This is a genomic window from Pseudomonas sp. lyk4-R2A-10 (genome assembly GCF_030209075.1).
Taxonomy (GTDB): Bacteria; Pseudomonadota; Gammaproteobacteria; order Pseudomonadales; family Pseudomonadaceae; genus Aquipseudomonas; species Aquipseudomonas glycinae.
The window spans coordinates 451258-508928 of record NZ_JARVSR010000010.1; the positions used below are offsets into that span (position 1 = coordinate 451258).

Annotated in this window: 44 protein-coding genes and 1 pseudogene (1 of these 45 running past the window's edge); 22 read left to right on the forward strand and 23 right to left on the reverse strand. The window is 58.2% G+C overall.

From position 1 onward, the window contains the following. From QRN46_RS15560 to QRN46_RS15580, 5 genes are all read right to left on the reverse strand, one after another. On the reverse strand, window positions 1–76 hold the beginning of the coding sequence (locus tag QRN46_RS15560; RefSeq protein WP_011334055.1) for an AraC family transcriptional regulator. It extends 830 nt beyond the left edge of the window; only the first 76 of its 906 coding nucleotides appear in the window; it begins with the start codon at window positions 74–76; its stop codon lies off the left edge, out of view. 75 nt (window positions 77–151) lie between these two features. Further along, window positions 152–994, reverse strand: coding sequence for a phosphatidylinositol-specific phospholipase C domain-containing protein (locus QRN46_RS15565; RefSeq protein WP_285355709.1), 843 nt, complete (start codon window positions 992–994; stop codon window positions 152–154). 151 nt (window positions 995–1145) lie between these two features. Next, complete coding sequence (locus QRN46_RS15570; protein ID WP_221614686.1) at window positions 1146–2435, reverse strand: glycosyltransferase; 1290 nt, start codon at window positions 2433–2435, stop codon at window positions 1146–1148. An 82-nt stretch (window positions 2436–2517) separates the two neighbouring features. Beyond that, entirely contained in the window at window positions 2518–6384 is a 3867-nt protein-coding gene (locus QRN46_RS15575) for a hypothetical protein (RefSeq protein WP_285355712.1), read from the reverse strand. A 205-nt stretch (window positions 6385–6589) separates the two neighbouring features. Continuing rightward, on the reverse strand, window positions 6590–6955 hold the full coding sequence (locus QRN46_RS15580; RefSeq protein WP_201818378.1) for a response regulator: 366 nt from the start codon (window positions 6953–6955) through the stop codon (window positions 6590–6592). Between the two features lie 263 nt (window positions 6956–7218). Between QRN46_RS15580 and QRN46_RS15585 the strand changes: the two genes are divergently transcribed. Genes QRN46_RS15585 through QRN46_RS15605 form a run of 5 tightly spaced genes read left to right on the forward strand, consistent with a single transcriptional unit; the run spans window position 7219 to window position 13763 of the window. After that, on the forward strand, window positions 7219–10710 hold the full coding sequence (locus tag QRN46_RS15585; protein ID WP_221614684.1) for a response regulator: 3492 nt from the start codon (window positions 7219–7221) through the stop codon (window positions 10708–10710). Next, window positions 10710–11543 carry a CheR family methyltransferase gene (locus QRN46_RS15590; RefSeq protein ID WP_221614683.1) on the forward strand — a complete coding sequence of 278 codons (834 nt, stop codon included), beginning with the start codon at window positions 10710–10712 and terminating at the stop codon, window positions 11541–11543. The genes QRN46_RS15585 and QRN46_RS15590 overlap by 1 nt, the downstream gene beginning before the upstream one ends. Continuing rightward, window positions 11540–12133: a chemotaxis protein CheB gene (locus QRN46_RS15595; protein WP_011334062.1), complete on the forward strand. Its 594-nt coding sequence runs from the start codon at window positions 11540–11542 to the stop codon at window positions 12131–12133. The genes QRN46_RS15590 and QRN46_RS15595 overlap by 4 nt, the downstream gene beginning before the upstream one ends. Then, on the forward strand, window positions 12127–13341 hold the full coding sequence (locus QRN46_RS15600; RefSeq protein WP_011334063.1) for a hybrid sensor histidine kinase/response regulator: 1215 nt from the start codon (window positions 12127–12129) through the stop codon (window positions 13339–13341). The genes QRN46_RS15595 and QRN46_RS15600 overlap by 7 nt, the downstream gene beginning before the upstream one ends. 44 nt (window positions 13342–13385) lie before the next feature. Next, window positions 13386–13763 carry a response regulator gene (locus QRN46_RS15605; protein ID WP_007954537.1) on the forward strand — a complete coding sequence of 126 codons (378 nt, stop codon included), beginning with the start codon at window positions 13386–13388 and terminating at the stop codon, window positions 13761–13763. Window positions 13764–13773: 10 nt separating this feature from the next. Here QRN46_RS15605 and QRN46_RS15610 read toward each other — a convergent pair whose 3' ends face one another. The 4 genes from QRN46_RS15610 to QRN46_RS15625 all read right to left on the reverse strand — a co-directional run bounded on the left by QRN46_RS15610 (window position 13774) and on the right by QRN46_RS15625 (window position 19291). Further along, a complete protein-coding gene (locus tag QRN46_RS15610) occupies window positions 13774–14724 on the reverse strand; it encodes a hypothetical protein (RefSeq protein WP_011334064.1) in 951 nt (316 codons plus the stop codon). Between the two features lie 213 nt (window positions 14725–14937). Further along, window positions 14938–16608, reverse strand: a complete 1671-nt coding sequence (locus QRN46_RS15615) for an ATP-binding protein (RefSeq protein ID WP_011334065.1) — start codon at window positions 16606–16608, stop codon at window positions 14938–14940. Next, entirely contained in the window at window positions 16605–18107 is a 1503-nt protein-coding gene (locus QRN46_RS15620) for an ATPase domain-containing protein (protein WP_041475266.1), read from the reverse strand. The genes QRN46_RS15615 and QRN46_RS15620 overlap by 4 nt, the downstream gene beginning before the upstream one ends. Window positions 18108–18235: 128 nt before the next feature. Next, window positions 18236–19291 carry a tetratricopeptide repeat protein gene (locus QRN46_RS15625; protein WP_011334067.1) on the reverse strand — a complete coding sequence of 352 codons (1056 nt, stop codon included), beginning with the start codon at window positions 19289–19291 and terminating at the stop codon, window positions 18236–18238. A gap of 192 nt (window positions 19292–19483) precedes the next feature. Between QRN46_RS15625 and QRN46_RS15630 the strand changes: the two genes are divergently transcribed. Genes QRN46_RS15630 through QRN46_RS15640 form a run of 3 tightly spaced genes read left to right on the forward strand, consistent with a single transcriptional unit; the run spans window position 19484 to window position 22794 of the window. After that, window positions 19484–21619: an FUSC family protein gene (locus QRN46_RS15630; protein WP_011334068.1), complete on the forward strand. Its 2136-nt coding sequence runs from the start codon at window positions 19484–19486 to the stop codon at window positions 21617–21619. Next, window positions 21609–21809 carry a DUF1656 domain-containing protein gene (locus tag QRN46_RS15635; protein WP_041475267.1) on the forward strand — a complete coding sequence of 67 codons (201 nt, stop codon included), beginning with the start codon at window positions 21609–21611 and terminating at the stop codon, window positions 21807–21809. Before QRN46_RS15630 ends, QRN46_RS15635 begins: the two co-directional genes overlap by 11 nt. A gap of 4 nt (window positions 21810–21813) precedes the next feature. Further along, window positions 21814–22794 (forward strand): HlyD family secretion protein, encoded by a 981-nt coding sequence (locus tag QRN46_RS15640; protein WP_011334069.1) that lies wholly within the window; start codon window positions 21814–21816, stop codon window positions 22792–22794. 58 nt (window positions 22795–22852) lie between these two features. On the opposite strand, the gene QRN46_RS15645 is transcribed toward QRN46_RS15640, so the two are convergent. The 4 genes from QRN46_RS15645 to QRN46_RS15660 form a co-directional block, all read right to left on the reverse strand. Next, the gene (locus QRN46_RS15645; protein ID WP_011334070.1) at window positions 22853–24274 is read right to left on the reverse strand and encodes an efflux transporter outer membrane subunit; all 1422 of its coding nucleotides are present in this window, start codon (window positions 24272–24274) and stop codon (window positions 22853–22855) included. Next, complete coding sequence (locus tag QRN46_RS15650) at window positions 24271–27462, reverse strand: efflux RND transporter permease subunit (RefSeq protein ID WP_201818385.1); 3192 nt, start codon at window positions 27460–27462, stop codon at window positions 24271–24273. The genes QRN46_RS15645 and QRN46_RS15650 overlap by 4 nt, the downstream gene beginning before the upstream one ends. A gap of 15 nt (window positions 27463–27477) precedes the next feature. Then, window positions 27478–28731 carry a multidrug efflux RND transporter periplasmic adaptor subunit MexE gene (gene mexE / locus QRN46_RS15655; RefSeq protein ID WP_011334072.1) on the reverse strand — a complete coding sequence of 418 codons (1254 nt, stop codon included), beginning with the start codon at window positions 28729–28731 and terminating at the stop codon, window positions 27478–27480. 272 nt (window positions 28732–29003) lie between these two features. Beyond that, entirely contained in the window at window positions 29004–29813 is an 810-nt protein-coding gene (locus QRN46_RS15660) for an AraC family transcriptional regulator (RefSeq protein ID WP_285356101.1), read from the reverse strand. A gap of 137 nt (window positions 29814–29950) precedes the next feature. Between QRN46_RS15660 and QRN46_RS15665 the strand changes: the two genes are divergently transcribed. The 6 genes from QRN46_RS15665 to QRN46_RS15690 all read left to right on the forward strand — a co-directional run bounded on the left by QRN46_RS15665 (window position 29951) and on the right by QRN46_RS15690 (window position 35692). After that, on the forward strand, window positions 29951–30139 hold the full coding sequence (locus tag QRN46_RS15665) for a DUF1656 domain-containing protein (RefSeq protein WP_285355731.1): 189 nt from the start codon (window positions 29951–29953) through the stop codon (window positions 30137–30139). Window positions 30140–30151: 12 nt separating this feature from the next. Then, window positions 30152–31060 carry an efflux RND transporter periplasmic adaptor subunit gene (locus QRN46_RS15670; protein ID WP_285355733.1) on the forward strand — a complete coding sequence of 303 codons (909 nt, stop codon included), beginning with the start codon at window positions 30152–30154 and terminating at the stop codon, window positions 31058–31060. Then, window positions 31060–33051, forward strand: a complete 1992-nt coding sequence (locus QRN46_RS15675) for an FUSC family protein (RefSeq protein WP_285355735.1) — start codon at window positions 31060–31062, stop codon at window positions 33049–33051. The genes QRN46_RS15670 and QRN46_RS15675 overlap by 1 nt, the downstream gene beginning before the upstream one ends. Window positions 33052–33092: 41 nt before the next feature. Further along, a complete protein-coding gene (gene gcvA, locus QRN46_RS15680; protein WP_285355737.1) occupies window positions 33093–33998 on the forward strand; it encodes a transcriptional regulator GcvA in 906 nt (301 codons plus the stop codon). Window positions 33999–34073: 75 nt separating this feature from the next. After that, window positions 34074–34901 (forward strand): EamA family transporter, encoded by an 828-nt coding sequence (locus QRN46_RS15685; RefSeq protein WP_285355739.1) that lies wholly within the window; start codon window positions 34074–34076, stop codon window positions 34899–34901. A 29-nt stretch (window positions 34902–34930) separates the two neighbouring features. Continuing rightward, window positions 34931–35692, forward strand: coding sequence for an SDR family oxidoreductase (locus QRN46_RS15690; protein ID WP_285355741.1), 762 nt, complete (start codon window positions 34931–34933; stop codon window positions 35690–35692). Between the two features lie 37 nt (window positions 35693–35729). Here QRN46_RS15690 and QRN46_RS15695 read toward each other — a convergent pair whose 3' ends face one another. Further along, window positions 35730–36698, reverse strand: a complete 969-nt coding sequence (locus QRN46_RS15695; RefSeq protein ID WP_285355743.1) for an AraC family transcriptional regulator — start codon at window positions 36696–36698, stop codon at window positions 35730–35732. A gap of 102 nt (window positions 36699–36800) precedes the next feature. On the opposite strand from QRN46_RS15695, the gene QRN46_RS15700 reads away from it, so the two are divergent. Then, the gene (locus QRN46_RS15700; RefSeq protein ID WP_285355746.1) at window positions 36801–38051 is read left to right on the forward strand and encodes an MFS transporter; all 1251 of its coding nucleotides are present in this window, start codon (window positions 36801–36803) and stop codon (window positions 38049–38051) included. Between the two features lie 905 nt (window positions 38052–38956). Here QRN46_RS15700 and QRN46_RS15705 read toward each other — a convergent pair. From QRN46_RS15705 to QRN46_RS15735, 7 genes are all read right to left on the reverse strand, one after another. Next, complete coding sequence (locus tag QRN46_RS15705) at window positions 38957–39973, reverse strand: helix-turn-helix transcriptional regulator (protein ID WP_285355748.1); 1017 nt, start codon at window positions 39971–39973, stop codon at window positions 38957–38959. Window positions 39974–40133: 160 nt separating this feature from the next. Continuing rightward, complete coding sequence (locus QRN46_RS15710) at window positions 40134–40541, reverse strand: SMI1/KNR4 family protein (RefSeq protein ID WP_285355750.1); 408 nt, start codon at window positions 40539–40541, stop codon at window positions 40134–40136. A gap of 12 nt (window positions 40542–40553) precedes the next feature. Continuing rightward, a complete protein-coding gene (locus QRN46_RS15715; protein ID WP_102053135.1) occupies window positions 40554–41141 on the reverse strand; it encodes an HNH/ENDO VII family nuclease in 588 nt (195 codons plus the stop codon). Further along, on the reverse strand, window positions 41138–44401 hold the full coding sequence (locus QRN46_RS15720; RefSeq protein ID WP_285355756.1) for an ATP-binding protein: 3264 nt from the start codon (window positions 44399–44401) through the stop codon (window positions 41138–41140). Before QRN46_RS15720 ends, QRN46_RS15715 begins: the two co-directional genes overlap by 4 nt. A gap of 4 nt (window positions 44402–44405) precedes the next feature. Continuing rightward, window positions 44406–45335, reverse strand: coding sequence for a hypothetical protein (locus QRN46_RS15725; RefSeq protein ID WP_256579939.1), 930 nt, complete (start codon window positions 45333–45335; stop codon window positions 44406–44408). Window positions 45336–45346: 11 nt separating this feature from the next. Further along, complete coding sequence (locus tag QRN46_RS15730) at window positions 45347–47605, reverse strand: dynamin family protein (protein ID WP_285355759.1); 2259 nt, start codon at window positions 47603–47605, stop codon at window positions 45347–45349. Beyond that, entirely contained in the window at window positions 47602–48609 is a 1008-nt protein-coding gene (locus tag QRN46_RS15735) for a dynamin family protein (RefSeq protein WP_489104386.1), read from the reverse strand. The genes QRN46_RS15730 and QRN46_RS15735 overlap by 4 nt, the downstream gene beginning before the upstream one ends. A gap of 1106 nt (window positions 48610–49715) precedes the next feature. Here QRN46_RS15735 and QRN46_RS15740 point away from each other — a divergent pair. From QRN46_RS15740 to QRN46_RS15765, 6 genes and pseudogenes are all read left to right on the forward strand, one after another. Further along, a complete protein-coding gene (locus tag QRN46_RS15740) occupies window positions 49716–51188 on the forward strand; it encodes a DUF262 domain-containing protein (RefSeq protein ID WP_285355761.1) in 1473 nt (490 codons plus the stop codon). Then, the gene (locus QRN46_RS15745; RefSeq protein ID WP_102592349.1) at window positions 51188–53146 is read left to right on the forward strand and encodes a DUF262 domain-containing protein; all 1959 of its coding nucleotides are present in this window, start codon (window positions 51188–51190) and stop codon (window positions 53144–53146) included. Before QRN46_RS15740 ends, QRN46_RS15745 begins: the two co-directional genes overlap by 1 nt. A gap of 321 nt (window positions 53147–53467) precedes the next feature. Next, on the forward strand, window positions 53468–53908 hold the full coding sequence (locus QRN46_RS15750; RefSeq protein ID WP_102592348.1) for a hypothetical protein: 441 nt from the start codon (window positions 53468–53470) through the stop codon (window positions 53906–53908). Continuing rightward, a complete protein-coding gene (locus QRN46_RS15755) occupies window positions 53880–54233 on the forward strand; it encodes a hypothetical protein (protein WP_285355766.1) in 354 nt (117 codons plus the stop codon). The genes QRN46_RS15750 and QRN46_RS15755 overlap by 29 nt, the downstream gene beginning before the upstream one ends. Before the next feature lie 170 nt (window positions 54234–54403). Then, window positions 54404–54640, forward strand: coding sequence for a hypothetical protein (locus tag QRN46_RS15760; protein WP_285355768.1), 237 nt, complete (start codon window positions 54404–54406; stop codon window positions 54638–54640). A gap of 86 nt (window positions 54641–54726) precedes the next feature. Continuing rightward, window positions 54727–54846, forward strand: a pseudogene (locus QRN46_RS15765) (IS5/IS1182 family transposase); the annotation flags it as partial. Window positions 54847–54922: 76 nt separating this feature from the next. Here the strand turns inward: QRN46_RS15765 and QRN46_RS15770 are convergent. Together QRN46_RS15770 and QRN46_RS15775 are read right to left on the reverse strand one after the other, a co-directional pair. After that, the gene (locus tag QRN46_RS15770) at window positions 54923–55051 is read right to left on the reverse strand and encodes a hypothetical protein (protein WP_285355770.1); all 129 of its coding nucleotides are present in this window, start codon (window positions 55049–55051) and stop codon (window positions 54923–54925) included. 133 nt (window positions 55052–55184) lie between these two features. Further along, complete coding sequence (locus QRN46_RS15775) at window positions 55185–56099, reverse strand: LysR family transcriptional regulator (RefSeq protein ID WP_285355772.1); 915 nt, start codon at window positions 56097–56099, stop codon at window positions 55185–55187. Between the two features lie 270 nt (window positions 56100–56369). On the opposite strand from QRN46_RS15775, the gene QRN46_RS15780 reads away from it, so the two are divergent. Next, the gene (locus tag QRN46_RS15780; RefSeq protein ID WP_285355774.1) at window positions 56370–57392 is read left to right on the forward strand and encodes a zinc-dependent alcohol dehydrogenase family protein; all 1023 of its coding nucleotides are present in this window, start codon (window positions 56370–56372) and stop codon (window positions 57390–57392) included. The last annotated feature ends 279 nt before the right edge of the window (window positions 57393–57671 follow it).

Here is a 57671-nt window from a genome sequence, read left to right on the forward strand (position 1 = left end):
GATAGATGATGGACAACCCGTTGTGGTCATCCATCAGCTCATAAGAAGGGTCAGTCACGCGGGCTGTTCGGGTCATGGCAGAGCGCTTTTATTGTTATCGCCCGGTGATCATGCCTCGTTCCTCGTCGGTTGCGCCAGTTTCCATTGCCGCTCAGAGCGCCCGTTCTCGGGCTTTCATCAAGTTGGCAATCCGGCAAATCTCTACCAGGTCCGACTCTTCGATGAAGTCGACATTGATGATATTGCACTTCAATGCCCAGTCACTTTTGTCCAGATCGAACCATTCGTTCAACTGGTCATGGATGTCGACGGGACCGCCCAGGTAGGTATAACTGGTGGCGGACAACGACCAGGGACGCCAGGAGCCCGGTGGATTCTGCATGACACTACCGATGAACGCCCTCAGCTCGTCAGGCGTAGTCGTATCGGTGCCTGACCACTTATGGCTTACATAATCGTGGAATATCGTGTGATCAAGTTCTATGCCTGGACCGGCAGCGAACACTCGCTGTTGCGGGCTGGCGCGCTTCAGCTCCCGCAGGCTCAGGGCCGCGTTCCAGCGCGGGATCAGTCGATGCCCGAGAAAACTGCTCATTATTTTATTGAAGTAGTCGTGGTCGAAGTCTTTGCCATCAAGTTTGTGGAAATCAAGAACAATGAACTCGTCAGGGTTTTTTTGCAGAAAAAGTTCTACGTCGTTGATCAGTTGCCCTAATGTCCGAGAGTTTCGAAAACCATTATGGTGAAGAATGAATTTTTTTGGACCTTCCGCACTGGCTTCATAGCTCAGGCGAATATCCAGCGCTCTGGAACCATGGTGCAGTTGGGCGTAAAAGGTATCGTGCTGACATACCAGCCAATGGCGAGGCGGGCCGAAGATTGGGTAGTCGGCGCGCCAGTCACTGCCTGCGTTGTGGGTGCCGGGCAATGTCAGTTCAGCGATTGTCAGTGTATCAATGGCGGGCGTTGAGCCCATCCAGTTATTGTTGCTCATTTATGTATCCTGCGTGATTTAAAGAGTTGTTGGCAATTCAATTTTTTATTTGAATGGCGCTTGCAGGATGTTTATAGCGTTTAACTTTTTTAATGGCTATTGGTGGACTGATGCAAGTTGTTGGTGATTGTTTTTATAATTTTCCGTCATCTCATTTGTTCCGGTTTTTTGCTTCGATCCACTGCGCCATGTACTGAGTACTTTTGTGTGCGTGATGACGCAACATACTGCCTGTGAAGTTGTTTTTTCTGAGTTGCGCCAGATGTTCACGGCAGTATTTTATTTTCTCAATAAGGGCAGGACCATGAATCGCTTGTTGATAGCGATCACGCAATAGCGTGCTGCCTTGAGTTTGAGCGGTTTGCCACAGCCCTTCGTCCTTGTACAGCTGAACCGCTGCATCGGCGAACGCCCGCGCCGACTGCGTCACGGCTCCTGGCCAGAGATGATCCGTGTGCATACCTTCAGCACCGATCGGCGTCGTCACGCTGGGCGTTCCGCAGAGCATGGCATCGATCAGCTTGCCCTTGATGCCAGCGCCGAAACGCAGGGGGGCCAGGCAAACCCGGGCATCGGACATGACCTGCAATGCATCCTCCGCCCAGTTCATGATGTGAAAACCCTGGGACGCATTGTGCAGCGCTGTTGCCTTGGGCGGCGTATACGCGCCGTAGACATGTAATTGTGCCTTGGGCAGTTGATCGCGAATCAGCGGCCAGACTGTCGTCTTCAGCCACAGAACGGCGTCCCAGTTCGGGGCGTGACGGAAATTGCCGATACTGAGGAAGTGCGCGCGCTCCTCGAAGGGTTTTGACGGTGTGCCGAGTGGTTCGACCATCAACGGACACCAGTGCAACAACTCCGGTGGCAGCTTGAACTGTTGCACCAGCAACTCGATTTCCACTGGCGAGATCATCAGGTTCAGATCGCAACGATAAAGCGCGGCGATCTCGCGCTTGGCCAGATCGGTTTCGGCCATCAGTTCGAACTCTTCGGCGAGCGCCGGGGCAAACAATCCTCGGAAATCGTTGGCGTCGTCGCTGAGCTTCAGTCGATCTTTCAAGCGCTGGTGTCGAGCATGCCGCAGGCTCTGCAGGTCCGACGTTTCCAGAACGCGCAAGGCAGCGGGGCAGTGTTTCTCCACTCGCCAACCGAACTGTTCTTCGATCATGAACTGGTCGAACAACACGATGTCCGGGGCCAGTTCACTGATAAACACATCGAAACTGCTGTTGTTCAGTTCGATCGGTACTTCGTGAATGCCCAGCGCAGTCAGATCGGCGCGGTGCTCACCGGTACCGGCCGGGCTGGCAAAGGTAACTTGCCAGCCTTGTCGCAGGAACGTCTCGAGAATCTGCATCACATGTCCGCTCGCGGCGGAGGAGCGAGGTTCCGGCCAGACGTAACCAATGACGAGGACTTTGGTTGCGGGCTGACTCATGAGTAACGATTCCTGGGACAAAGGGACAAAAAAAGGCGCGCGAATTAGAACACAATGCGCGCGCCTGCCAATCCGCTTTTTATCAGATCGGTGCCTTGCTCAGTTTGAGTCGCAACGAGCCGTCGATGAAGCCAAGCCTGTTGGTGTTTTTCAAGCCGTTCTGAATGCGAGCGAGATTGAGCAAGAACGTTTCCCGGTGTGTCCGTGCCTGATCGAGCATTGATACCGCCAGTGAGTAGGAATCGGCGTTGAGCAATGCCGGATGCTTTTTAACGAGCGACGGCAGCGTATTTTCGATAAGCCCCAACAACTCGAAGCCCTCATCATGAGTGGCCCGGAAATGCGGATTGGAAAGGTTTTTAGGGTGCGCTTTGTGAGCATCCTTGGCGAAATCCAGCAATCCGGCCACGTCCATATCGGCAGGCCCGGCGCCGGCCTGTTTCAATTGCCCGTAATACAAGTCCAGTGTGTCCGGCGCGCCGTGAGCCATTTCATGAACCAACACATCTCCAATCCGGCCATCGTCGTACTTGGCCATACGGTAATAGTCGTCCAGTCCGTCGGGGTAGATCACCAGAAATCGCTCCGGAGGGTTTTTCAAGTACGAGCCGTCGAGGACGCTGGCCTTCCAGCGCCTGTAAACCGGCGGCCGCAACGCAGCGTTGGCTTCCGAGCCTTTTTTGAACGACATGTTGGCAAGCGTGACGTAATCCAGATCGTTGCGCATGTTGTGCAAATTGGCTTTCACATGCCTGAGTACTTCATCGGAATCATTGCCAAAGACGTGCTTGAGCACCGCGCGCATGTCAGCGTTGTCGTTATCCAGGAGCATCAGAACAGCATTATCGAGTTTTGATTTGGCTGTCGGCAGGGCTCTTTTCACATAGGCCCGGGTATAACTGAAGGGTTTCGAGCGACCGAAGAGTCGGCGAAGCGGCGCCAAGGGCGAGGCTTTAAGGTTTCTCAACTTGGGTCCCCAGGCACCGCCAACCCTGTGATTCAGTGCATACCAGTCACTGTTTCGCTGAAGTGCCAACAGACTGACCGCATCCCCCGGATTATTCGCAGCCTTCCAGGTACCCTGAAACAGGTCTGATTTCTGCGCAGCCTTGACCAGATCGTAGGATTGCGCGCTTCCAGTCAGTTTGCGCAACTGGCCGGTGGCGGTTTCCAGAGTGTTCAGCCCGTATTTGCTCAGAAGCAGCACGCCCTTTTTGGCCAGGCGCCCACCTTGCACAGCCAACGTCGGCAACCCGTCCAGCGGGTTGAAAATGGACACCGAAAAATGCGCCCCTGCCTTGGCAATGCTCAGAGCCTTGGCGGTCGTCGAGGTGGTCTTGCCGGCGATGCCGGCAATTGTGGCACCGAAACCGACAACCAGTCCCAGCAACGCCAGACCGTCGAGAATGCAGCCGCCGATGCCCTCGGTTACTTGAGACGCGTCGCCGGATCGCAGGTCCTCTATACATTTCTTGAAAGGCACGATGACATTGATGATGGCTTCATTCACCTGATCATTTTCGGCGCGTATTTGCTGCAGTTCGGTCTTTGCGTACAACGATGAATACAGTTCGTCACGAGTGGCCACCGGGTGATTGCCCAGTACCCCCTGCGCCAAGGATTGGAAGGCTGCGGAAAAGAAAAGCGGAACCGGATGCACTGCCTCGGACGTCAGGGTGAAATGCCAAAGCTTTTCCACGACCGCGCCAGACTTCACACCGTGTTTCGGCTCGCTGCCATTGAGATAGGCATCGAGGTCAAGAGGCCATTGGCGCTCGAGTTTTTTGGGCTGAAAGTCCGTGTCCGCGCCTTTGTAGGACAGTGAAGGCTCTTCATACACAACCCCGGTGGAACGCAACATGTCGGCCAGCTCCGGACGCTCGCGACAAAGTCCCCTGAGAGAGAACAGTTCATAACAATGGAATGCCTTACCGTTTTGGCAGCCCAGAATAATGCCGTAACGCCCCTTGGCAGCATTGCGATGGCGTTGGGTTTCTTCAAATGGATTGAGCGTGTTTACCGACTTTCGAACGGTATATAACGTGATGAAACCATTGGCCAGCATTGTCCTGTCACGTTTGGGCAAGTTTGACACTGCCATTTTGATGATGGACTGGAGGCTCTTCTGCAAAGTTTGATGGTATTGCTCAAAAACCTCGTCGAACAGCGAGTCGATTGGTTCCAGTTCGCCGAGCCGTGAGAAGGCGTTAGCGGGGGGATTGAATGCCTCGGTGGTTATGAACTTGTCCGTCAACTTGCCGGCAACGACCAGATCACCTGACAGGTAGAGGTCGAGAATCGAAACACGGAGTCTCTCTATTTTTGAATGTTCGCCGTTTGCATTACTCAGGCTGACAGGATGATAAAGCAGTAACCATTCCAGAATGTTGCGTTCACCCAATGACGGGTCGAACCTGGCTTTGAATACTCGTTGTTCAAGATAATCGCCTGCCGGCAAAACGCGTTTCAGCGCTTGCAGTGCCAACTCCCGTCGATCAGGCGGAACAACCGAAATACCTGTTTCGACTTCATTCAATGCTTCGGCATATTCGCTGAAACGGTTGGCGGCGATGATGAAGGCATCTACGTCATATTCATTTTCCGTCGTCGCAGGCAAGACACCGTTGAGCATTGCCCACTGGATAACCGGTGTGATGGTTGCCAGTTCGTGCATCGCACGTTGAGCGCTACTGACGGGCGCCAGTTCAGAAAATGCCTTCACCCGGGCGTAGGTCATCAGGCGCGAAGCGCCGGGCGCAGCGAGCTCAATCAGTGCGACCGCCTGGGACAGAATGACCCAGCCAGGCTTGCCGATCGTCAATTCGACGGGCATTTGCTGAACGAGGAACTGGGGTGCCGCGCCTGCCAGCAACAGGTGTGCGGCCAAAGGCCCCAGTTCAGGTTCCAGCTGCGTTTCGACGATCAGTTGTTTTTCAAATGCCTGTACCACCTGCGAAGGGGTCCTCAAAGCATTGTCCGGTTGATACAGAGCAAACCCGGCGATTGTTTTCGCATGCCGTTCGACATCGACTTTCAGATCCAGAATCAACGCGGTGGCTGCCAGACATTTGATTTGTCGTTTCGCCACTTCCCGGTCAGCTTGTTCCAGGTGCCATTGCAGCCGCTGATGCAGAACTTCACCCAGCATCCTGGCTTTCGGCGAATCGAGAAAGCGTTCCAGGTAGTCGGCCGCGCGTTCGCGCCGACCAACTTCAGGCACCTGGCGCAGATCGTCCGTTGCAATGAACTTCAACAGACTGGACTGACCTTGCGTGAGTTCGTCAGTGACCAGCGTGATGGTTTTGCGTGCCTCTGCCGACAGGTGAAAAGGCGAGTCGACGGGTTCCCCCAGCAATTGATAAAAGTCGGCTGTATCCGGGCTTTGCGGAATTTCGAACTGAAGAAACTCGACCAGATTACGCACTTGTTCAACATTGCCGGGCAGGGTGTATTCATGAAAGCGAAGCCACTGATCGACTGCAAAAAACTCCCCGGAAAAAACACAGCCGCCGGTTTTTACCGCGCAGTCCCCCAACATCAGGATGTCATTGAGCAAGTCGGTGCTAATGGCGGGGTCGTTGGTGATATCAACCCATCCATCCTTGATCAGGATCCTGAGTCTGGCCTGCTCATCAATACAGACAACAGTGTCATCAGGCAGGGAATGTTTCTGCGCAAGGAAAGCAAAGTCCTCGGTTTCAAGCATCTTTGACAAAGCGACGCGGGCAAATTCCAGGGCATTATCAAACGTCGTGCCGGACAAACGGGGCACCGTGGTGTCGCGCAAGTCGATGAGTTCAGTGTCCGGGCGTTTTCCTGCAAGGGTAGAGAGGCTTGAAGCAATGCTGGATTTTTCTGTTTGATCAAGCTTGCGACGCGAGGCAACATTCCCGAAATCGAATGCAGCGTCGTCTATATCCAGCAGGCTTGTGCCCTGTGCAAGTTGCATAAGCAATTTATCCTTGATTTATATTCTGAATTAGTTGTCCTCGGCAGTTATGCAAAAGTTGGTGGTGCGTAAAAAACACAACTACGGAACGGCCGCAGAATAGTTTTGTTCTGCGGCTGATGAACAGTTGTAGTTGGTTTCAAAGTTGGTCAGGGCAGACCCGGGATCCGCCCTTTGAATAGTTCGGGAATGGAAGTTGAAACTTTCAGGAACACTCAAGTACGGCTTTGACTTTGTCTCGTAACTGATCGATTGAAAACGGCTTGCCGATCACATGCATGTCCGCCGGCACTTCAATGGCCTCGGCATAACCACTGGCAAACAAAATCGGCAGGGCCGGGCGAATGTTGCGAGCTTCGGTGGCCAGTTGGCGGCCATCCATGATCGGCAGACCAACGTCAGTCATCATCAGGTCGATGTGCTGATTCACATCCTTGAGGATGTCCAGTGCCTGCTCGCTGCCATCCGCCTCCAGAACCTTGAACTCCAATTCCTCCAGCACGTCGACGATCAGCATGCGCACGATGGCATCGTCTTCTACTACAAGGATGGTGGACACAGGGCTGGACATAATGGCGGCTCTCAAGAATGGGGGGTGGGGCGCCGGTCGATCAAAAATGCCGGGCTCTTGCATGAGTAAGTGGCGCATGGCCACAAGTTCCCGAGTGGATACAAAAAAGAATAGGCGCAAACGGGCGGGCAAGGATACCTGTTGGCCCGCGATTCGGCGTAGGCAAATGTAGGAAAACAGTACTAAAGCAGTGAGAAAAATGGATCCATACCGCCGTTTTGGGGCAAACTCCCTGGTTTTCAACAGTTCGACAAGGCTGCCACATGTCCTCTCCGTCTTCGGTTGATGAGCAACGGTTCCGCAAACTCCTGAGCCGCAACGTCAGTTTGCCGTTGGGCGTCGGCGTCATCAGTGCCGTGTTCTTCGTTTCGCTGATCACCTATTTGTTGTCGGTTATCCAGTGGGTGGAGCACACCGACCGGGTGATCAATAACGCCAACGAAGCGGTGAAACTCACCGTGGATCTGGAAACCGGCATGCGCGGGTATCTGCTCAGCGGCGACGAGCATTTCCTCGATCCGTACGAGACGGCCAAGCCTCGCATTGCTGTGGCTCTGAATACCTTGCTCGAACTGACTGCCGACAATCCGGCTCAAACCGACCGCCTGCGTCGTCTTCAGGCGCTGCAAACCGAGTGGGCGACGTATGCGCAGTCGATGATCGATCTGCAACGCGCGAGCGGTGATTACAAGTCCGCGGTCAAAGCGGGGAAGGGCAAGCGCCTGACCGACGAAATACGTAAACAGTTCGAAGATGTAATTGAAACCGAACAGTTGCTGCGTGCTTCACGCAACGAAGACGTGCGCCGCACCACGATCTGGAGCATCAGCCTTTATCTGCTGTTTGTGGCCGGTATCAGCGGTCTGCTGGCCTATGTCGGTCGGCGCGATCTGGTCAACCTGTCGCAAAGCTATGGCGCGACCCTGGCGGCGCAAGAGGCCAGTGCAAAACGTCTGGAACAGCAAGCCTGGTTGCGCAACGGCCAGACCCAGCTCGCCGAGCAAGTGCTGGGGCAACTGACGGTCAATCTGCTGGGGCGCAATATTCTGCAATTCTGCGCCCAGTATCTCGGCAGCGCCGTGGCCGCGTTGTATGTGCGCGAGGAACATGGCGGCCTCAAACGCGTTGCGACTTATGGCTTCTCCCGCGAACAGGAACAACAGAACCAATCGATCTACAGCGAAGAAGGTCTGGTCGGGCAGGTCGCTCAGCAGGCGCGGTTGATTCGTCTCGATTCGGTGCCGTCCGACTACTTCAAGGTCAGTTCCGGCTTGGGCGAAGGCCTGCCGCACAGTGTGCTGGTGGTGCCTACCAGTGATGACGAACGAGTCAACGGCGTGATTGAGCTCGGTTTCCTGCGTCCGCTCACCGATCGCGATGTGGCGCTGCTGGAATTGATCGCCGGCAACATTGGTACGTCCATCGAAGCGGCGCGTTATCGCCAACGTTTGCAGGAAGTACTGGCCGAAACCCAGCAGCTCAACGAAGAGTTGCAGGTGCAGCAGGAAGAGCTGAAAACCGCCAACGAAGAGCTGGAAGAACAGTCGCGGATTCTCAAGGAATCCCAGGCGCATCTGGAAACCCAGCAAGTCGAGCTGGAGCAGACCAACGAACAATTGGCCGAACAGGCCCAGACCCTGGCCGAGCAGCGCGACGCCATGGATCAGAAGAACACCGAGCTCAATCAGGCGCAGGTGCAGCTCGAAGAACGCGCCGAAGAGTTGCAGCGTTCGAGCAAGTACAAATCCGAATTCCTCGCCAACATGTCCCACGAACTGCGCACGCCGCTGAACAGTTCGCTGATCCTGGCCAAGCTGCTGGCGGAAAACCCGCAGGAAAACCTCAGCGCCGAGCAGGTCAAGTTTGCCGAGTCGATCTATTCCGCCGGCAACGACCTGCTCAACCTGATCAACGACATTCTCGATATTTCCAAGGTGGAAGCCGGCAAGCTCGAAGTGATGCCGGAAAACACCAGTGTCGCGCGCCTGGCCGACGGTTTGCGCGGGATGTTCGAACCGCTGGCGGCAGACAAGCAACTCGCATTCAGTGTCCAGTTGCAGCCCGATGCGCCGAGTACGTTGTTCACCGACCGCCAGCGTCTGGAACAGGTGATCAAGAACCTGCTTTCCAACGCGGTGAAATTTACCGAAAACGGCGCAGTCAGCCTGACCATCGCCGGCCAGCCAGACGATTGCATCGCCTTTATCGTGCGCGATTCGGGTATCGGGATCGCGGCAGACCAGCAGGAAAGCATTTTCGAAGCCTTCCGCCAGGCCGACGGCACCACCAACCGCAAATACGGCGGCACTGGCTTGGGCCTGTCGATTTCCCGGGATCTGGCGACGTTGTTGGGCGGCTCGATCAGCGTCAGCAGTACGCCGGGGCAGGGCAGTGTCTTCACCCTGGTGCTGCCGCAGCACTACCGCGAACCGGGCGACGCGCCTGTCGCGCCGCTGACGTTCAGCCCGCCAGCAGCAGCTCCGGTCATGGCCTCCGCTGTAGTGGTTTCGCCGCTGGCCTCTGTCGAGATTCCGCGCTTCAACGATGACCGCGATAAAGCGCCGTTCAATAGCCGCTGCATTCTGGTGGTGGAGGACGAAGCGAATTTCGCCCATATCCTCTACGACCTGGCCCATGAACTGGGTTATCAGTGCCTGGTCGCCCACGGTGCCGATGAAGGTTATGACCTGGCGAAAGAGTTCGTGCCGGACGCGATCCTGCTGGACATGCGCCTGCCGGATCACTCGGGCCTGACCGTTTTGCAACGCCTGAAAGAACACGCCGAAACCCGGCATATCCCGGTGCACGTGATTTCCGTGGAGGACCGCGTCGAAGCGGCGATGCACATGGGTGCCATCGGTTACGCGGTGAAACCGACCACCCGCGAAGAGCTCAAGGACGTGTTCGCCCGTCTTGAAGCGAAGCTGACCCAGAAGGTCAAACGCGTGCTGCTGGTTGAGGACGATGATCTGCAACGGGAAAGCATCGCCCGCCTGATTGGCGACGACGACATCGAAATCACTGCCGTGGGCCTGGCGCAGGACGCGCTGGAACTGCTGCGCACGACGATCTTCGACTGCATGGTCATCGACCTGAAGCTGCCGGACATGCTCGGCAATGATCTGCTCAAGCGTATGTCCACCGAGGACATCTGCTCGTTCCCGCCGGTCATCGTCTATACCGGGCGTAACCTGACCCGCGACGAAGAGGCCGAACTGCGCAAGTATTCGCGTTCGATCATCATCAAGGGCGCCCGCTCGCCAGAACGTCTGCTGGACGAGGTCACACTCTTTCTGCACAAAGTCGAATCGCAGTTGTCCCATGAACGGCAGAAGATGCTCAAGACCGCCCGCAGCCGCGACAAGGTCTTCGAAGGCCGTAAAGTGCTGCTGGTGGACGACGATGTACGCAACATCTTCGCCCTGACCAGTGCGCTGGAAACCAAGGGTGCAGTCGTGGTGATCGGCCGTAACGGTCGTGAAGCGATTGAAAAACTGAATGAAGTCGAGGACATCGACCTGGTGCTGATGGACGTGATGATGCCGGAAATGGATGGTTATGAAGCCACCATGGAAATCCGCAAGGATCCGCGCTGGCGCAAGCTGCCGATCATCGCGGTGACGGCCAAGGCCATGAAGGACGATCAGGAGCGCTGCCTGCAGGCGGGCGCCAATGATTATTTGGCCAAGCCCATCGACCTGGATCGCCTGTTCTCGCTGATTCGCGTGTGGTTACCCAAGATGGAACGCATTTAGTGGAACGTAGTCATCCCGTTGAACGGAACAGTGAAATCGAACTGCGATTGCTGATCGAGGCGATTTATCTCAAGTACAGCTACGATTTTCGCGATTACTCCGGCGCGTCGATCAAGCGCCGCGTGCAGCACGCATTGAGCCAGTTCGAATGCGCGACCATCTCGGCCTTGCAGGAGAAAGTCCTGCACGACCCGACGGCGTTCATGCAGTTGCTGCAACTGCTGACGATTCCGGTCAGCGAGATGTTCCGCGATCCGTCGCACTTCCTGGCGATCCGTCAGGAGGTGGTGCCCCTGCTCAAGACCTATCCGTCGATCAAGATCTGGATCGCCGGTTGCAGTACCGGCGAGGAGGTCTACTCGATGGCGATTCTGCTGCGCGAGGAAGGCCTGCTCGACCGCACGATCATCTACGCCACCGACATCAACCCGCGCTCGCTGGACAAGGCCAAGCAGGGGATCTTTTCGATGGAAAACGTGCGCGCCTACACCGCCAACTACCAGCAGGCCGGCGGCCAGCGCTCGTTCGCCGACTACTACACTGCTGCCTATGGCTACGCGATTTTCGACAAGAGCCTGTGCGAAAACGTGACCTTCGCCGATCACAGCCTGGCGACCGATAGTGTATTCTCCGAAACTCAATTAATTTCGTGTCGTAACGTGTTGATTTACTTCAATAAAAAACTTCAGGATCGAGCGTTCGGGTTGTTCCATGAATCGTTGTGCCACCGTGGATTCCTGGTATTGGGCAGCAAGGAAACTTTGGATTTTTCCGGCTACTCCAACCAGTTCGAGCCGCTGGTGAAACAAGAACGGATCTACCGCAAATCATGAACAGTGCAGCGGATTTGCCTCGGGTCGAGGCGATTGTGGTCGGAGCTTCCGCCGGTGGCGTCGAGGCTTTGCTGACGATGCTCGGTTCCTTGAGGGCCGGGTTCGGACTGCCGATCATTATCGTGCTGCATCTGCCGGAAGAGCGCCGCAGTCAGCTCGCCGAGGTGTTTGCCCGGCGAGTGGCGCTGCCGGTGGCAGAAGCCATCGACAAGCAGGACATCACACCGGGCACCGTGTACTTCGCGACGCCGGGTTATCACCTGTCGGTGGAGCAGGACTTCAGCCTGTCGCTGAGCCTTGAAGACCGCCTGCATCATTCGCGGCCTTCGATCGACTTCCTGTTCGAATCCGCCGCCGATGCCTACGGGCCGGCGCTGGCCGCCGTGTTGCTGACCGGCGCCAACCACGATGGCGCGCGGGGCCTGGCGCAAGTCAAACGCCTGGGCGGCCTGACCATCGTGCAGGACCCCGACGAGGCGCAGGTCGCCACCATGCCTCGCGCGGCACTGAAAACGCATCAACCGGATTACATACTTCCCATACACGGCATCGGCCGTCTGCTTGTCGAGCTGGAACGAATCGCATGCTGAGTAATATCCAGGCAAAACTGCTGATCGTCGACGATCTGCCCGAGAACCTGCTGGCCCTCGAAGCGCTGATCAAACGCGAAGACCGCACCGTCTATAAAGCGTTATCGGCGGACGAAGCGCTGTCGCTGCTGCTGCAACACGAATTCGCCATGGCCATTCTCGACGTGCAGATGCCCGGCATGAACGGCTTCGAACTGGCCGAGCTGATGCGCGGCACCGAGAAAACCAAGAACATCCCGATCATCTTCGTCAGCGCTGCCGGCCGTGAACTCAATTACGCGTTCAAGGGCTATGAAAGCGGCGCGGTAGACTTCCTGCACAAACCGCTGGATATCCACGCGGTGAAGAGCAAGGTCAATGTCTTCGTCGACCTTTACCGCCAGAGCAAGGCGATGAAGCAACAGGTCGAAGCCCTCGAGCAGAGCCGCCGCGAACAGGAAGCGCTGTTGCTGCAACTGCAAAGCACCCAGGGCGAACTGGAGCAAGCGGTACGCATGCGCGACGATTTCATGTCGATCGTCGCCCACGAAGTGCGTACGCCGCTTAACGGCCTTATCCTCGAAACCCAACTGCGCAAGATGCACCTGGCTCGGGACAACGCCGCCGCGTTCACCCTCGACAAGATGCACGCCATGGTCGACCGCGACGAGCGCCAGATCAAAAGCCTGATCCGCTTGATCGAGGACATGCTCGACGTGTCGCGGATCCGCACCGGCAAGCTGTCGATCCGACCGAGTCGCTTCGACCTCGCGCAGCTGGTGGGCAGTCTGCTGGAGAATTTCGCCCAACAGATCGAGGCCGCCGAGACTGAGGTCAGTTTCACTGCCGCCGAACCGGTGGAAGGCCAGTGGGACGAATTCCGCATTGAGCAGGTGGTGTCGAACCTGCTGACCAACGCCTTGCGTTATGGCGGTAAAAGTCCGATCCAGGTACGGGTCTATCGCGAAGGCAATGAAGCCCGGGTTGAAGTTCAGGATCAGGGCATCGGCATCAGCGAGGAGAACCAGAAACGCATTTTTCAACAGTTCGAACGGGTTTCCGCCAAAACGGTGGTGGCCGGCCTCGGGCTGGGGCTGTTCATCTCCGAGCAGATCGTCGCCGCCCATGGCGGCTCCATCGTCGTCGAAAGCAAGATCAACGAGGGCGCCCTGTTTCGCGTTTGTCTGCCGCTCCAGGAAAACGGCAAAACAAACGCAACCTCTGAGTGACCACACGGTCGTATCAGCAGCTATTGACCGAACAAAGGCTTCCCATGAGCGTAGATGCACAAGATGTAGTACTCGTCGTCGAGGACGAACCGGTGATCCTGATGGTCCTGACCGATTATTTGTCAGGCCAGGGCTATCGCGTATTGCAGGCCGAAAACGGCGAGCAGGCGTTCGAGATTCTCGCGAGCAAGCCGCATCTGGACATGTTGATTACTGATTTCCGCCTGCCTGGCGGGATCTCCGGCGTGCAGATCGCCGAACCTGCCGTCAAATTGCGCCCTGATCTGAAGGTGATCTTCATCAGCGGCTATCCGCAGGAAATCCGTGAGACCGGCAGTCCGATCACTCGTCGTGCACCGATCCTGGAAAAACCGTTCGATCTGGATGTGTTGCAGGAGAAGATTCAGGAACTGCTGGCCTGAGATCCAGCTCTTAGCAGGCGTTTTCAGGGTTAGGCGTACATTCCTCTTCCGCCTGGTCTGCCGGGTTGAATGTAAAAGTGGCATTGCCTGAGGCGGAGGTTGGTAGTGTGATTTTGATGATTGGCTTAAACATTCCATTGGTTGCTTTGAAAAAATCGCGTTGGTCGTGTTGCGCGCCAGCCAAGCCAGTCGTGGTATAGAAAAACGCCAGAATGGGTAATTGATCGGGAATGTTTTGTGGCCACGTTTCTAAAACCAGTTCATTTTGCTCACCGAACCACTCGGGTCCCAGCATGTTTCTTGCGCGAATGGTCTGGTAAAACCGATCGGCAGCCGGCGTGGCTTTAACTACATTGAATCCGCATTGATAGGTGTGCGGATAACCGCCTGGAGCAGAGGCCCAATGAGCCATCCATTTTTCGGCAGTATCGATTCCGATAATCTCGCAGCTTCGGCTTTGATTGGGATGGTCTGGGTGGGCTCCACAGGGCGTTAGTCGACGCTGTGTCCAGCCATCGATAGGGAAACTGCAAAGAGGTTTCAACTGGATTTTGCCGGGTAAAGCTTCTGCGAGGGGTGCCACGATAAATCCGTTTGTCATTCCATAAGCAAGCCTCGAAAATTTTGAATCTTTGCGCAAGTAAGAGGCCGATACCCCTCCATTCCGTTGTGAAACGGGACTGGGATTCCATGAAAAGTAATTCGGAGAAGGGACAGTCCCTCTTATAACTACGCCAGAACAGTCGAATGCCGCCAGAGTTCCGCAGGTTGGGCTGTCATTCGAATAGTTGGCAGTTAGAGTCGCTGCGACTTGTGCGCCACTCTGCGAAGCGGTCAATGAAGTCTGACTGATACCCGCTCGATTTACTGACGTTTGCGGTGGGGCTTGTGTCTGTTCCAGGGTCTGACAAGACGCGATGGATAGCGTCATCAAAAGCACGAGCGCTTTTTTAAGCTCCATGTGTTCCTACCTCACAAGTTGGTCTTCAGGCCCAATGCCCAAACTCACCAGCCAAGCAGCGAGAGACCTTCTTGAAGTGGATTTCAACATCATGAATAGATGTCGAATAGCTGTCAGAGTTGACAGGTTTCGAGCATGCAAAAGCGGCCTATGCTTCGCAGTTGGCCGCTTATGGGAAGTTACCGTCTGTCAGGGAGGACAAGGAGCAAAGCGTCACCCGCGAATCATCTCCCTCACCTTCGCCGTCAGCAGGTCGAAGGTGAACGGCTTGGTGATCATCTGCATGCCCGGGTCGAGGAACCCGCCGCGCACTGCCGCGTGTTCGGCATAACCTGTGATGAACAGTACCTTCAGGTCTGGCCGGTATTGCCTGCCGATTTCCGCCAGTTGCCGACCATTCATGCCCGGCAGACCGACGTCGCTGATCAGCAGGTCGATGCGCTGCTCCGAATCCAGAATCGGCACGGCACCGTCGGCATCGCTGGCTTCGACAAATCCGTAACCCAATTCACTCAATACCGCACTGACCAGCACGCGCACGGCCGGGTCGTCTTCGACGATCAAGACGGTTTCGCCTTCCACGGCGTCGGGCGCCTGTTCCATGTCTGTCGGTGCGTGAGGCAGCGATTCGCCCTGGAAACGCGGCAGATAGAGTTTGACCGTGGTGCCCTCATCGATCTTGCTGTCGATCGACACATGCCCCCCGGATTGCTTGCTGAAACCGTAGATCATCGACAGGCCCAGGCCGGTACCCTGGCCGATCGGCTTGGTGGTGAAAAACGGGTCGAACGCGCGATTGATCACACTTTCGGGCATGCCGCAGCCGTTGTCCGTCACGCTCAAAACGACATAATCGCCGGGTTCCAGGTTGCTGTAAGCGTCGGTGAAATCCCGCTCAAGCACCTGATTTCCGGTCTCGACCACCAGGTTGCCGCCATCGGGCATCGCGTCACGCGCGTTGATCACCAGGTTGAGCAGGGCGCTTTCCAGTTGATTCGGATCCGCCTCGGCCACCCACAATTCTTTATGCAGGCGCATGTCCAGCTGAACGCTTTCGTTGAGGCTGCGCTGCAGGAGTTCACCCATCGATTGCACCAGATCGTTCATCTGTACGGCTTTGGAATCCAGCGATTGGCGACGGGAAAACGCCAGCAGACGATGGGTCAGACCGGCGGCGCGGTTGGCCGAAGTCACTCCGAGATCGATCAGGCTGTCGAGATCGTCAAGCCGGCCACGAGCCAGTCGCCGACGCAGCAGTTCGAGACTGCCGATGATGCCGGTCAGCATGTTGTTGAAGTCGTGGGCGATACCGCCGGTGAGTTGACCGACCGCTTCCATCTTTTGTGACTGACGAAGAGCTTCTTCGTTGTGCCGCAGTTGCGCCGTGCGTTCCTCGACTTGTTGCTCGAGGGTTTCGAGGGTTGATTGCAGGCGCCGCTCGCTATTGCTCAGGTCGATCAGGCGATCGCGGGCCTCGTATTGTCGTCGTCGCCCTCGCAGGGCCGTGGAGATCAGGCTGACCAAGGTCACCGGATGGAAAGGGCGCTCAAGAAACGTCACGTTGCCCAGTAATTTGCTGAGCTGAGACGAGGGGCCCTGTCCTGAGCCGCCATGGTGTGTCAGTAGCACAATCGGCAGGTCTGACCAGGCGGGCTGTTGATCGAGATATGACAGCAGGGATTCCAGCTCCGGGCCACGCAGGGCCTCGGCGGCGATTAGCAGTAACCCGGCGCCGGGTTCAAGTTCGGCACAGAGCGTAGCCAGATCGGGCGTGATCAGACCACCGTAGCCGGCCTCGTTGAGGATCATCAGCGCAACCTGGCTGTCGCGCCCCAGGGGCGCAAGGATCAGTGCTCGTTCCGACAGCGGCACGGTGACGGTCACAAGTTGTCATCCTTGAGCAGCGGATTACTCGCGCCGAGGTAAGTAGGCACGCCGCGCAGTACGCCCTGGAAGGCGTCCAGCGGTTCACCGATGGTCATGCCACGCTTGGAAATACGGTACTCGCGAATGGTTGATTCGTGGCTGCCGGTGCGTTTCTTGATAATCGAAATTGCCCTGCGAACCTTGCCGAGGGCTTCGAAATAACGCAGCAGAATCACAGTGTCGGCGAGGTAAGTGATGTCGACCGGGGCCTGCATGTCGCCCACCAGTCCATGCTGGGCGACGGTCATGAACGTCGCGGCGCCCTTGCGGTTCAGGTACAGCAACAGTTCATGCATGTGCAGCACCAGGGCGTTCTCTTCCGGCATCGCGGCCTGATAGCCGTTGATGCTGTCGATCACCACGGTCTTGATGTCACCTTCATCGACGCAGCGTCGAACCCGGTGAGAGAACTCGCCGGGGGACAATTCGGCGGCGTCCACCTGTTCGATCAGCAGATTGCCGGTGGCCTGCAACGCCTTGAGGTCAATGCCGATGTTGTTCATGCGCTCAAACAGCAAGCCCAGCTCTTCGTCGAAAATGAACAGGGCGGCCTTTTCTCCACGGGCCACGGCCGCCGCCGCGAAAATCATCGTGATCAAGGATTTGCCCGTGCCCGCCGGTCCGAGAATCAGCGTGCTGGAGCCGGTTTCGATACCGCCACCGAGCAAGGCGTCCATTTCCTTGATTCCGCTGGACAGTTGCAGCCGTGGGTAATCACCCCGATGTTCCGCCGCCACCAGACGCGGGAAGACGTGCACGCCATCGCCCATGATGGTGAAGTCATGAAAGCCGCCACGGTATTTCTGGCCACGGTACTTGATCACCCGCACGCGACGGCGTTCGGCGCCGTAGTTGGGGGTCAGTTCTTCGAGGCGGATCACGCCGTGAGCGACACTGTGAACGGTTTTGTCGAGGGATTCGGTGGTCAGGTCGTCCAGCAACAATACCGTGGCGTCGTAGCGCACGAAGTAATGCTTGATCGCCAGAATCTGTCGACGATAGCGCAGGGAGCTTTGCGCCAGCAGGCGGATTTCCGAGAGGCTGTCGAGCACAACCCGGGTGGGCTTGAAGCGCTCGACCACTTCGAAAATCTGCTTGGTTGCCTCGCCCAGCTCAAGATCCGAGGAGTACAGCAGGCTCTGATGATGCTCGGCGTTCAACAGACTTTCCGGGGGCGTCAGCTCGAAAATTTCGATGTTTTCGTTCAGTTCCCAACCGTGGGAAGCCGCGCCCTGGCGCAATTCGCGCTCGGTTTCGGACAACGTGATGTACAACGAACGTTCGCCGGCACGGGCGCCGGCCAGCAGAAAATGCAACGCGACTGTGGTTTTACCGGTTCCAGGCTCGCCCTCCAGCAAGAAAACGTGACTGCGGGACAGACCACCGGCGAGGATATCGTCCAACCCTTCGATGCCGGTGGCGGCTTTTGCACTGATCAACGCGTTCGATGTAGACAAAAAATGCCCTCTCATGACTAGGGGAAACGAGGCAGCGGGCGCCGGACGCCGTTTTGCACTGCCTGATTACTTGACCTTTTGCCGAGACGGCGGTTCCGAGTTTCTTGCAGGTTGCGTCGAGAAGGTCGCTAGAGACCTTGCTGCAACGAGGGATCGTCAGGGTTCATCTGTTCGAGCTGGGCCAGCAGAATCTGTACGTTCTGCAACTGGCCGCTTTCTTTCCAGTAATTGATCAGCAGCACCCGCGCCTTGCGGTCGGCAGGGTGGCGCTGGACGATTTCCTGCAACTGCTTTTGCGCCGCTTCCAGTTCTTCGGCGCTGTGCAGGGTGGTGGCGAGGTCGTAGCGATAGTCTTTGTTGTCGGGCTCCAGTTCCACGGCTTTGGACAAGCCGAGCAGGGCATATTCGCGTTGATCATGGTGCAGCAGCCAGAGGCCCAGGGCATGCTGCAGATAGGCCGAATCGGGCTGGGCCTTCAGCTGTCGGGCCAGCAGTTGCCGGGCGGCATCGCTCTGTCCCTGACGGTCGAGCACTTCGATCTGCATTACCAGCGCCGGCAGGTTGCCGGGATCGAGACGCAGGGTTTGCTCCAGCGCTTGCTGTGCCTGTTTCAGTTCGGCGTTGTGCAGATACAGGCGCGCCAGCTGCGCATAGTTGGCGGCGCTTTCCGGCTGGCTCTTGAGCGCTTGCTCCCACACGTCGATGCCTTGCTGGAGCGGGGCGAAATACAGGCCCAGCTGATCCGGCGACAAGCCGAGCAGGGCGTTGATCGCAGCAAAGCGTACGGTTTGATCCTCATCGTCGAGCAACGGGCCCAGCAGCAGACTGCGCTGGCCGCCCGGCACCAGGCCGGTCACGCTTTTTATTGCCGCCAGCCGGACCTCCGGCGATTGGTTTTGCAGATCGGCATCCGCCAGTTTCAGGGCCTGGGGGCTCGGGTAATTGGGTAACTCCGCATGCAGCCAGACGCGACGTTTGACCGACAGGTCCGGACGTCCCAGTTGCTGGTACAAAACCCGCGCGGCACCCGGCTGGCCGGCGCGAGCAGCGGCCAGCGCTTCACTGTAACCATGCTTGATCGCTTCCGGCACCACGGGCGCGGTACTGCGCAATGACAGCCAGGCCACAAAGAGGGCCAGCACAAGGCCGAGGCTGATGAGCAAATAGCGGCGAGACTGAGGCATGCGAATTTCCGAAACTTTCGTTTTGTAGCGGAGGTCGCAAGCTTCTGTCAGCTCGCGCCGTGAGTCAAACCCTCTCCCCGATATGACCTACTACAGGCGTTGAATCGACCTACAGCTTGTGTCGACCCTGTTTGCCGTCATGCCCTCCATGCAGTGTCTACGCTTGCAGAAGTTGTTTCGAAGAGGCTACCCATGCAATCCCTGCTTATTTATTTCAAGGCGGTGATCCACCCCAGCCAGGCAGTGCTGCTGTTTGGTTTGCGCACGATTGCCGCCGGATTGCTGACGTTGTACCTGGCGTTCCTGTTCGATCTGGACCAGCCGAAGTGGTCGATCATGGCCGTGGTGATCATCAGCCAGCCCTTGGCCGGGATGGCGCTGGCTCGCAGCTTCGGACAAATCATCGGAACGACCCTCGGCGCGATGGTGGCGGTGCTGCTGATGGCGATCTTTCCCCAGGCACCGTTGCCATTCATCACGACCCTGGCGCTGTGGCTGGCCCTGTGCACGGCCGGCGGCACGTTATTGCGCTACACCAGTTCCCAGGCGTTCGTGCTCAGCGGGTACACCGCCGTAGTGGTGGCGCTGCTGGCGATTCCGGATCAGGACGGCACCTTTTTGCTGGCGGTGACCCGGGTCACCGAAACCTTGCTGGCGGTGGCATGCGTTTGCGTGGTCAGCCTGCTGACGGCTCGGCCGGAGGCGGTATCGCGCAACTATTTCGCGAAGGTCGATCAGGTGATCAGACTGGTCGCCAGCCATTCAGCCGCGGTGCTTCGAACCGAAGAAAGCGAAGCGGACTTTCAGCGCCGGCAAATGCAGCTGCTGGGGGAAATCAGCGCTCTTGAAGGGCTGCGCCGGCACTTGTATTTCGATGCTCCGCGTCTGCGCAGCGCCAACAATCTGGTTTTGTTACTCGGCAATCAACTGATGCTGCTGACTTCGCGCCTCACCGCGTTGCGTCACCAGCGGGAATTGCTTACCGAGCGCTGGGAGGGCGATCTGCCGCTGGACATCCAGCAATTGCGCGCCGAGGAGCTGGCACTTCTTGATCAGCTCGCACAGCAAGGGCGATCATTGCCGGCCGAGGTGCGGCACCAGTTCGTCGCGCTGCAACAGCAATTCGAAGCGCTGGCCTACAAGGCCGAACAACTGACGGAAGACATGAGCGCAACCCTGCGCTCGCTGGCCTGGGCGCTGCGCTGGGAACAGGCGCGGCTGTTGCAGCAGCTGGAGCAGATTCTCGAACTGAGCGACGCGATACAGGAAGGGCGGGAGGCCAGCTGCATGTTCCGTGGCCAGTCCAGCCCCTTGCACCTGGATTTCACCCTCGCAACGATGAACGCCATTCGCGCCTTCAGCGCGTTGCTGGTAGCCGGGCTGATCTGGATCGAAACCGCGTGGGACGGCGCGCGGGGCGGGATGATTCTGGTGGGGATCCTGTGTTCGTTGATGGCGACGTTTCCGCGCCCATTGATCGCCGCGCAAAGTTACGCCCGAGGGCTGGGACTGGCCTTGGTGGTGTCGGCCTTCTATCAGTTCATGCTGGTTCCGGCGATCAGTGATTTCGAGATGCTGGCCTTGCTGCTTGCGCCTTTGCTGTATGTGATCGCAGTCGGACTGTCCAGCCCGGCCACCGCCGGTATCGGCATGGGACTGGGGCTGTCGAGTTTCCTGATGCTGGGACCGCAGAACGTCGGCACCGGACAGAACACCGCCATTCAATGGTTCGAATTTGCCGGCGCCTACGTCAGTGCGGCGATACTGGCTCTGATCGTCTACGCCTGGATCTTCCCGTTCCGCCCGGCCTTTCGAATCAGGCGCTTTTATAACGAGGCGCGGGAGCAGGTCTATCAACTGACAAAAAGCCCGGCTACCGACGAACAGCAATTCGCCTTCGAAAGTCGCATGGTCGATCGCCTGACCTCGATGCTGGGGGTGTTGCCAGCCGCCAATGATCGGGACATGCAGCGTTTGTATGAAATCAGTCTCGCCTGTGTAGCGCTGGGCGTGGCCATGCACCAGCTCAGGCAACAGGCACAGAACAATACTCTGCTCACTGACGCATTCGTTCGGCAGCTGTCGACGGCATTGCGTCAGACCGGTCGTTTTGTCGCCGGCCGACCAGATGTGCGCCTGACACCGTTACTGACTACGCTGCAAGCGCTCGGCGATGATCTGGATGCCTTGCATGTCGCCACCCATGAGCACTTGTGGTCGGTCTTTCGCATGCGTGTGGCCCTGTTGATCGTGGTGTCGTTTCTGGAACGACATGGCGAGCATTTGCAGCCCGACAATTCTGAAGGAGAGCCCGTCCTTGCCCATTGATTTCGAGATTGGCGGCGTCTACCTGCCTCCCATTGCCCAGGCCCTGTTAATGGCCATACCGGTTTTTCTGGTGCTCGACTGGGGTTTGCGCCGGCTTGGCGTCCTGCGTTTTGTCTGGCACGAGGCGCTGTTCGAAGGCGCCTTGTACGCCTGTGTATGCGCCGCACTGATTTTGCTGATGGGAGCCTGAAATCTTGAAGACGTTGCTCACTCGATTGACGACATTGGCGGTGGTGCTGCTGGCAATCGTGCTTGGCTGGTTCGCCTGGGAACATTACACCCGGGCCCCGTGGACGCGGGATGCGCGGGTGAGGGCGGATGTGGTGACGCTGTCGGCGGATGTTTCGGGTCGCATCGTCACGCTCGCCGTGCAGGACAACCAGCATGTCGACAAGGGGCAGTTGCTGCTGGAGATCGACCCGGCTCGCTACAGCCTGGCCGTCGAGCATGCGAAACGCTCGGTGGAGGTCTCGAAGGCCACGCTTGGGCAGTCACAAGCAGCCATTGTCGCCAGCGAGGCATTGCTCAAACAACGCCAGAGCGAAGAACGTCGGCGACGAACGCTCAAGCAAGGGTTCGCGATTTCCGGGGAGGAATGGGAGAAGTCCAGTACCGACGTGGCCGTGGCCCAGGCGGATCTGTTGCGCAATCAGGCGAATCTCGGTCTGGCCGAAGCCAACGTGCAACTGGCGATTGCTGCATTGACCCAGGCTGAACTGGATCTGCAACGTACCCGAGTCGAAGCGCCGGTCAGCGGATATGTCACCAATTTGTTGACCCGTCAGGGGGATTACGCGGTGGCCGGCAGTGCCTTGCTGGCGCTGGTGGACAGCAGCTCCTTTTATGTCAGCGGCTATTTCGAAGAAACCAAGTTGCCAAGAATCGAGGAGGGTGACCGGGTGCGGATCGAATTGATGAGCGGGGAAAAATTCGGCGGCACCGTGCAGAGCATCGCCTTCGCCATTGCTGACCGGGAAAACGCGCCGGGCAGTCGATTGCTGGCCAACATCAACCCCAGCTACACCTGGGTAAAACTGGCGCAACGAGTACCGGTGCGGATCGGTATCGATCCCGATTATTCAGGCAAGGACCGACTGAGAGCCGGCACCACAGCGACAGTTACGGTGCTGGAAAACCCTGAAAGACAGGCGCAAAAAAGCCCCGCGACCGAATGATACGCGGGGCAAAAAATTTGGTTGGTTGCGGCCAACCAAAGGAGCTCTTTAAAAACTGTTACTTGCTGGCGACCGTCTCTGGCTGCCAGCCACCACCAAGAGCCTTGTAGATCGCGACGATGCCGCGGTACAGATCCACTTCGGCCTGGGCCTGGCTGTCTTCGGCGTTCAGGCGTTCACGCTGGGCGTCGAGCAGCACCAGGAAATCGGTGGTGCCTTCGCGGTAGCGAATCTCGGCGAGGTCGGCAGCCTTGCGGCTCGATTCGCTTTGACGGATCAGCGAAATCAGACGTTGCTGACGTTTGCCGTAATCACTGAAGGCGTTTTCCGACTCTTCCAGTGCCAGCAACACTTGCTGCTCGTAGGTCGCCAGTGCGCCTTCGGCATCGGCATCGGCGCCGCGCAGACGGGCCCGCACGCTACCGAGGTCGAACGCTGCCCAGGTAATGCTCGGGCCCAGCGCCCAGGCGTTGGCCGCCGAAGAACCGATCTGCGAGCCACGTCCGGCCGTCCAGCCGAGGAAACCGCTGAGGCTGACCCGAGGAAACAGGTCGGCCTTGGCCACACCGATACGCGCCGTGGCCGAAGCCAGTTTGCGTTCGGCGCTGAGGATGTCCGGACGACGTTGCAGCAGTTCGCCCGGATCACCGATCGGCAAGGCCTTGGCAATCGCCGGCAGGTCTTTCGGGCTCAAGTCGACGGTCAGTTTGTCCGGACGTTCACCCAGCAGGGTGGCGATGCGGTTTTTCTGCCGGGCCTGTTCCGCCTGCAATTGCGGCACGCTGGCTTCGACCGACGCCAGACGAGCATCGGCACGTTCGACATCGAGCTGATCGCCAACGCCGGCGTCACGCAGGCTGATGGTGATCTTGCGCGACTCCTGCTGGTTGTTCAGGTTGGCCAGGGCGATCTTTTCCCGCAATTGAGCGCCGCGCAGTTGACCGTAAGCGTCTACCAGTTCGGCAATCATGGTGACTTGCAGTTGGTACAGATCGGCTTCAGCCGCTTGCTGGTCGGCGTCGCTGGCTTCCAGATTGCGCTGGATGCGTCCGAACAGGTCCAGCTCCCACGCCATGTCCAGGCCCAGGTCATAGCGTTCACTGTTGACCCGTTTGGTGGTCTGGCCCGGAATCTGACCTTTGGCCAGATCGCTGCTGGCGCGGCTGGTGATGGTCGGCATCGCATCGTTGCTGACGTCGTCGCGGATCGCCCGGGCGGCTTTCCAGCGGGCGAACGCCACGCGCAGTTCACGGTTGCCTTGCAGCGATTGGGTCACCAACTGGTTGAGAGTCGGATCGTCGAACTGCTGCCACCAGATGCCTTCGAATTTCGAACGGTCGAAGTTCTTCTGGCCGGCGGCGCCGTCGGTGGCGGACGTTATGTTCGCCGCCTCCGTTGTCGGGGTCTTGTAGTCAGGGCCGACGGCGCAGGCACTCAGGGCCAGCACCAGCAGGCTCGGCAGAAAGACTTTCAGACTCATGGGTGCGCCTCCAGTGGCTTTTGAAGATTTTGCGCCTTGGCCGCTTTGCGCGCTTCACTGCGCTCCACGAAGTTGCGGATCAGCACATAGAAGACAGGGGTCAGCAGCAGACCGAAGAAGGTCACACCGAGCATCCCGGAGAACACCGCCACACCCATGGCATGACGCATCTCGGCACCGGCACCGCTGGAGAACACCAGTGGCACAACACCCATGATGAACGCGAACGAGGTCATCAGGATCGGCCGCAGACGCAGACGGCAGGCTTCCAGTACAGCAGCCAGCGGATCCAGGCCTTCCTGCTGTTTGTCCTTGGCAAACTCGACGATCAGAATCGCGTTCTTACACGCCAGGCCCACCAGTACGATCAGACCGATCTGGGTGAAGATGTTGTTGTCGCCGCCAGAGATGATCACACCGGTGATGGCCGACAGCAGGGTCATCGGTACGATCAGGATCACTGCCAGTGGCAGGCTCCAGCTTTCGTATTGCGCCGCGAGTACCAGGAACGCCAGCAATACGCAGAGCGGGAATACGAACAGCGCAGTGTTGCCGGACAGAATCTGCTGGTAGGTCAGGTCGGTCCACTCGTAGGTCATGCCGTTCGGAAGTTCATCCTTGAGCAGTTTCTCGATGGCTTTTTCGGCCTGGCCGGAGCTGTAGCCCGGGGCTGCCGCACCGTTGATTTCAGCGGTGATGAAGCCGTTGTAGTGCATCACGCGATCCGGGCCCGAGGTGTCGCTGACCTTGATGAAGGTCGCCAGCGGGATCATTTCGCCCTTGTTGTTGCGTACTTTCAGCTGGCCGATCTGGTCGGATTCAAGACGGAACTGCTGCTCTGCCTGAACGTTGACCTGATAGGTACGACCGAAGCGGTTGAAGTCGTTGGCATACAGCGAACCCAGGTAGATCTGCAGGGTGTCGAAGATGTCGCTGACGGCCACGCCGTGGGTCTTGGCTTTTTCGCGGTCGATGGCGGCATCGACCTGCGGCACGTTCACGGTGTAGCTGGTGAACAGGTTGGCCAGTTCCGGAACGTTATGGCTCTTGGCAATAATGTTCATGGTTTCCTTGTACAGCTCTTCGTAGCCCAGGTTACCCCGGTCTTCGATTTGCAGGCGGAAACCACCGATGGTGCCCAGACCCTGTACCGGCGGCGGCGGGAAGATCGCCATGTAGGCTTCCTGAATCCCGGCGTACTGGCCGTTCAAGGCACCGGCAATCGCACCGGCGGACATGCTCGGGTCTTTACGCTCGTCGAACGGTTTCAGGGTCACGAACACGATGCCGGCGTTCGGGCTGTTGGTGAAACCGTTGATCGACAGGCCCGGGAACGCTACGGCACTTTCCACGCCTGGCTGCTTCAGTGCCAGGTCGGACATGCGCTTGATCACGTCTTCAGTGCGGTCCAGGCTCGCGGCGTCCGGCAGTTGCGCGAAGGCCACCAGGTATTGCTTGTCCTGGCCGGGTACGAAACCGGTCGGTGTGCTGGAGAAACCGAAGAAGGTCAGCACCATCAGGCCTGCGTACAGGAAGAGGGCGATGCCGCTGCCACGGATGACCCGGCGTACGGTGCCGACGTAGCCATGACTGGCACGGTCGAAGAAACGGTTGAACGGACGGAACAGCCAGCCACCGAAGATCTTGTCCAGCACTCGCGAGAAGCGGTCTTTCGGGGCGTCATGACCTTTGAGCAACACAGCGGCCAGTGCTGGCGACAGGGTCAGCGAGTTGAACGCCGAGATCACGGTCGAGATCGCGATGGTCAGTGCGAACTGCTTGTAGAACTGACCGGTCAGGCCCGAGATGAATGCCGCCGGTACGAACACCGCACACAGCACCAGCGCCGTGGCAATGATCGGGCCGGTTACTTCACCCATGGCCTTTTTAGTCGCATCGAAGGGGTTGAGCCCCAGTTCAATGTTCCGCTCGACGTTCTCCACCACCACGATGGCGTCGTCCACCACGATACCGATCGCCAGTACCAGACCGAACAGCGACAGGGCGTTGAGCGAGAAGCCGAACAGGTGCATCACTGCAAACGTACCGATCAACGATACCGGCACCGCCACCAACGGAATGATCGAGGCGCGCCAGGTCTGCAGAAACAGGATTACCACCAGAACCACGAGAATCAGTGCTTCGAAGAGAGTGTGAACCACCGCCTCGATAGAGCCGCGTACGAAGATTGTCGGGTCATAGACGATGCTGTAGTCCATGCCTTGCGGGAAGCCTTTCTTCAACTCTTCCATCTTCGCCCGAACGTCGTTCGAAATATCGATGGCGTTGGAGCCTGGGCGCTGGAAGATCGGGATCGCTACGGCCGGCTGGTTGTTCAGCAACGAACGCAGGGCGTACTGGCTGGAACCGAGTTCAACGCGAGCGATGTCCTTCAGGCGAGTGATTTCACCATCCTCGCCTGCACGAATGACGATGTTCTCGAACTCTTCCTCGGTGACCAGGCGGCCTTGAGTGTTGATCGACAGCTGGAAGCTTTGCGCAGTCGGGGCAGGAGGAGCACCCAGTTGACCGGCGGCAACCTGACGGTTCTGTTCGCGAATCGCGGTCACCACATCGGTCGCGGTCAGATTACGCGAAGCGGTCTTGTTCGGATCGAGCCATACACGCAGCGAGTAGTCGCCCATACCGAACAGCTGCACGTCACCCACACCACCGAGGCGAGCAAGCTCATCCTTGATGTTGAGGATCGCGTAGTTGGACAGGTACAGCATGTCGTAGCGTTTGTCCGGCGAGGTCAAGTGCACAACCATGGTCAGGTCGGGCGACGCCTTGTCGACGGTGATACCGATGCGCGTCACTTCCTCGGGAAGTTTCGGCTCGGTCCGGGTCACGCGGTTCTGTACCTGCACCTGCGCGTTGTCCAGGTCAGTGCCCAGGGCGAAGGTGATGGTCAGGGTGATCTTGCCGTCAGCGGTGGATTGCGAGGACATGTACAGCATGTTCTCGACGCCGGTGATGGCCTGCTCCAATGGAGCGGCCACGGTTTCACCGATGACTTTTGGGTTGGCGCCCGGGAAGTTGGCACGCACCACCACGGTCGGTGGCACGACTTCCGGGTATTCGCTGATCGGCAACTGGAACAGCGAAATCGCACCGGCGATCAGGATCAACAGCGAAAGCACCGCTGCGAAGATCGGCCGTGAAATGAAGAATTGGGAAAAATTCATCGGAGTTGTCGTCCCTTAACCGCGTGGGGTCGCAGCAGCCAGTTTCACAACCGAACCCGGCGCGCCTTTGGCAGGTGCGACTTTAGGCAGGTTGCTGGCTTCCAGCGCTTGTCGTTGTTGAGCGAGAGCGGCAATGGTTTGCTCGCTGGCCATCGGGATCACTTCAGGCGAAACCGGGGAGCCAGGGCGAACCCGTTGCAGACCCTTGACGACGATCGTGTCGTCCTTGTTCAGGCCGCTGCGCACGATACGCAGCCCTTCGATCTTCGGACCGAGTTCAACGGCGCGGTAGGCGGTCTTGTTGTCGCCATCCATCACCAGCACGAACTTCTTGCCGAGGTCGGTACCGACCGCTTCGTCGTTGATCAGCATGGCGTTGTAGGTGCCGCTGCCGACCAGTTTCAGGCGTGCGTACAGACCCGGGGTGTAGCTGCCGTCGCTGTTGTCGAACACCGCGCGACCACGGATGGTGCCGGTCTTCGGGTTGACCTGGTTGTCGATAAAGTTCATCTGGCCCAGGTGCGGGTTGCCGTCTTCATTGGACAGGCCCATGTACACCGGGGTGGTCGCGCCGCGCTGACCCTGACGGGCGAGTTGGGTGTATTTGAGGAATACACGCTCGTCGGCGTCGAAGTAGGCGTAGACCTTGTCGGTGGACACCACGCTGGTCAGCGGGGTGGTATCGGCAGTCACCAGGTTACCGGCGGTGATCTCGGCACGGCTGACGCGGCCGCTGATTGGCGCGGTGACGCGGGTGAAGCTCAGGTTGAGTTTGGCCAGATCCAGTTGCGCTTGCAGGGCGCCGACAGCGGCGCGTGCTTCCTGTGCAGCGCTGGTGCGCGAGTCGGCCAGTTCGGCGGAGATGGCGTTGCTGGCACGCAGGCGTTCGCCTCGGCCGGCTTCGTTTTCACTGCGGGTGGCGTTGGCGCGGGCCTGGGCAACCAGAGCTTCGAGGCGGCGGACCTCAGCCTGGAACGGACGCGGGTCGATCTGGAACAGCAGGTCGCCTTTCTTGACCAGCGCACCTTCGGTGAAGGCGACTTCGTCGATCTGGCCGGAGACCCGCGGACGGATTTCAACGGTTTCCGGCGCCTCGAGGCGCCCGGTGAATTCGTCCCACTCGTTGACCGGTTGTTCCAGCACCTTGGCCACACTGACTTTGGCAGCGGGCATGGTGGCGGCAGTTTCCGGAGTCTTGCCGCACGCGCTCATCACCAGCACGGCCAACAGAGCCAACGGGAAGCGCAAATGTTTGAGTGATTGTTCCATGGATGCATCCGCCAATGTATTGAAGATGGGCGGATGATGCTCGGCGGGTAGGTAGCAAACGAATCGAATGACACGAAGGTAACTATCATTCGGAATGATATAAACCCGAGGGAAGCCCTCTAGCATGCACCTTTCGTTAGGAGGCTATCAATCGATTCGATGACAATTCTGTGTTGCGTGATCGGCAACTGTCGCAGGCGAAATTGCGCGGTGAGGATTATGCGGCGATTAAATGTTCCGCTGAAGTTATCGAGCCTCGACATCCTTCACGCTTAGCGATCCCCCAACGCCGATATTTGCGTACTGCGCAGATAGCGTGCGGGTGGGCTTCCCAATGTTTTGCGAAACATACTGATGAAAGAGCTGACTGATTCGTAGCCCAGCACTTCCGCGGTTCTTTGCACGGATTGCCCCTCGGCCAGGCTTTGCAGCGCGACGATGATTTGCCATTGCTTGCGCCACTGGCCAAAGGTGAGCCCCGTTTCGGCTTTTATCAGTCGGGCCAGCGAGCGTTCGCTCATCGCCACCTTTTGTGCCCAACTGGCCATGGTGGCGCGGTCTGCGGGGGCTTGAGCCAAGGCCCGAGCGATCGTGCGCAGTGGTCTGGAGGCGGGCAGCGGCAGGTAAAGCTGTTCGGTCGGTGCCACTTCAAGCTCTTCAAGCAGCACACCGGCCAGCCGCGAGGTACGCGAGTCAGCGGGGTAATCCTGCGCCTGATCGCTCAGGTGCAGGATCAACTGCAGAATCAGCGGCGACAGCGCCAATGTGCAGCAGTGATCGGGCAATGAGGCGGCGCCGGGTTCGACGAACAGAAAACACACCTGACCGTTGGCCGTTACGCGGTTGCTGTGGGAAATACCGCCGGGAATCCAGACACCGAAACCTGAAGGGACCATCCACACACCATTTTCGCCCGTGCAGACAATGCCGCCGCGGTAAGCCACGACCAATTGTCCTTTACGGTGCTTGTGTTCGGCGGACTCACTGTCGTTGCGCTGGGGGGCGAGCATCAGCGCGACGGCATGCTGCGCGAGGTTGTCGTACTCGAACTGATCGACAGGCAAAGGGTGGAGTTCGGTCATGGCGAGCTCGCAGGTTGTCCGATTTTGATTATATTTTGGCAGTCTACTCAATATCGGCAAGCACAGTGATTCCATAGCATTTTCAACACGCCCGATACCGCGGGGCGAACGCTGAAATATGGAACCGAGTACTTGCCATGCTTAATGAAGTCTCTATTGCCAATCTCTACTTTCCTCCTTTCTTCATATACCTCGGTGTGGCGTTCCTGGCCTACACAGGCATTGAACGTCTGACTCGACGTTGGCTGGACAGCGCCTGGCATCCCGCGCTGGCACGCTTCTTCGTTTCGCTCATCGTCCTTTCAGCGCTGGTTGTCCATTACTGAGCGAGGTTCGCCATGTCTGTCGTTAAAGTGCTCAAGTTTGCTGTCACCCTCGTTCTGGGTACATTGGCCCTGATGTTCTGCCTGCAACTCTGGCGCGCTTACGTCCTGGCGCCCTGGACGCGGGACGGGCGCGTTAGCGCACAAGTTGTGCGGATTGCACCGGAGGTGTCCGGGCAAATCGATCAGTTGGCGGTCAGCGACAACCAATGGGTGACCAAGGGCGATTTGCTGTATCGCATCGATTCGCGCTCTTATCGATTGGCCCTGCAGCAGCGCAAGGCGGAGTTGGCCGAATCACGCAGTGTGTTCGACCAGCGCAATGCCCAATACAAACGACGTGCGCAACTGGCCGGGGCCATCGCCCGGGAAGAAGTCGACAACGCCGCGCGTGACCTGGCAGTGGCCCAATCGCGGCTGGACGCGGCGAGCAGTCATCTTGCCCAGGCGCAACTCGACCTTGACCGCACGACGATCCGCTCGCCAGTTGATGGCTACGTCACGCAACTGCGGCTGCACCCGGGTGATTACGCAGAGGCTGGGCATACAAACCTGTTCGTGGTCGAGGGCCACAGTTTCTGGATCACGGGTTATTTCGAAGAGACCAAGTTGCCGGGTGTGCGAATTGGCGCGCCGGTGTCGATCAAGCTGATGAGCTTCGCGCCGTTGCTCGAAGGCCATGTCGCAAGTATGGGCCGGGGAATTGCGGACACCAATGAGGTGCGCAACGACAGCGGCTTGCCCGAGGTTAGCCCGACCTTCAGCTGGATTCGCCTGGCGCAGCGTGTGCCGGTGCGCATCGAACTGGACAAGGTACCGGAAGGCGTGGAGCTGGCAGCCGGCATGACCGCCAGCGTCGAAGTCGCCCGGCCCGACGAGGTGTCGCGCTGGCGCCTCATCCATTGGTTGCAGGCATTCATGTGATGACCAGTCTGGTAATACGGCTGTTCGCGGTCATTCCTCAGCCCTGGACGTCTGCCACTTTCGCCTACGTACTGCGCAGCGTCCTGGCGGCAGGATTGGCGCTGTGGCTCGGCTTTGAGCTGCATCTGGACTCGCCGTTCTCGGGCGCTTCCACCGTGTTGCTATTGGTGCAACCGATACAAGGCGCGGTTCGCGGCAAGGGCTTCTATCGGATGCTGGGAACGCTGGCAGGTTTGCTCGCGGCCTGCGCTCTGACCGGGCTGTTTGCGCAAAAGATGCTGCTGTTCTTGTTGGGCATCGGTCTCTGGTTGGGCTTCTGTGTGGCGGCGATGACCGTGTTGCGTCATTACCAGGCCACTGCCGCCGTGGTGGCCGGTTATACCGTCTGCCTGGCGTTGGGGCCGGCCATTGTCGCGCCGCAAAAGGCTTTCGAACACATCATGACTCGCGGCACAGCGGTGGCAATCGGCGTGCTGTGCCTGAGCCTGGTGGTCACGCTGTTCAGTCCGAGAACCATGGAAAACACCATCAGGCGCACGCTCGCCGAGGTCTGTGCCCGCAGCGCCAGACTGCTCGCGATGCGCCTCTCGGGCGAACAGGGTGTCGAGCGGATTGCACAGGTTCATCAGCTCGCCATCGATATCGGCAAAGTGGACGATCTGTTAGGGCTCGGACGTGGTGAGTCTGTGCTGCTTCGCGCGCGGCAACCGGCAATTCAGGCAGGGCTGGCGCACCTGCAAGCCGTGGTGCTTGACATGCACTACGACCGGCACTGCATGGAAAACGACGCGACATTACTCGCCCAAACAAGCTCGGCGTTGCACGCGCTGAGCCAGCGGATGAACGATGCTGATGGAGACTATCGCGCCTGTGCCCTGATCGTGGACCAACTGCGTATTCGGGTGGACGCTTGTAAGCGGGCAACCCCAGGCCCACGTTCGTTCGGCGAACAACTGGCCGACCTGAGCGCAGCCTTGCAGCACTTTTCCAGCCTCGATCACCGTCGCCGAGAACCGGTAAGGGCCGTGAGTTTCCACCGCAACTACGCCGATGCCGCGCGCAACGGCTGCAGAGCATTGCTCGCCCTGTTGGCCGCCGGCGCAGTCTGGTACCTCAGCGGCTGGGATCAGGGCCCCACGTTGCTGGCGGTGGCTGGACCCTGCTGCACGCTGCTGGCGACCGCTCCCGCGCCTGAACAAGGCATGGCCGGTTTTATCCGGGGTACGTTCTATGCCGTGATCGCAGCTGCGCTGTGCAAGTTTCTGCTGCTGCCGCAGATCAACGATTTCCTTCTGTTGCTGCTGTCGCTGGCGGCATTCTGGTCGTTCGGGATTCACGCAACGAGCCAGCCTCGCAGCGCGTTGCAAGGGGTTGCATACCTGATCGGCTTCAACACCTTGGTGAGTACGGGCGGAACCGCGATCTATGATTTCGCCGATTTCGCGAATCAGTCGCTCGCCTGGTTCGTGGCCATGGCCATCTGCCTGTTGGCCTTCCAGATAATGCCGAGAGACAGAGCCCGGGATGTTCGAGCACTGAAGCGTTCGATCCACAGCGGCGTTCGGTCACTGCTGCGCCGTTCAGGCGCTGTCAATCACCCGCAGTGGCAAGCGCAACAACAGCATCGAATCGTCACACTGAAAAATCTGCTTGGCACCGAGAGCACGCTCGATGACCGAGCAGGCTGGCTGTCACTGCAATTGAGCAGGCAATTGAACCAACTGCATCACAAAACCTGCGAATTGGGCCCTGACTCCGCCGTCGCCCAATGTGCTCGTACCGGCATTCGGCGGATGGCTCGCGATGCAGATGTCCCGGCGATCAGCGCGGCACAGGCACGGCGCACAGCAAAAGCGATGAGCCGGCTCGGGGCGGATCATCTGGCGATTGCTTACTCGAACCTCGCCTGGCTGCTGGAGCAATACGCAATCATCGCGAGTCCCGTTACGCGCAAGAGGCAACCACTGAACTTTCGCTCTAACATGACTTGATATTCATACTTCGATTTCTGCCGATCCCGGACCCATTACTTATGAGAGATCTGCCACCGACTTCGACCTTGCGTGCTTTCGAGGTGTCGACCCGGCACCCGACTTTCACCGCCGCCGCGCAGGAACTGCATGTGACCCAGAGCGCGGTCAGCCACCAGCTGCGACACCTGGAAGATCTATGGGGCTTGCAGCTGTTTGAAAGGGGCAAGTCGTTACGCCTTACGCCTGCGGGCGCTACCCTGGCGCCGATTGTGCGCGAGTTTTTCATGAGCCTTGAGGCGACGCTGGCTGATCTGCGTGAGCAAAAGGGCAGGGTCCGGCTCAGCGTCAGCACGACGTATTCCTTTGCGTTGAAATGGTTGCTGCCACGCTTGCCGAGCCTGGCCCGCCAGCACCCGGAACTGTTGGTGTCGCTGGACACCACGGACAAGGTCATCCATTTCGCCAGCAGCGAAGCCGATGTCGCGATCCGCTTGGGCAAGGGCAACTACCCCGGTCTGTATTCGCAGTTTTTGTTCGGTGAGCAGGTTTTTCCGGTGGCCAGTCCCGAACTGCTGCAACGCGTCGGAATGCCGGGCAGTCCCGCCGATTTGCTGCAGTTGCCGCTGCTGGCTCGTGACGGCGCCGAACTGGCGCCGAAATGGGAAGCGTGGTTCCAGTCCGTCGGGCTGGCGTTTTCCCCGCTGCGGGAAAGCGTCAGGTTTGGCGATACCAATATGACGGTGGAGGCGGCTTTGCTCGGCCATGGCATTGCTCTGGTGCGCAGCGGGCACGTCGAGAAGGAAATCGACGATGGCCGTCTGGTGCGGCTGTTCGACGTGCCGTTTCAGTCACCGCTCGCTTATTACTTCGTTTGCCCCAAGGGCGTTGAGACGCAGCCGCACATTGAGAGTTTTCGCGAATGGTTGCTCGGTGAGGCGCTTAAAGTGCAAGGCGGACACGTTTGAGGCATGAAGAATCACTCATGGTGCAATGAGGAGTCTTCTCTGTAATCCGGCCGCTCAGGCTGCCTAGAATGGCCAATGCCTACTCATCTCGTCCTCCTTGTCCTGTTCGCCGCGCTGCTGCACGCCGGCTGGAATACATTGCTGCGCGGCGGTGCCGATCGGCTTTGGTCGATGACGGTGATGTGCGTTGCCATCGCCATGGTCTGTGCAGTTGCCGCGATATTCATGGCGGCGCCTGCGCCTCAGAGCTGGGGGTATGCGCTGCTGTCGGCAATGCTGCACGTTGGTTACAACCTGTTTCTGGTGCGCAGTTACCGGGTCGGCGATCTGGGACAGATTTATCCGATTTCGCGCGGCTCATCGCCTGCATTGATCACGCTCGGCGCCGCGCTGTTTGCCGGCGAAACCATCACCCCCGGCCAGTTGCTCGGCATTGCGCTGGTGTCAGGCGGAATCATCTCGCTGGCCTTCCGGGGGCGCAGCCTGTCGGTGCCCAGCCTGCCTTATGCGCTGGGCACCGGTGGTTTTATCGCGGCGTATAGCGTGGTCGATGGCATTGGCGCCCGGCTTTCCGGTGCGCCGCTTGCCTACACGGTGTGGATGAGTGCCTTGTGGGGCGTGCTGATGCCGGCGGTGTACATCGGTCTGCGCGATGCCCGCAGCCTGTTTTCGATCCGACCCGGAATGTCCGCTGCAGCGATGGGCGGGCTGGTCTCTCTGCTTGCCTATGCAATCGTTATTTACGCGATGAACGAAGCCCCGCTGGGCGCGGTGTCAGCCCTGCGTGAAACCAGCGTGCTGTTTGCGGCGCTGCTTGGCTACCTGTTCCTCGGTGAAACACTTACCGTCCGCCGGATGCTGGCCTGTGTGGTGATCGCCAGCGGCGCGATCATCATCGGCTGACTCGGCTTCATCTGCTCAGGAGTAGTTTCATGGTTAACGTCTCGCAGACTCCGCTGATTCTGATTACCGGTGGCAGCCGAGGAGTGGGCGCCGCCACCGCCCGACTCGCTGCCGAGCAGGGCTACGACGTGGCGATCAGTTACGTTGCCAATGAGTCTGCCGCGCTGGCGGTAGCGGCAGATATAGAAGCCATGGGGCGCAAGGCGTTGGCGATGCGCGCGGACAGTGCCGACCCCGAGCAGGTCGCGAGGCTTTTCACAGCGATCGACCGCACGTTCGGGCGTATTGATGTCCTGGTCAACAACGCAGGCGTGCTGGCGCAGCAGTCACGCCTTGAGGATCTGGGTTTCGAACGCATGCAACGCATCTTTGCGGTCAATGCGCTCGGGCCGATTCTGTGCGCCCAGCAGGCTGTGAAGCGCATGTCTCTGCGGCACGGTGGTGCGGGAGGCGTGGTGATCAATGTCTCGTCGGCTTCGGCGCGTCTGGGCAGTCCGAATGAGTATGTTGACTACGCAGCATCGAAGGGGGCGCTGGAAACGTTCACCATCGGGTTCGCCAAGGAGGTGGCCCGTGAGGGCATTCGCGTCAACTGTATCCGACCGGGCCACATCTATACCGACATGCATGCCAGCGGCGGCGAACCGGGGCGGGTCGATCGGGTCAAGGACTCAATCCCGATGGGCCGGGGCGGGCAGCCAGAGGAGGTGGCGCGGGCCATTTTGTGGCTGGCCAGCGCAGAGGCATCATTTGTGACCGGTACATTCCTCGACGTAACCGGCGGCAAATGACTCAGAGGCGCGGATCATTGACTCCTTGCGCTGGACTTCAAATAGTCGCGGGCTGCCTCGCCTTGCGACTCAAACCTGGTGTCCTGCCCGTAATGCGCTTGAATGCACGACTGAAAGCAGCCTGGGAGGTATAGCCCAAGCGCTGCGCAACCTCTTCAATCGGCAGCCTTTCGAGCGTCAGCCACTGGCTTGCAAGCCGCATTCGCAGTTCGGTCACGTAGCGCAGTGGAGTCATGCCAATCGTGACCTGGAAGCGCTCCGCGAATACCGAGCGCGAGGTATTGCAGTGCTCTGCCAACTGCGCAACGGTCCAGTCGCGGCCCGGTTGTTGATGGAGCGCAAGCAGTGCACCGGCCAAGCGTGGATCGCGCAAGGCGGCGATCAACCCGGAAGCATTGCCGCAGGCGCACTCCACCCAGCCGCGAACAACCATGGCGGCCACCACGTCGGCCAACCGCGCGAGGATACCGGCGAACCCAACACGGGCGGCGCTGACCTCGCGTTCCATGGCGGTCAGGATCGGTACCAGCCCAGGGTAACGCTGGCCGCCGGCATCAATCAGCATCAGGCCCGGCATCAGCCGGCCGAGCCCATGGATACTGCCCAGTTCAAACTCCATGCACCCACTGAACAAGATAGTGCTCGGCGTGGGGCTGGCATCGGTTCCGGTATCCACCGCACTGATGGTGTCACCCAAGGTTTCGCCGTCTAGACCGTCGATGTCTTGAACAGACGCGTCCGGATGGGAAAACAGTTGATGAGCTGCGCCATGGGAGATGAACACGGCGTTGCCGGCAGACAGCGCGTAGGTGTTGCCGTCCTCCATTCGCAGTTCCGCATTGCCCACGGCCATGAAGTGGAACCAGGCGTGCCCAGGCTTTTGCGCGAAGCCCAATCCGAACGTTGGACCCGCCTGGATACGCCGGTATTCAACGCCACGCAGGCGCATGCCGCGCAATAGCTCATTGATGAGGTCCGAGGAGAGAGCAAACTGATCTGCAGACATTGTTCAGGTGTTTTGATCAAAAAATAGAGACTTTGGATCATAGATCATCCGATTTTCGGCGCCTAGACTTCGGCTCGCAATGAACATTGGGAGATCTGTGCAATGACTGACTGTTTAAGTAACACCGTATCCGACCGCCATTGCGGCGTAGGAGCGGACTTGGAACCTTCGACGCCCGCGTGGATGGCCGTCTTCTCGTTGGCAATGGGTGTGTTCGGGTTACTCACCGCTGAGTACCTGCCGGCGAGTTTGTTGACGCTGATGGCTAACGATCTGGGAGTGTCCGAAGCGCTGGCTGGCCAGGCGGTGACGGTGACAGCCGTGGTGGCGCTGTTCGCGGGCCTGTTGGTGCCAGGCCTGACCCGCGGCATCGATCGACGTTGGGTGTTGCTGGGTTTTTCCACGTTGATGGTCGCCTCGAATCTTTTGGTGGCCGTTTCCTCCAGCTTCGCGGTGCTGTTGTTGATGCGCATCTTGCTGGGTATTGCCCTTGGTGGGTTCTGGAGCATGGCGGCAGCGGTAGCGATGCGTTTGGTGCCGAGTGCCTTGTTGCCTCGGGCGTTGTCGATCATTTTCAGCGGCATAGCCATTGGGACGGTGGTGGCAGTGCCGCTGGGCAGTTATTTGGGCGGGTTATATGGCTGGCGCAGCGCGTTCTTTGCAGCGGCGGCAGTAGGCATGGTGACCCTGGCTTTCCAGTCGCTCACTCTGCCGTGCCTTGCACCGCGCCGGCCGGCAAGACTGCGCACCGTTCTGGAGGTATTGCTGCGCCCGGGCATCGCCATGGGCATGTTCGGTTGTGTACTGGTGCACAGCGGGCACTTCGCGATGTTCACTTATGTTCGGCCATTCCTTGAAGGGACTACCGGCATCGGCCCGCAAGGGCTGTCACTGATGCTGCTGGGGTTCGGTGCGGCGAACCTCGTCGGCACGCTGTTGGCCGGCAGGCTGCTGGAGCGCCACCCGCTGGCGACGCTGGTGTTGATGCCCGCGCTGGTCGGCGTCGCAGCACTGGTATTGGTGTTGTTGCCAGCGTCGGTGCCGGGGCAGGCGGTACTGCTGGCGATCTGGGGCCTGGCCTTTGGTGGTGTGCCGGTGGCGTGGTCGAACTGGGTCGCCAACGCGGTACCTGATCAGGCGGAAAGCGCCGGGGGCATGGTGGTGGCCTCTGTGCAGTCCGCTATCGCAACGGGCGCAGCCGCTGGCGGTGCGATGTTCAGCCTCGGAGGAAGTGCAGCCGTATTCGTGGCGGCGGCCATGCTGATGCTGCTGGCCGCGTTACTGATTGCGTTGCGTGTGCGCGTGCCTTCTGTCCATGGCGTTCGCCAGGCCAAACCCGCGTTGCACCTTTGATCCGGTTTGCCAAACCGCTTCGAACGCGTTCGTAATCAGGAGATGCCGCAAAGGAAGCCTAGAGACTGTCAGGGGTCCCCGAAAAACATTTTGACATGGCTCTAGGACGGTTATTTCAAGTCGAAAAAAAGAGTTGTGCCCCTATTTTTGCCCCCACTTGCAACGGCTGTGCTAGCGATCGTGAATGGCGATTCCTGATAAACACCAGTGTGGCTTTGCCTGGCTTTCAGTGTACTCCCTGAAGTCAGTATTTAATCTTTCTTGTGACAGTCCTCAGCCTGCCTCGGCGTTGCGTTGCAGTATTTTTTTGCTGCAATGCAATGCAATGCAATGCGTCGGCAGCAGCCTTCCATCTGCGTGCAATCGCTTTGTTTCTTGTTTCGGATGTGTACCAGGATCATGCTATAGATAAATTCTGCTCAAATTGTGAGATCGCTGTGGAAGTGTCGCTCGATGGAATGAGCTTGGTTGAATCAATTGCACGAGACCTCTCTGCGCCCGGCATGATCCCTGTGCTTGCGATCGAGTGTGCTCTCGAAGCACATCTGCATGAGCGATTCGCAGGAGCTTTCTCGGACATCCTGGTTAAGCCGCCCAGGGTCAAATTCCACGCGATGTACTTCAAGCAACGGTACGCTTCGCTGCCAGTCCTTCTTGGTAGTGAATACGAGACTTGGTGTGTTGCCGCTAGCATAGAACTGACCCAGTTACCAAAATCTTACTGACCCAGGCTCCTACCGGGTAAACCATTATCAGCTTTAGATATTTACTGATTGATGCTTGGACAGTGTGGGATCGGCAGCTGGGTCAATTCGGCGCCAGCCGTAACAGTGAAACAACCCCGACCGCGCAGAAACACCTGTATTGTGAGGTGGGTTGATAAATAAGTTGGGCAGGGCGACCCGCTATGCAGTCGCCCGCTCATAACGCTGTAATGTTCCTCGCAGCGTCTCGAGCAATTTATGGCGCAGTTCCACAGGTTGCTCGACCACCAGTCCATCGCCCTGCGACAGCATCCACCAGTTCAGCTGCCAGCTGTCACTGACTGTCGCAGTCAGGCGGTACCCACCTTCGCAGGCCTGCAGCGCCATGTCTTCTGCCAAGGGTGTTTCCCGCAGCAGGCGGGCGAGGCTTTCGCTGACCCATGCCTGCAAACTGATCTTCTGCGGGCCACCGAATTGCAAGGCATCGCTGGCAAGGTACTGGGGAAGGTCGAACTGAGCCGCGCCTTCGCAGGCAGCCGGCATGATCTCGACGTTGAGAAACCGATGCACTGCGTACTGGCGCAGGTCCGAATAATGATCGGCGGTACCGATCAGGTAGGTGGCTACACCACGTTGCACCAGCGCCAGAGGGTTCAGCGTCAGTTCACTGGTCTTGTTGCCATGGGCGGAGTAGTAGCGGCAAGCGATCTGACGTTCTTCGAGAAGGGCCAGTTGAATCGTCTCGAGAATCTCCGCCGAGATGCTCGGCGCCTGCAGGTTGAGCTCTGGGCGAACACTGGCAACCTTGCTCATCCAGCGCGCCGCCAGGTTTTCATCGGCCATGTTCTCGAGCTTCTTGCGCGCATGCTGGAAGCGGCCCTGCAGTGCCTTGAGCATTCCGTTGGGCAGCAGCGGGCGAATGGTGTCTTCGATGAGTGTCAGGCTCAACGCTTCACTGACGCTCATACCGGGCAGGTCGATGCTTGCCCCCGGGGCCCAGTGCCAGCCGAACGGTTTGCCTCGGTCATTGCACGTCAGCGGGAACACGCGCGATAGTTCGATCAGGTCGCGTTCGACGGTACGTTTGGTAATGCGGTAGCCCGTATCCCGCATTTTTTCGAGCAATTCACCGCTGGTGATGCCGGGGCCCTTGGTGGGTAGCTTGTGTAGCAGTTCCCATTGTCGGCTGATGGTGTCGCGGGAGCTGATTTGTGGCAATTGCGAAGCTTCCTTGTCAAAGCCTGGGCGGCGGCGGGCTACCCGGATGGGTAGCCCTTGGCCGCCTCCGGGCAGCAGATCTTTCAGGTAGGCAAACAAGTAATGCGCCTGCAGTGCCAGGCGCAAGATGCCCCGCCGCAGGGGGGCCTATCGTGTGGTGTCAGCCTTGGAAAACATGCTTGATCAGGAATGCTTCCAGGTTGTCATCCAGGGTACGGACGACTCCACCGTTGGGGGTAGCCCACAGCACCACCCGCTGACTGCGGTTGTCGTACAGGTAATATTGGCCGTCTCCCAACTCCAGCAGCGGTACCGCAGTTGCCGGGTAGCTGGCGTCCGATGCCAGGTCCTTGTAGGCATTGAGTGCATGCAGGAAGTAATCCTCCGGCACGCCAAGGCCATAGGTTTCGTAGGCGTCATGGGCAATCACGCCGAAGCGCTCCAGGTACTCCCGGTACTCGTTGGCGAGTTCGAATCCCAGGTTCGATTCGAGCGCATCGATGTTTGCCTTGGTAGCAGGCCGGGTAGCTGCCTGTTGTTCTGCGACCAGTTTTTCCAGTGTTTTCATGTATGCACTCGCTTACCGTTGGCTCTCGATCTGTTCGGCTCGCGCCTTCCAGTATTCCTTGCGTTCCTTGTCGAAATCGTCCCGTGCGATTTCCGACTCTTTCAGCTTGTTGTGCAGCACATTGTCATTGCCATTGCCCCTGTGCTCATCGCGTGTGAGCTCGGCCAGGGGAGAGTCCTGCTTTTGCCCAATATGGTGCAACTCGATCGGCCGGCCCTGCGCATCGAGCGGGGCGAGGCCCAGCTTCATGCGCTCCAGGTTGGTGCGGTCGAATGCATCTTTCTGATCGTAATCGATATCGGTGCGGATCAATGCATCCTTGCCGTTGACCTGGGCCGGCTCCAGGTTGGCTTCTTCGTAGATACGCGCTTCGGCCTCGCTGTTGATGACGTCCAGCAATTCCTTGGGGAAGCCGAGCTTCTCCAGCCGTTCACGGGTTTCGTCACCCATGCCAGGCAGCTCGAGGCGGTTTTCCTGGGTCAGCACGATCGGCCGATCCAGCTGTGCGATGATCAGGCATTTGTCGGGTGTTTCCCTGGCGAGCAGGGCGAGGCGGGAGGGGCCGTCAGCCTTCTCGATGGCAAAGTTCTCGAAGTTCACCGGACGCTTCCTTTTTCATGGTGCGCGTGCCACATCGCGTAAATGTCGAGGTGGCTTTCGTGCTGCAGGCTGTAGTCTTTCATCAGGCATTGCTGAGCGGCGAGGGCCAGCTCGGCTGAAAGGCCGTTGGCACTCTGTTCGAGCAGCCCGTCGAGCAATTGGTCCAGGTGCGTGTAGTCATTGGCCTCCTGGATGATCTGGTTGACCTGGCGGCGGCAATTCAGCGTATCCACCACCAAGCGCGCCAGGCGCTCGAAGGCTTCCGTTCGCCAGATGCCTGGTGCCTGCTGGTTACGGTACTGTGTGACGATCTGCAACAGGTTGATGCGGGTGCGAGCAGGCAATGGCAGTGCGCACAGGCCCTGCTGCAGAAGGTCGCAGTCAATCTGGGCAGGCGTAACCACGCGCTGGCTGAGCAGCAGTTTCAGCAGTTGGCCGTTGAAGTCACTGCGTGCGATGCCCGCCGTAGCTTGCGGCTGGTATTGGTAGGGCGATTCCTCGCCTTTGAACTTGCGCACCTGGCACATTACGGGTTCGAGCCAGTCATTCTGATAGACGATGGCTACACCCTTGGGGAGCCGGGCGATCTCGTCCAGTTGCTCGTCATCCAGCGCCACGGACTTACCGATCAGGCGGCGATCGGTTTCATCGGGCAGGCGCATGATGATCTTGGTGTTGGTGTTGCGAATCGCGGCAATGTCCACGGCATGGGGTGATTGGTCTGCGATGATGAAACCTTCACCATAGGTGCGCATTTCGGCAATGGCATTGGTCAGCATTTCTACAGACTTGGCCATCAGCCCCGCACCTTCGGCGCCGCCTTCCGGGCTGCGTTTGAGGATGTTGTGGGCTTCTTCGAGCACCGTGACGTGGCGCAGGGGCTGGTTCATGCCGCCGTGGGCCATGCGGTGCTCGCTCAGGCGCATCACCAGGATACCCATGATCAGCGCCTTGGTTTCCGAAGAACCGATGCGGCTGAGGTCGACGATCACATTGCTGTCGAACAGTACGTCGTTGTCGATTTCGTCGGCCACGAACAGTTGGCCATTGAGGCCGTTGGTTAGTGACCGAATCCGGGTCGACAGTGAGCCGATGTAGTTGCCTTTGAGCTCCTGGGAATAGGCCGACGCCTCGATCACTTCCTGTAGCGTTTCCAGCAGGTCGACGAAGGTGGGGAATATTTCCTCGTTGTAGCGGTTGCTCGAGCTTTCCAGGTCCCAGCCGCAGCGCAGGTAGGCTTGCAGGATTGCGTCCTTGAGCACTGCGGGCATGGCTGCGTACATCGGCCAGCAGACGTTGAAGATCTCCACCAGGCGGTCGACATGCTCGAGCACGTGGATCGCTGCCGGGAAGCGGAACGGGTTGATTCGCAACAAGGCGCTGTGCGCCGGGTGGGTGCCGAGCACAGTCACGTCGCTGCGATGGCCGAACACATGTTTGTATTCGCCCTTGGCGGGTTCGATGACAAGGAATGGCACGCCAGCGGCGCTGACCTGGTCGAGCATTTCGTAGAGCGTGTTGCTCTTGCCTGCACCTGTGGAACCGCTGATGAACACGTGGCTGGACAGCTGGTCCATGTCCAGCTCGATGGTCTGCGGCAGGTTTTCCCACAGGTGACGGATGTTGCCCAAGGACAGCTGTCTGGCGCCTGGGCGCCGCGTGGTCTGGCCGTCTAGGCGCTGCACCTTGCGCCCGAATGCCTGGGTTTCGACGACCGACACGGTTGAAGTGGAGCGCCGTGGCAGGCTCAGCTGGATTGCCATTTCCTTGCCGGAAATCAGCGTAGCAGGGGTCACGAACGGCACCGGCACGCGGCTGGCGAACGCAGGTTTGAGTTCGGGATGGCTGAGGCGCGTGAGCCATTCCAGCACCGCAGACTTGTTGCTCGACGTCCAGGTGGTGAGCGCAAAGTCTTCGTGGCTGGATTTGCTGCCGCGTACCAGGCCCAGGAAGATACTTGCCAGCGATTCGGACGAGGCGCTGCTGTCGCCGATGAAGTAGGCAGCAGAATTCCAGCCGCCGTAGGTCTTGGCTTCGTCGATACGTTGCAGATGGTGATCAATCCTGCCCAGCAGCTGCTCGATGGTCTTGTCTACCGATTCGATCGACAACTGCCGGTTGCTACCGCTGGTGCGGTTGACCGATTGGCTGTCGGTCGTGCTGCTGGTGTGGGTTGTCGACTGTGTACGGGCAGAAGACTCACTCCAGGACGTGCCATTGCTTTCGCTGGTGCCTCTGGTAGCCGAATGGCTAGTACCTGTGCTGCGTGTTTCATTGAATGCAGCGGCGATGCCTGACCCAACCTGAGCACCGACCACCGCGCCCACCGGGCCCAGGAACGACCCGGCAAGCGCGCCGATGGCGCTACCGGCAATGGCGGCTGCCTTCGAGGCTTCGGTTTGCGAACTGAAGCTTTCAGTGGTGCCGTTGGTCTCGCTGGTGGAGGTACCGGTCGTATGGCTGGTGCCGCGAGTTTCGGTAAGGCCAAGGCTGTGGCCAAGGGAGGTGCTCAGGCCTTGGCTGATACTCAGGCCAATGCTGTCGCTGTCTTGCTCGCCATAGGAAAGCTGCTGTTTTGCCAGCGGCGAAAGTTGGGTCGCCACCTGTTCGTAGCCGATACGGATGGTATCCAGTTTCTGCGAAGAAACGGGTTCGGCCAGGATCAGTGCCTGGTATTCGCGCCGCTCTGCTGCGTCGATGAAGCGCTCCAGCCCCTGCATGAAGTGGTCGCGGTTTTCAGTCGACAATGCAGGTACGCCCGTGACAGCGGTAATGCTGGCAGATGGGTTGCTTTTCTCGTTTTCGAGCTTGTCGAGCAGCGCATTGGCGTCCTGGACGCTCAGCGGTTGCAGCGCACTACCCGGGAAGTGGCCTTTGAAGGTCTCGCGCAGCAACTCGCCGGAGTTGTGGCCGAGCATCTTGCCGGGTTCGCCACGGGTGCCAATGAACAGTTCAGTCTCGATGCCATTGGAGCGCAGGAACAGGAACACCGTATAGCCAGCGGCGCCCAGTGCTGTGTAGGCCGCAGTGGTGCTTTCCAGCACCGACTGCTTGTTGTCCTGGACGATGCGCTCGACGCGGAATATCCGCAGGTCGCTGGCGCGGTTCAGGCTGATGCGCTGGTTTGAAGCGATGACCGGGTACTGCTCCAGTTCGCTCAGGTAGCTACGGTTGATCAGCGCACGCCCAGCGGCCAGGGTGAGCGTGGCGTTCTGCTGGATCTCGCGGATTGCCAGCGGGGTCAGGGTCGAGGTTGCCATGGCGTTATTTCACCAGCGCAACCAGGAAGACCACCAGCGCAGCCAGGGCGCCGCCGACAAGCAAAGCGGCTTTGAAGACTGGGTTGCGGTCGTTGTCTGCGGCGCGGGGTTGCGATTGGTGGCTTTGGTGAGCCTGGTGCGACTGTTGTGACCGGGAGTTCTGCGGTTGGGGGCGGTGCGAAGCGGGTGCGGCTTGGTCTGCGTTGGCTCTGGCGCTGGCACGTGGTTTCGGTTGCACGGGCGCGAAGCCCTCTACGCCTTGATGGCGCAACAAATCACGTACTTCGATCAGGTGCAGGAAGCGTTCCTGGGCGTAGTTGGTCTTGAGGTACACAACCTGCAGCTCATAGTACTCGCTCGTCCACAGCTTCTGGTCAGACTCCATCGCGCGCGCGAAGGACTTCTCAGAATAAGCTTCCAGAAGCGCTGGAACCTGCTTGGCCGCCCAGGCCAATGCAGCACGAAGGTCGGCAGAGGTCAGGCGATTGTCATCCAGTTCCATGCGCAGCGCGGTCCGGATGGTGAGCAGCTCGCCTTCCTGTACGAACTTCCTGAGGTTGGAGGATGGCTCATAGTTCGACTGCACGTTGACGTCACTCTCGGCTTGCGGTTTTGGAGGCGTTTGCGTAGGCACAAAACCTTTCACCCCGGTTTTGCGCAGGTGCTCGCGAACGGCAAGCAAGTGCTCAATGCGCTCCCGGGCGAAGTTCTGCTGAGTGAGCCACATTTGACGAGTCAGGTAGTCTGCACTCCAGCTCACGGGGTCGGGGTCAAGGGCATTTTTCCCAACCCCTGGCTCGAAGGCCACCAGCAGCTCCGGAGACTGTTTCTCGGCGCGATCCAGAAGGTCATTGAGCAGGGCGGTGCTGGCATTAGGGTCCTTGATTGACAGCAGATAACTCTTCCTGGCTTCGGCAAGCATATCGGTGGTCATGGTGGGGCTCCTTAAATAGCCAATGTGCTGTCGAGCTTGGTTTTGAAATTGTCGATCCAGGCACGCAGTGCCTTGGCTTCGGAAACTGCAATCTCGCGGGCGTTTCGGTCTGTGGTTTTGGAGCTCAAGGATGTCAGCAGTTCGGCAAATTTGAGGTCAAATTCGCGGGTCATGAATGCAACGTATTGTTCGATCAAACGGTCCTTGCCAACTTCAATTTCCCTACGAGCGTTTTCGACCAAGCGTGTGAATTCGGCCTGGATTCGAGTGGAGCGCTCCTGCCAGAACTTCTCGAGATCGACGTAATTTTCGTTGCCGTAATCCCGTACCGTTCGGGTCGAGCCCCAGGAGAAGGGGTTCCACCAAGAGCTGTCGCTTACCTCACGTGTCCCAATGACAACGCGTTTTACTTGAATATCATCCTGGCATACGGACAGATTGAACGAGATGTTCGAGGCCGCCTGTTTAAGCCCCTCGAAAATTGGCAGGTTCAAGCTCTCGGTGCCTTGGAAGATTTCTGTGACGTAACGCTGATACTCGGTATGCAGGTCTTGGCGGATAAGCTCTTGGCTGGAGACGAACACCGACTCGTACTGGTTCACCAGCTTCCGATGGTTGAACTGCAGCAGCTCTTCCGCTTCTTGCACGCGCGCTTCGGCAATGCTTACTCGAACGTCGTTTTGCATGAAGTTTGCGCCCAGCTGCTTGATGATGGGCCCAATAACGGCTTCCAGCTTGGCCAGCTCAAGCTCTGTGTCTCGCGGGAACGCCTTGCCCTCGCGCTCCAGCTTGTCTTTGTAAGCTGCTGTGTCGAAGCCTTTCTCCTGCCGCTGCTGCAGGCCCTGGATCTCCTCGTTCAGATGAGCAAGGGTCCTTTCATCTTGTTGCAGTTGTTCGATCAAGTCAGTTTCATTCAAACCCACTCGAATGGCGTGACCCAAGGCTTCATAGGCGCGTTTGAGCCGGTGCGGCAGGTTGTACTTGTCGATGTACTCGTCGATCATCGCTTCGACTGCCGGCAAGCCGCTGCTGAGCAGCAACGGGGAGTGGCGTTTTTCCTGTAGCGAGCGATGCACGCGAGAGGTGATCGGCATGTACTGCAGCATGTTCATGCTTGGCTCTTCGCTGAACATGTCTGCCATCGACTTATGCTCGTTGCGCTCCTTGCGCGTGTGCAGGTCGCTCGGTTTGCGGATCAAGCGAGTGAGGTTGGCAGAGATCGGATAAATCAGGGGGTTCTGAATACCATTACTGGTGAGGTACTGGTTCACACGCTTGAGTACAGAAGGGATATCTTCTCCCTGCTCAGGATCAAACACGTCCATTTTGTTGATCACGAAGATGAAGCGATCCTTGCTTTGCTTACCACCCTTGCGCATGGTCTCGGCGACCAGGCCGAGCAGATTGCTGTCATCGTTGGTGCCCAGCTGGCTGGCATTCAGCACATACAGGATAAGCGGGTTGCGCCGGGAATCCTGAATGAAACTCATGGTCTTGAGCTGATGCTCTTCATCCTGGCTATTGTTGGGGCCAGGGGTGTCAGTCAGGACCAGGCGCACGTCCTCGCGCTCGCGAATCGCTACGATGTTGCCTTCGATATCGATCAGCTGGGTGTCCTCGAGTTGGTTCCACTCTTTGAGGCATTCCAGGTCGACATTGTCAGCCGCACCCACTTCTTCACCTTTGCGGTTGAAGCGTTTGGCCGAGAATCGATCGGTCATCCGATCATTGTCCGTGATCCGGGCAATTGTCGCAGTCGTCGCTTCGTTCGCCGCAGGCAGCAGGTCGCGCCCCAGCATCGCGTTGATCAATGTCGATTTACCCGATGACATGGTCGCGACGACATAAACATCGAAGTCACGGTTGAACGCTTCTTCGATGGACTTGCGAACCTGCTCGTTGTCAGCGATGAACTGGTCGAACTGAGGGTGCTCGCGCGCCTCGGCCATTAGGGCGCGGATCTGCTCCAGGCGTTGCTCGGTAGGTACGGTCTGGTGCCACTCCAGTTCCACCTGCATGCCATCGGCAATGGCCACATTAGCGGCTTCTTGGATATCCAGGAAGTCAGACTCAACACCTGTAAAAGCGACATGGAAGCGATTGTCGCCATTGAACAGTTCGCTCAATTCATCGAACAGTTTTTCGACCCACAACTGCAGGCGCGACTCCTTGTAGCTCGACAATTTGCAGCCTTCTGCCGGGGCCTGGTCGTTGATCGAGAAAATCGTTTCGACAGTGAAAGGGTTGTGCGTGATATGGATGCGGTTCATGGATTCTTGATCGATTGACGTTGATGTTTGATCAGGGCTTCTACGGTCTTCAAACCGCTGATGGCCACCAATTGCTGCAAATCGTTTTTTTCGCAGGCTTGCGCGTCGAGCGCTTTGAGCTGACGTTGCCGTTCCAGGCTGTTGAGTGCCTTGAATACGTCTTTCTTGATAGCGTCTGGCACCACCGTGGCGTGAAGCAGCGAGCGCTTGTTTTCCTGCAGGTAGGCAAGCGCCTGGTGAAGCCTAAGCCGCTGCGAGCGAGTCAAGGTCTGGGCCTTGAGGGCCTTGCGGGCATAGAGCGCGACGTTGGCCATGGTCGGGATGATGATCGGTTGGTCAAAGCCGATAGCTGTGAGGTAGCGGTGAGCCTTGCCGACATAGGCATCAATGGTCTCACCCGTCTCAGGGTCCAGCAGGTCGACTTTGTTTAGGATGAAGTAGATCGTGTGGTCAGGTCGGGTCGCGAGTTCATCTCGAATTTGCGCCAGCAGAGCGCGATCATCCTGCGTGCCCAGTTGGCTGGCATTAAGCACATAGCACAGGGCTTTGAAAGAAACAGTGCGTACCGCTTCGAGCATCAGTTCTGCATGCTTGTGGTCCTGGCTGTTGTTGGGGCCAGGGGTGTCATGCAATACCAGGCCAGATGCAGGGCTGGGCACGATCTTGAAGTTGCCTTTCAAGCAGATTCGCTTCACTTCGCTGTTGGCATTCCAGTCACGAAGCATCGCGGCTGAAGTGTCCTTGAGCCGCGCAAGCTCTTGATCATTATGCGAGTAACAAGCACCGTCAAAGGCCTGCGCGCCTTGGCGATGTTCGACACGCGTCATGCAAGCGGTAGTGGCTTCGTTGGCGGTGTGCAGCAGTTCTTGCCCGATCAGGGCATTGATGAACGATGTCTTGCCTGCACTCATGGTCGCCAATACCAACACATCGAAGGGGGCGCTACTTGTCTGACGAGGCCTCGTTTTTCCAGAGCGAGCCACTGACCTTGTTGCATGCTTCATGTTTTTTCTCGGTCCTGTTGATCTGATGGCATTCACGGCGATATGGAGAGTGTTGTTAAAAAATATGGCGGGAGGCGAGGGTATTCGCCCTGTCCGCTGGAGACAGGCTTGCACGAAGTAGCGACAGGTTGAGTCGCAAGCTCCATGCAACTAGTCAGATCATCGAGGCGGCGTACCCGTTACGCGAGGTACAAGACGAGCTTGGGGCTGCATCCAGCGGCTGATGATTCCGATCAGGCTGAATGAGAAAAAGACTGTGAGCAGGCGCAAAGTAACGTCCTTGTATCAGTTGGTGGCACATTGCTACTGATGGCAGTATCGCACCTTACGAGCTATCGACGTCAAGCAGAGAAACTTGAATACCACCAAGGTCTGAGAGTGCGGCATCGGGCGCAACTGCATCGAGAAACTGAGGTTGGAACCTGTTGTGGTTACGCAAAAGGGGTAAGAGCCGTGCGGCTGCGCAGGCAAGGACGACCCAATTGAATAGGGCGCGAGAGGTGACGCCGTTGATGAGATTTTGCTGGATCGGGTAGGGCATGAATTGATGCCCGAGAGTGTCCCCGGGCCTCTGGCTTACTGCAGCAATTATGCTTCTGCAAGGAATGCGTCCTCAGCATCCATTTCATTCATGATGTTTTCAATGATGATATCGCGCATGTCACGTATTTCTTTGGGGTAGCGGTTGGTGTGTTGCTTGCAGTACGTGGCCATCAACTGCTTGGCGTGCTTTTTCTCCGTTACTGCGATTAATGCAGACTGTCATCGCGACAATGTGATGGTCAGGATATTGCTCAGAGGCTTGTCAGTTTCCGGGCAGCCTCTACAGTGTTGCCGCTAGCATAGAACTGACCCAGCTACTGAAATCTCACTGACCCAGGCTCCTACGGGGTAAACCATCATCAGCGTCAGATATTTACTAATTGGTGCTGGGTCAGTGTGGCATCGGCAGTTGGGTCAATTCGGTGTCAGCCGCAACAATTTGGATATCGATGTAAATCAAACTTCTGGTAGCGCTTTTGAATAAAATGGCCTTGTGCCATTATTTCGGATTTAATCGTTCCTTCCCGAGCGCTGGACGCCGGAACCAGTACAAGGACTGTTCTATGAACCAAGCCGTGAGTGAGTGGCCGTTTGTCACACGATTGTCATTGGACGTGGAAGGCATCGCTGTCGCCTCCACGAGTCTCAATAATGTATTCAGCGGCAAGCGGATTCCCTCCAGCGACGGTGGGGGCATCTTCGGCCGGCTGCATCTGCCGGAGTATCAGAGGCCCTATCGCTGGAACGAGGAGCAGTTGGGGAGGCTGCTCGACGACTTGCGCTGCTTCTTCAGCAGCGATGCGCCGGACCATGATTTCTACCTGGGCAGCATCATCTTGCACCAGGAGGGAGGCGACGGACGCCAGCGTGGTCTGCTCAACATCATTGATGGACAGCAGCGAATCACCAGCCTGGCCTTGTTGCATTACCTCCAGTACGGCCAGAGGGGGGCGCCGGAGCTGAAGTTCAACGCGCCGGAGAGCCATCGACGCATCCAGCTGAATCTTCGCTGGCTGGAGCAGCAACGCCTGCCGCGAATCGACTTCACCCGTATCAACGTGACCCTGGTCGTCACTCGACGCGAAGACGACGCCTATCGTTTCTTCGAAACCCAGAACACCTCGGGTGTGCGTCTGGGCGGTGCCGACATCGTCAAGGCTTATCACTTGCGCAGCGTTGCGGCCGCAGTCCAGGACGATTTCGCACGGACCTGGGAGTCGCTCGGCGACCTCAAACCGTTGGTCGCGGCCTTCATGAAGTCTCGGCACTGGCAAAGTTTGCGCTGGCGCGACGTCGCCAGCGATCGGGATCCGCTGCTGGAACGCAAACAGATCGTCACGGAGCTTGCCGAACTTACGCTTCCCGACAACGGCGACATCGCCTATCGGTCTTTGCAAGTGCTCCGCGATGCCTGGGGTAAGGAAACACAGACCGTCCAGCCGGGTTATGCCATGCGCCAGCCGCTGGGCACCGGGGTCAATACCATGCGTGTCGTAACCTACTTCCAGGGCTTGCGAAAAACCTTGCTTGAAGTCGACAAGACGGCCAAGGAACCCACGTTCGCCTACTACTACAAGCGCTTGGCCCATGACGCCTGCGGCAGCGTGTTTCTCAGCCGTGCTTTTGATTGCGCGTTGCTGATGTACGCAAGCCAGTTCGGCACTTCCCGTCTGCTTGAAGCCAGCCTGTGGATGTTCCGGATGATCTTCTCCTATCGCTTGATCAAGGAGGTCAGCGTCCGGGAGGATGGCGTGCAGGCGCACCTCAGGCACAACCCATTGCTGGACTGGATCGCCAGTGCCCACACCCATCACGAGCTGTTGAGTTACCTGCGCGACTACACCTATACGGCCACTGCTGAACACCTGGATAAAAACAGTATCAAGAAGCGCTTCGCGGAGTCGGTCGGCTTTACTCTAAGCCTGCAACTGCCCTGGCCCGATCCGCAGCGGGTGGCCGTTGAATATGACGCGCAGTTGCGCAGCGCCATCGAACGTATCAGCCGCGACGACCTCGCCTGCCAAGGAGGCAAATAATGAGCGCCCTGGTCCAATCCCACGTGCAGTCTGCCGCCACGCTGTGCGCTCAGGGCATATCGTTAACCATTCCTTGCTACCAGCGCCCCTACGTCTGGCCCGCCGACGCCGTGGAGGAACTGCTCGAGCAGATCATTCAGGCCAGCGAACCGGACACCGACGGCCGACCGTTGCAGGCGCATTACTTCATCGGAACGGTGCTGAGCAGCGTGGTACCACCCAACGCCAATCCTGATGCGACCATGACCTACGAACTGATCGATGGTCAGCAGCGAATGACCACCTTGATGATCCTGGCGCTTGCCTTCCGCGCGTTGAAAACTGGCTCGCCGCTATGCTCACTGGTGGTGCTGGGCAACGTTCCGCGCCTTACCTTCAATATCCGCGACGAAGTCCAGGCCCAGTTGAGTGCGTGGGCGGGCCTGACCGAGGAGAAGCCGCTGGATAAGGAGGATGCTGCCAATCCTTATCTGGTTCATCTCAACGCCGCCCGCAAGGTCGCCGGCGATCGTTTGCAACGCTTGCGCGCCACAGGAGGTGAGCAGGCCCTGGAACGGGTGGGTGACTACCTGTTCAACCAGGTCACGTGGGTCAACAATGTCATGCCGGCGGGCATGGACCTGAACAAGTTGTTCGCCACGCTAAACACCAGCGGCGTTCAGCTTGAGCAGACGGATATCCTCAAGGCCCGCCTGATGTCGCGGATCAAGCATCACCGCACCACGTATGAAGGGATCTGGCAGGCCTGCGAGGACATGGGCAACTACTTCGAAAGGAACCTGCGTGATGTCTTCGCCGATGTCCGCTGGAATATGGTGGGTATCAATGACCTCCTGAGCCACTCCTTCGATCTCTTCTCCCTGGATCGTCCTGCTGCCGGTCACACCAAAGGCCGGTCTATCGACGAAATCTCGTTGCTGAGAATCCAGGCCGAGCAGGTGGACGAAACCGAGAACAAGGATGAGGCTCGCTATCAATCGATCGTCAGTTTTGGCCTGTTGCTGATGCACGCCTACCGCATCTACCGCCATGCGCAGGGGGCTAAAGACATCGGTTTCCGTTTGAACGACGGTAACCTCAACGCCTGCTTCTCACGCTTCGTTGAAAATGCCAGCGCAGCGCAAGCCAAGGCATTCATGGAATGCCTTTGGAGTGTGCGCTTCCAATTCGACCGCTGGGTAGTCAAGTGGGTACGCCTGGGCGAGGACGATGAGCGGATCTTGCGCCTGAGTTCGCTCAATCCACGCAAGCGCACCCTCTCGGAATGGCGCACGCATCTCGAGACGTCCGACCTGAGCCAGTTACAGAGCGTGCGCTACCTAACCGGCGAGCGCAGCTCTCAGTACTGGCTGACGCCTTTCCTGGGCAAGCTGATCGAAACGCCCAACATGGGCGAGCAGCAGGTATTGAAGCTGCTGGAAAGTATCGACAATCAGCTTTCCCTGACCGAAATGACCCAGAAGGAGGCGAGTTATCGACTGCTCTCCAGCGACACCACCGAATGCTTGCCGATCAAGGACAAGATCGCTTATCTGAGGGAGCACCACGGCACGAGCTTCGAGCACTACTGGTTCCAGAAGCTGGAATACATTCTCTGGCGGGAGCGGCATTCGTTCAAGTGGTTGGACTGGGCAAGACTGCAGGCCTACCGGATTACATCGAAGAACTCGGTCGAGCATGTGCACCCTCAGAACGAAGAGTTCGGTAGTACACTCAGCGATCACCTGTTGCACGGGTTTGGCAATCTGGTACTGCTCAGCCCGGGAGAGAACTCGTCGTACAGCAACCTGGCGGTGATCAAGAAGCAGGCGGCCTTCCGCGCCAAGCCGAAGTACGACTCCTTGAAACTGGCGCACATGTTCCATGTGCTGGGCAATGGGGACGACTGGGGTCACACTCAGATCAATGACCATGGTGACGCGATGCTGGCGCTTATAGAAGCGCACTACCGCGGCTGAGCCCGAAGTAGCGGATGCGGGTAACGATGATGTTCTTGAGGGTTGCAAACGGATGCACCGTAACGGCCTATGAGTGGAACACAGTCACAGATGCTCAGGGTCGCCAAAAGACATTCTGACCAGGCACACCAAGCGGCTATTCCATAATGGAAATCTGTGCAGGCGATTTTCCATGGAGGGGGCGTGAGTTTAATGCGCCTTTGCGGCGATGGTCCGAATGGGATTTCCAGAGAGGAGTGGGTTGATGGTGAAGGAATACACTGAGTATGAAGTCCAACGGGCATTGCATACGTGTGTTCTGCAAATAACCCAAAGGATGCGTTGGAGCGCTTTCAGGAGGAAATCGAGCTGCTCGGCGACTGGCGGATCATGTATGCGGCAGCTGAGTCGGGTGGGCCGTTTAGCTTGGTGCGTGAGCAGTTCTCCAAGAAACGGGTTGTTTCGACCATGTTGCGCGGCAAGTCCGTCTGGATTCTGGACAAAGCCTTTGTCTTGTCCAAGACGCAAGTGAAATACACATTGGGCGGCTCGCTTTTTTTGGATTCGAATGCGGCCAGCTACATTCGAAAGCTGTCATATGCGGAGCGTATTTCTCCTGAACTCGATGCCGTGCGTGCTGATCTGCATCGGACGTTTTCCGTAGATGATCTCGCACGATTGAATTGTTACATCTATCTGTGTGAGTCGCAGAAAAAGTGGTCGCCTGAAACCCGCCAGTTCTGCAAAGAAACGATTGCCGCAGTGCACGCACTGTCGCATTGATAATGCCCCTCTGAGTGAGGGGGGGCGGTATCGCCGCTTTTACCAAGAACAAGCCGAGGCGTTCGCCGAGGATTGGATTGAAGGTTTTTCAAGTATCTTGGAGGGCAGTTTGGGCGTCGCTTTAGCTCAGCAAGCCGCGGCTGCGGAGTGCATGATTTTACGGGCCAAGATTATAGAAAGCAGCGTCAAGGCATCACCGGAAGCGAAGATGGAGGCGTTGCTCAACTTCATGCACGATGAGTTGCAAATCTTCATGCTACGCGAACTGATTGTTTGCGCTGATATCCTTTTCCACACAAAAAAACGACGCTTTCGAAGAAGCTGAACTCGGTCCTTGACAAGGAAGAACCTCCTCGGATCATTAATAACTGCGCCTAGGATTTGTACATACTCAGAATCAAGGAGTCGCTGTCGAATCCTAAAAATTTGAAGGGCGTAGATTTTTGCCTGGATCGATTGATAACCTTTGATCAGGATCTCGCGGATGTCATTTGTTTGACTGAGCTGCGCGCAGTGGCGGTTCATCTCGGTTCAAATCGTGCATACCCCTTCTTTAATAATGAGTTGACAGGCTGGCTGGCGGGGTTGATTGGGCACAAGCGGATGGTGGCTTTTTCTGAAAATTTGCAAGAGGAAGCCTTTAATAAGCGAGCGGATCAAAGAAGCCTGGAAAGTGTGCAGAGAATTCTAGCGGTAGATCAGCGTCGCTTACTGCAACTGGCAAAACGGTAAGTTATGGTTTGACTGGCGCCTAGCTTAGGTTTTGTACGAAAAGTCGGTGCGAGTAGAATTGCCGTCATGATTGGCTTGAGGCCCGCATGGCAAAGCGTTACGAACTCTCCGACGGATCGTGGGAATTGATCAAGGATCTGGTTTCTCCGGAGCAGAAAATGGGTCGCCCACGCAGTGATGATCGCCAGGTACTGCATGGGATCTTGTAGATCCTATGCTCAGGCGCTGATCGTGTCCCAAGACGTGGTGTAACTCATCATGGCCTTGGCCACTAAGTGCCGTTTAGTTGATCGCGGCCAACAGCTTGGCCTGCGGATTATCGCTGACCGCCTCGAAGTTCTCCAGTTGCATAGAGTACCGGCACAGGCACCATTCGTCGTTCTGCTCGGCGGATTCAATCGGTCGTCGCAACGTCAGCTATTGTCTGATGCACCACTACAGCCGGATCAGGCCACATCAGTTCAACGGCAGGATGTCGCTAACCGCGTCCGACACCAAACTTAACATGGTGTACGGCATCAGTTGATCCACTCCAACGTGTAATTCAAAGACTCTCAGGGTCGCCGAAAAACATCTGAATCCGCGACCGCAACCACCGCTCACCCGGATCATTATCCTGCGACCCCCGCCAAGCCATATGCAGTTCAAACGTGCGCGTCGGCAACGGCGGGTCTTCCGCGCGCAGACCGCCCGCCGCCGTCAGTGCATCCGCCGTGTAATCGGGCACGGTCGCGACGATGTCGGTGCCCGCCAGCAGCGTACCCAGTCCGTTGAACTGCGGCACCGCCAGTACCACGTGCCGTTTACGCTCGAGCTTTTCCAGCTCTTCATCGACGAAACCACTGAGGTCGCCGGCAAACGACACCAGCGCATGCGGGCGCGCGCAGTAATCGTCCAGGCTCAGCGGCCCCGGCACGGTGTCGGCGCGCAGTAATTTGGGGGCGCTGCGGCGCAGGACTTTGCGTTTGGCGTTTGCCGGCAGGTCGGTGGTGTAGCTGACGCCGATGGAGATTTCGCCGGAGGCGAGCAGGCCCGGCATCAGGATGTAGTTGACGCGGCGCACCACCAGCACGATCCCGGGTGCTTCGGCGCGCAGGCGTTTGAGCAGCATCGGCAGCAGCGCGAATTCGACGTCGTCCGACAGGCCGATGCGGAATACCGACGTGCTGGTCGCCGGATCGAACTCCGCCGCGCGGCTGACGGCGGTCGAAATCGAGTCCAGGGCCGGGGAGAGCAGGGCGAAGATTTCCACCGCGCGGGCGGAAGGCTCCATGCTGCGCCCGGTGCGCACAAACAAAGGATCGTCGAACAGGCCGCGCAGACGCGAGAGCGCCGCGCTGATCGCCGGCTGGCCGAGAAACAGCTTTTCCGCCGCACGGGTCACGCTGCGCTCATGCATCAGCGTTTCGAACACGATCAACAGGTTGAGGTCGACACGACGCAGGTCATTACGATTCATCTGGAGTCCTGGCAGAGTCATCAAGCTTGACGAGAGCGACCATATGAGAACAATGGCCGGCATGAATCTTACGGGGAAAGGCTGGTAGTCTGCACCGGGTAATTCAGCTTTACTGAGAAGGCGGCAGCAGTTTTTTCATGGATTTTCTCAATGCTGACCATGCTGCGGAATCAATGACAGGCATGTCGACTATTAATAGCCACTGATAGTCTTGGCTGGAAAGCCCAGATAGAGTTCATGGCATTAGAGGTTACTTTGACGAGGTTTGCGATGTCCCGCACGATCCGTTTTCACAAGTTTGGTCCGGCCGAGGTGCTCAAATGCGAAGAGCATGCGGCTGCTCAGCCAGGTCCTGGCGAAGTGCAGGTGCGTGTCGAGGCGATCGGCATCAGCTGGTATGACACGCTCTGGCGCCAGAATCTGGCGTCGTCCCAGGCGCGCCTGCCTTCAGGCCTGGGTCATGAAATGGCCGGCGTGGTCACGGCCATCGGCGATGGCGTCGAAGATCTGGCAGTGGGCGACAAGGTGGCCAGCTTCCCGGCCGAGAGCCCCAACGATTACCCGGTCTACGGCGAACAGATCGTTCTGCCGCGTACCGCGCTGACCCGCTATCCGGATGTGCTCAGCCCGATTGAAGCCAGCGTGCATTACACGCCGCTGTTGATCGCCTATTTCGGTTACGTTGATCTGGCACGGGTCAAACCCGGGCAGTTCGCCCTGGTGACCGACGCCAGCCACTGCGCCGGGCCGTCCTTCGTCCAGTTGGGCAAGGCGCTGGGTGTGCGGGTGATTGCTGCCACCAAAACAGCGGAGGAACGTGAGTACCTGCTGTCGCTCGGTGCCGAGAAAGTGATCGTCACCGAAGAAGAAGACCTGTTGATGCGGATCAACAAGATCACCGACAACCGCGGTGTCGACGTGGTGTTCGATGGTCTCGGCGGGCCACAGATGTCGCTGCTCGGCGATGTGCTGGCACCGCGTGGCAGCCTGGTGCTGTACGGCTTGCAGGGCGGCAACCAGACGCCATTCCCGGCCTGTGCGGCGTTCCAGAAGAACATTCAGTTCTTCGTACATTGCATCGGCAACTTCACCGGCAAACCGGAGCTCGGCATCATTCAGGACCACGTCGCCTTGCAGCGTGCCTTGCGTGATATCAACCAGCTCACCGCTGACCGTGTGCTGCTGCCGCTCAAGACCCGGGTGTTTCCGTTCAACGAGTTTGTCGAAGCTCACCGCTACATGGACGAGTGCCCATGCCGCGAGCGGGTTGCTCTGCAAATCGAAACTGCCTGACTTTCCCATTCAGAGTCCGTGGCCCCACGGACTCTTGTGCGTTTAATCCTTCAGATATCGAGAAATCCCTGGGCCAGACGCCTGGGGACGTTCAGCAACTGAACTGGTTTTTGCTCTCGATCTGTATCTTCTAATTGCCCTCCAGACCCTGATAATTGAATGACTACTTTCATCTCAAGGAATGAGCTATGTCTGTGCATTCTATTTGTTCCGTGCAGTATCAATCGGCTGTTTATCATCGCCCCTCAAACTTCTGTTTAAAGTTTGTAGGGGTGCCAT

Excerpts from the sequence above, each read along its gene's own strand:
- QRN46_RS15565 (WP_285355709.1), bottom strand. The coding sequence starts at position 994 with ATGAGCAACAATAACTGGATGGGCTCAACGCCCGCCATTGATACACTG.
- QRN46_RS15570 (WP_221614686.1), bottom strand. The coding sequence starts at position 2,435 with ATGAGTCAGCCCGCAACCAAAGTCCTCGTCATTGGTTACGTCTGGCCG.
- QRN46_RS15575 (WP_285355712.1), bottom strand. The coding sequence starts at position 6,384 with ATGCAACTTGCACAGGGCACAAGCCTGCTGGATATAGACGACGCTGCA.
- QRN46_RS15580 (WP_201818378.1), bottom strand. The coding sequence starts at position 6,955 with ATGTCCAGCCCTGTGTCCACCATCCTTGTAGTAGAAGACGATGCCATC.
- QRN46_RS15585 (WP_221614684.1), top strand. The coding sequence starts at position 7,219 with ATGTCCTCTCCGTCTTCGGTTGATGAGCAACGGTTCCGCAAACTCCTG.
- QRN46_RS15595 (WP_011334062.1), top strand. The coding sequence starts at position 11,540 with ATGAACAGTGCAGCGGATTTGCCTCGGGTCGAGGCGATTGTGGTCGGA.
- QRN46_RS15600 (WP_011334063.1), top strand. The coding sequence starts at position 12,127 with ATGCTGAGTAATATCCAGGCAAAACTGCTGATCGTCGACGATCTGCCC.
- QRN46_RS15605 (WP_007954537.1), top strand. The coding sequence starts at position 13,386 with ATGAGCGTAGATGCACAAGATGTAGTACTCGTCGTCGAGGACGAACCG.
- QRN46_RS15610 (WP_011334064.1), bottom strand. The coding sequence starts at position 14,724 with ATGGAGCTTAAAAAAGCGCTCGTGCTTTTGATGACGCTATCCATCGCG.
- QRN46_RS15625 (WP_011334067.1), bottom strand. The coding sequence starts at position 19,291 with ATGCCTCAGTCTCGCCGCTATTTGCTCATCAGCCTCGGCCTTGTGCTG.
- QRN46_RS15630 (WP_011334068.1), top strand. The coding sequence starts at position 19,484 with ATGCAATCCCTGCTTATTTATTTCAAGGCGGTGATCCACCCCAGCCAG.
- QRN46_RS15645 (WP_011334070.1), bottom strand. The coding sequence starts at position 24,274 with ATGAGTCTGAAAGTCTTTCTGCCGAGCCTGCTGGTGCTGGCCCTGAGT.
- QRN46_RS15650 (WP_201818385.1), bottom strand. The coding sequence starts at position 27,462 with ATGAATTTTTCCCAATTCTTCATTTCACGGCCGATCTTCGCAGCGGTG.
- mexE (WP_011334072.1), bottom strand. The coding sequence starts at position 28,731 with ATGGAACAATCACTCAAACATTTGCGCTTCCCGTTGGCTCTGTTGGCC.
- QRN46_RS15660 (WP_285356101.1), bottom strand. The coding sequence starts at position 29,813 with ATGACCGAACTCCACCCTTTGCCTGTCGATCAGTTCGAGTACGACAAC.
- QRN46_RS15665 (WP_285355731.1), top strand. The coding sequence starts at position 29,951 with ATGCTTAATGAAGTCTCTATTGCCAATCTCTACTTTCCTCCTTTCTTC.
- QRN46_RS15670 (WP_285355733.1), top strand. The coding sequence starts at position 30,152 with ATGTCTGTCGTTAAAGTGCTCAAGTTTGCTGTCACCCTCGTTCTGGGT.
- QRN46_RS15675 (WP_285355735.1), top strand. The coding sequence starts at position 31,060 with ATGACCAGTCTGGTAATACGGCTGTTCGCGGTCATTCCTCAGCCCTGG.
- gcvA (WP_285355737.1), top strand. The coding sequence starts at position 33,093 with ATGAGAGATCTGCCACCGACTTCGACCTTGCGTGCTTTCGAGGTGTCG.
- QRN46_RS15685 (WP_285355739.1), top strand. The coding sequence starts at position 34,074 with ATGCCTACTCATCTCGTCCTCCTTGTCCTGTTCGCCGCGCTGCTGCAC.
- QRN46_RS15690 (WP_285355741.1), top strand. The coding sequence starts at position 34,931 with ATGGTTAACGTCTCGCAGACTCCGCTGATTCTGATTACCGGTGGCAGC.
- QRN46_RS15695 (WP_285355743.1), bottom strand. The coding sequence starts at position 36,698 with ATGTCTGCAGATCAGTTTGCTCTCTCCTCGGACCTCATCAATGAGCTA.
- QRN46_RS15700 (WP_285355746.1), top strand. The coding sequence starts at position 36,801 with ATGACTGACTGTTTAAGTAACACCGTATCCGACCGCCATTGCGGCGTA.
- QRN46_RS15710 (WP_285355750.1), bottom strand. The coding sequence starts at position 40,541 with ATGAAAACACTGGAAAAACTGGTCGCAGAACAACAGGCAGCTACCCGG.
- QRN46_RS15720 (WP_285355756.1), bottom strand. The coding sequence starts at position 44,401 with ATGGCAACCTCGACCCTGACCCCGCTGGCAATCCGCGAGATCCAGCAG.
- QRN46_RS15725 (WP_256579939.1), bottom strand. The coding sequence starts at position 45,335 with ATGACCACCGATATGCTTGCCGAAGCCAGGAAGAGTTATCTGCTGTCA.
- QRN46_RS15730 (WP_285355759.1), bottom strand. The coding sequence starts at position 47,605 with ATGAACCGCATCCATATCACGCACAACCCTTTCACTGTCGAAACGATT.
- QRN46_RS15735 (WP_489104386.1), bottom strand. The coding sequence starts at position 48,609 with ATGAAGCATGCAACAAGGTCAGTGGCTCGCTCTGGAAAAACGAGGCCT.
- QRN46_RS15740 (WP_285355761.1), top strand. The coding sequence starts at position 49,716 with ATGAACCAAGCCGTGAGTGAGTGGCCGTTTGTCACACGATTGTCATTG.
- QRN46_RS15745 (WP_102592349.1), top strand. The coding sequence starts at position 51,188 with ATGAGCGCCCTGGTCCAATCCCACGTGCAGTCTGCCGCCACGCTGTGC.
- QRN46_RS15775 (WP_285355772.1), bottom strand. The coding sequence starts at position 56,099 with ATGAATCGTAATGACCTGCGTCGTGTCGACCTCAACCTGTTGATCGTG.
- QRN46_RS15780 (WP_285355774.1), top strand. The coding sequence starts at position 56,370 with ATGTCCCGCACGATCCGTTTTCACAAGTTTGGTCCGGCCGAGGTGCTC.